57 protein-coding genes (1 of these 57 only partly in view) are annotated in these 57,222 nt (G+C 71.7%); 42 read left to right on the top strand and 15 right to left on the bottom strand.

Features of this window, described 5'->3' with window-relative positions:
* Positions 1–57, bottom strand: the beginning of a protein-coding gene (locus E1269_RS16925; protein WP_131896597.1) for a DUF6325 family protein. The gene continues 381 nt to the left of window position 1, outside the view; 57 of the gene's 438 nt are visible here — the first part of the coding sequence; it begins with the start codon at positions 55–57; its stop codon lies off the left edge, out of view.
* A 194-nt stretch (positions 58–251) separates the two neighbouring features.
* On the opposite strand from E1269_RS16925, the gene E1269_RS16920 reads away from it, so the two are divergent.
* Entirely contained in the window at positions 252–1,880 is a 1,629-nt protein-coding gene (locus E1269_RS16920) for an alkaline phosphatase D family protein (protein WP_203433767.1), read from the top strand.
* A gap of 12 nt (positions 1,881–1,892) precedes the next feature.
* Here E1269_RS16920 and E1269_RS16915 read toward each other — a convergent pair whose 3' ends face one another.
* On the bottom strand, positions 1,893–2,804 hold the full coding sequence (locus tag E1269_RS16915; RefSeq protein WP_131896595.1) for a diacylglycerol/lipid kinase family protein: 912 nt from the start codon (positions 2,802–2,804) through the stop codon (positions 1,893–1,895).
* Between the two features lie 305 nt (positions 2,805–3,109).
* Between E1269_RS16915 and E1269_RS16910 the strand changes: the two genes are divergently transcribed.
* Together E1269_RS16910 and E1269_RS16905 are read left to right on the top strand one after the other, a co-directional pair.
* The gene (locus E1269_RS16910; protein ID WP_131896593.1) at positions 3,110–3,886 is read left to right on the top strand and encodes an Fpg/Nei family DNA glycosylase; all 777 of its coding nucleotides are present in this window, start codon (positions 3,110–3,112) and stop codon (positions 3,884–3,886) included.
* Between the two features lie 51 nt (positions 3,887–3,937).
* Entirely contained in the window at positions 3,938–5,014 is a 1,077-nt protein-coding gene (locus E1269_RS16905; protein ID WP_131896591.1) for a spore photoproduct lyase family protein, read from the top strand.
* 281 nt (positions 5,015–5,295) lie between these two features.
* Here the strand turns inward: E1269_RS16905 and E1269_RS16900 are convergent, their stop codons facing one another.
* Entirely contained in the window at positions 5,296–5,508 is a 213-nt protein-coding gene (locus E1269_RS16900; protein WP_131896590.1) for a hypervirulence associated TUDOR domain-containing protein, read from the bottom strand.
* Positions 5,509–5,678: 170 nt separating this feature from the next.
* Positions 5,679–6,179 (bottom strand): hypothetical protein, encoded by a 501-nt coding sequence (locus tag E1269_RS16895; protein WP_131896588.1) that lies wholly within the window; start codon positions 6,177–6,179, stop codon positions 5,679–5,681.
* An 86-nt stretch (positions 6,180–6,265) separates the two neighbouring features.
* On the opposite strand from E1269_RS16895, the gene E1269_RS16890 reads away from it, so the two are divergent.
* From E1269_RS16890 to E1269_RS16880, 3 genes are all read left to right on the top strand, one after another.
* Positions 6,266–7,132: an ATP-grasp domain-containing protein gene (locus E1269_RS16890; RefSeq protein WP_131896586.1), complete on the top strand. Its 867-nt coding sequence runs from the start codon at positions 6,266–6,268 to the stop codon at positions 7,130–7,132.
* Between the two features lie 56 nt (positions 7,133–7,188).
* Positions 7,189–9,162, top strand: a complete 1,974-nt coding sequence (thrS, locus tag E1269_RS16885) for a threonine--tRNA ligase (protein ID WP_131896584.1) — start codon at positions 7,189–7,191, stop codon at positions 9,160–9,162.
* 326 nt (positions 9,163–9,488) lie between these two features.
* Positions 9,489–9,959: an HIT family protein gene (locus tag E1269_RS16880; protein WP_131896677.1), complete on the top strand. Its 471-nt coding sequence runs from the start codon at positions 9,489–9,491 to the stop codon at positions 9,957–9,959.
* Between the two features lie 8 nt (positions 9,960–9,967).
* Here the strand turns inward: E1269_RS16880 and E1269_RS16875 are convergent, their stop codons facing one another.
* From E1269_RS16875 to E1269_RS16865, 3 genes are all read right to left on the bottom strand, one after another.
* Positions 9,968–10,357: a type II toxin-antitoxin system VapC family toxin gene (locus tag E1269_RS16875; protein WP_131896582.1), complete on the bottom strand. Its 390-nt coding sequence runs from the start codon at positions 10,355–10,357 to the stop codon at positions 9,968–9,970.
* Positions 10,354–10,626, bottom strand: coding sequence for a type II toxin-antitoxin system VapB family antitoxin (locus tag E1269_RS16870; RefSeq protein ID WP_131896580.1), 273 nt, complete (start codon positions 10,624–10,626; stop codon positions 10,354–10,356). Before E1269_RS16870 ends, E1269_RS16875 begins: the two co-directional genes overlap by 4 nt.
* A 114-nt stretch (positions 10,627–10,740) precedes the next feature.
* Positions 10,741–12,876: an elongation factor G-like protein EF-G2 gene (locus E1269_RS16865; protein ID WP_131896578.1), complete on the bottom strand. Its 2,136-nt coding sequence runs from the start codon at positions 12,874–12,876 to the stop codon at positions 10,741–10,743.
* Positions 12,877–13,082: 206 nt separating this feature from the next.
* Here E1269_RS16865 and pgsA point away from each other — a divergent pair, with 206 nt between their 5' ends.
* The 14 genes from pgsA to E1269_RS16795 all read left to right on the top strand — a co-directional run bounded on the left by pgsA (position 13,083) and on the right by E1269_RS16795 (position 25,245).
* Complete coding sequence (gene pgsA / locus E1269_RS16860; RefSeq protein WP_131896675.1) at positions 13,083–13,694, top strand: phosphatidylinositol phosphate synthase; 612 nt, start codon at positions 13,083–13,085, stop codon at positions 13,692–13,694.
* A complete protein-coding gene (locus E1269_RS16855; protein WP_131896576.1) occupies positions 13,691–14,617 on the top strand; it encodes a phosphatidylinositol mannoside acyltransferase in 927 nt (308 codons plus the stop codon). Before pgsA ends, E1269_RS16855 begins: the two co-directional genes overlap by 4 nt.
* Positions 14,614–15,759, top strand: coding sequence for a glycosyltransferase family 4 protein (locus tag E1269_RS16850; protein ID WP_131896574.1), 1,146 nt, complete (start codon positions 14,614–14,616; stop codon positions 15,757–15,759). Before E1269_RS16855 ends, E1269_RS16850 begins: the two co-directional genes overlap by 4 nt.
* 14 nt (positions 15,760–15,773) lie before the next feature.
* On the top strand, positions 15,774–16,310 hold the full coding sequence (locus tag E1269_RS16845) for a hypothetical protein (RefSeq protein WP_131896572.1): 537 nt from the start codon (positions 15,774–15,776) through the stop codon (positions 16,308–16,310).
* A gap of 203 nt (positions 16,311–16,513) precedes the next feature.
* Positions 16,514–17,413, top strand: a complete 900-nt coding sequence (gene pdxS, locus E1269_RS16840; protein WP_131896570.1) for a pyridoxal 5'-phosphate synthase lyase subunit PdxS — start codon at positions 16,514–16,516, stop codon at positions 17,411–17,413.
* 10 nt (positions 17,414–17,423) lie between these two features.
* Positions 17,424–17,963: an NUDIX hydrolase gene (locus E1269_RS16835; protein ID WP_162606459.1), complete on the top strand. Its 540-nt coding sequence runs from the start codon at positions 17,424–17,426 to the stop codon at positions 17,961–17,963.
* 48 nt (positions 17,964–18,011) lie between these two features.
* Positions 18,012–18,623 (top strand): pyridoxal 5'-phosphate synthase glutaminase subunit PdxT, encoded by a 612-nt coding sequence (gene pdxT / locus E1269_RS16830; protein WP_131896566.1) that lies wholly within the window; start codon positions 18,012–18,014, stop codon positions 18,621–18,623.
* Positions 18,624–18,628: 5 nt separating this feature from the next.
* Positions 18,629–19,390 (top strand): YebC/PmpR family DNA-binding transcriptional regulator, encoded by a 762-nt coding sequence (locus E1269_RS16825; RefSeq protein WP_131896564.1) that lies wholly within the window; start codon positions 18,629–18,631, stop codon positions 19,388–19,390.
* Positions 19,391–19,561: 171 nt separating this feature from the next.
* Positions 19,562–20,086, top strand: coding sequence for a crossover junction endodeoxyribonuclease RuvC (ruvC, locus tag E1269_RS16820; RefSeq protein ID WP_131896562.1), 525 nt, complete (start codon positions 19,562–19,564; stop codon positions 20,084–20,086).
* Complete coding sequence (gene ruvA, locus E1269_RS16815) at positions 20,083–20,697, top strand: Holliday junction branch migration protein RuvA (protein WP_131896560.1); 615 nt, start codon at positions 20,083–20,085, stop codon at positions 20,695–20,697. The genes ruvC and ruvA overlap by 4 nt, the downstream gene beginning before the upstream one ends.
* Positions 20,694–21,776 (top strand): Holliday junction branch migration DNA helicase RuvB, encoded by a 1,083-nt coding sequence (gene ruvB / locus E1269_RS16810; RefSeq protein WP_131896558.1) that lies wholly within the window; start codon positions 20,694–20,696, stop codon positions 21,774–21,776. Before ruvA ends, ruvB begins: the two co-directional genes overlap by 4 nt.
* 106 nt (positions 21,777–21,882) lie before the next feature.
* Positions 21,883–22,251 (top strand): preprotein translocase subunit YajC, encoded by a 369-nt coding sequence (gene yajC, locus E1269_RS16805; protein WP_131896556.1) that lies wholly within the window; start codon positions 21,883–21,885, stop codon positions 22,249–22,251.
* A gap of 48 nt (positions 22,252–22,299) precedes the next feature.
* Positions 22,300–22,827 (top strand): adenine phosphoribosyltransferase, encoded by a 528-nt coding sequence (locus E1269_RS16800; protein ID WP_131896673.1) that lies wholly within the window; start codon positions 22,300–22,302, stop codon positions 22,825–22,827.
* A gap of 111 nt (positions 22,828–22,938) precedes the next feature.
* Positions 22,939–25,245 carry a RelA/SpoT family protein gene (locus E1269_RS16795; RefSeq protein WP_131896554.1) on the top strand — a complete coding sequence of 769 codons (2,307 nt, stop codon included), beginning with the start codon at positions 22,939–22,941 and terminating at the stop codon, positions 25,243–25,245.
* Between the two features lie 31 nt (positions 25,246–25,276).
* Here E1269_RS16795 and E1269_RS16790 read toward each other — a convergent pair whose 3' ends face one another.
* Positions 25,277–26,548, bottom strand: coding sequence for a DUF349 domain-containing protein (locus tag E1269_RS16790; RefSeq protein WP_131896552.1), 1,272 nt, complete (start codon positions 26,546–26,548; stop codon positions 25,277–25,279).
* A 17-nt stretch (positions 26,549–26,565) separates the two neighbouring features.
* Positions 26,566–27,369, bottom strand: coding sequence for a peptidylprolyl isomerase (locus tag E1269_RS16785; RefSeq protein ID WP_239000928.1), 804 nt, complete (start codon positions 27,367–27,369; stop codon positions 26,566–26,568).
* Between the two features lie 149 nt (positions 27,370–27,518).
* Between E1269_RS16785 and E1269_RS16780 the strand changes: the two genes are divergently transcribed.
* Positions 27,519–28,235: an MBL fold metallo-hydrolase gene (locus E1269_RS16780; protein ID WP_131896548.1), complete on the top strand. Its 717-nt coding sequence runs from the start codon at positions 27,519–27,521 to the stop codon at positions 28,233–28,235.
* A 66-nt stretch (positions 28,236–28,301) separates the two neighbouring features.
* Entirely contained in the window at positions 28,302–29,501 is a 1,200-nt protein-coding gene (gene hisS / locus E1269_RS16775; RefSeq protein WP_420810647.1) for a histidine--tRNA ligase, read from the top strand.
* On the opposite strand, the gene E1269_RS16770 is transcribed toward hisS, so the two are convergent.
* The gene (locus E1269_RS16770) at positions 29,482–30,045 is read right to left on the bottom strand and encodes a hemerythrin domain-containing protein (RefSeq protein ID WP_131896544.1); all 564 of its coding nucleotides are present in this window, start codon (positions 30,043–30,045) and stop codon (positions 29,482–29,484) included. The genes hisS and E1269_RS16770 overlap by 20 nt on opposite strands.
* A gap of 59 nt (positions 30,046–30,104) precedes the next feature.
* Between E1269_RS16770 and E1269_RS32945 the strand changes: the two genes are divergently transcribed.
* The 14 genes from E1269_RS32945 to E1269_RS16705 all read left to right on the top strand — a co-directional run bounded on the left by E1269_RS32945 (position 30,105) and on the right by E1269_RS16705 (position 45,425).
* The gene (locus tag E1269_RS32945; RefSeq protein ID WP_203433765.1) at positions 30,105–31,631 is read left to right on the top strand and encodes an Rv2578c family radical SAM protein; all 1,527 of its coding nucleotides are present in this window, start codon (positions 30,105–30,107) and stop codon (positions 31,629–31,631) included.
* A 161-nt stretch (positions 31,632–31,792) separates the two neighbouring features.
* Complete coding sequence (gene aspS / locus E1269_RS16760) at positions 31,793–33,553, top strand: aspartate--tRNA ligase (RefSeq protein WP_131896542.1); 1,761 nt, start codon at positions 31,793–31,795, stop codon at positions 33,551–33,553.
* Positions 33,554–33,663: 110 nt separating this feature from the next.
* Positions 33,664–35,301, top strand: a complete 1,638-nt coding sequence (locus E1269_RS16755; protein WP_131896540.1) for an ABC-F family ATP-binding cassette domain-containing protein — start codon at positions 33,664–33,666, stop codon at positions 35,299–35,301.
* A gap of 97 nt (positions 35,302–35,398) precedes the next feature.
* A complete protein-coding gene (locus E1269_RS16750; protein ID WP_162606458.1) occupies positions 35,399–35,944 on the top strand; it encodes a Uma2 family endonuclease in 546 nt (181 codons plus the stop codon).
* A gap of 244 nt (positions 35,945–36,188) precedes the next feature.
* Positions 36,189–37,013, top strand: coding sequence for a ribosomal RNA small subunit methyltransferase A (locus tag E1269_RS16745; protein ID WP_131896536.1), 825 nt, complete (start codon positions 36,189–36,191; stop codon positions 37,011–37,013).
* Between the two features lie 71 nt (positions 37,014–37,084).
* Positions 37,085–38,335, top strand: a complete 1,251-nt coding sequence (locus E1269_RS16740) for an ABC transporter substrate-binding protein (RefSeq protein ID WP_203433763.1) — start codon at positions 37,085–37,087, stop codon at positions 38,333–38,335.
* A 31-nt stretch (positions 38,336–38,366) separates the two neighbouring features.
* Positions 38,367–39,272: a carbohydrate ABC transporter permease gene (locus E1269_RS16735; protein ID WP_131896534.1), complete on the top strand. Its 906-nt coding sequence runs from the start codon at positions 38,367–38,369 to the stop codon at positions 39,270–39,272.
* Positions 39,269–40,147, top strand: a complete 879-nt coding sequence (locus tag E1269_RS16730; RefSeq protein WP_203433761.1) for a carbohydrate ABC transporter permease — start codon at positions 39,269–39,271, stop codon at positions 40,145–40,147. The genes E1269_RS16735 and E1269_RS16730 overlap by 4 nt, the downstream gene beginning before the upstream one ends.
* Positions 40,148–40,154: 7 nt before the next feature.
* The gene (locus E1269_RS16725; RefSeq protein WP_131896532.1) at positions 40,155–40,883 is read left to right on the top strand and encodes an amidohydrolase family protein; all 729 of its coding nucleotides are present in this window, start codon (positions 40,155–40,157) and stop codon (positions 40,881–40,883) included.
* Positions 40,880–41,653 (top strand): amidohydrolase family protein, encoded by a 774-nt coding sequence (locus E1269_RS16720; protein WP_131896530.1) that lies wholly within the window; start codon positions 40,880–40,882, stop codon positions 41,651–41,653. Before E1269_RS16725 ends, E1269_RS16720 begins: the two co-directional genes overlap by 4 nt.
* A complete protein-coding gene (locus E1269_RS16715) occupies positions 41,650–42,831 on the top strand; it encodes a DegT/DnrJ/EryC1/StrS family aminotransferase (protein WP_131896528.1) in 1,182 nt (393 codons plus the stop codon). The genes E1269_RS16720 and E1269_RS16715 overlap by 4 nt, the downstream gene beginning before the upstream one ends.
* A 317-nt stretch (positions 42,832–43,148) precedes the next feature.
* Positions 43,149–43,286: a hypothetical protein gene (locus E1269_RS32320; RefSeq protein WP_162606457.1), complete on the top strand. Its 138-nt coding sequence runs from the start codon at positions 43,149–43,151 to the stop codon at positions 43,284–43,286.
* A gap of 79 nt (positions 43,287–43,365) precedes the next feature.
* Positions 43,366–44,382 (top strand): NAD-dependent epimerase/dehydratase family protein, encoded by a 1,017-nt coding sequence (locus E1269_RS16710; protein ID WP_131896526.1) that lies wholly within the window; start codon positions 43,366–43,368, stop codon positions 44,380–44,382.
* Positions 44,382–45,425 (top strand): dihydrodipicolinate synthase family protein, encoded by a 1,044-nt coding sequence (locus tag E1269_RS16705; protein WP_131896524.1) that lies wholly within the window; start codon positions 44,382–44,384, stop codon positions 45,423–45,425. The genes E1269_RS16710 and E1269_RS16705 overlap by 1 nt, the downstream gene beginning before the upstream one ends.
* Here the strand turns inward: E1269_RS16705 and E1269_RS16700 are convergent.
* Positions 45,422–46,651 (bottom strand): response regulator, encoded by a 1,230-nt coding sequence (locus E1269_RS16700; RefSeq protein WP_131896522.1) that lies wholly within the window; start codon positions 46,649–46,651, stop codon positions 45,422–45,424. The two genes, E1269_RS16705 and E1269_RS16700, sit on opposite strands and share 4 nt — an antisense overlap.
* A gap of 81 nt (positions 46,652–46,732) precedes the next feature.
* Between E1269_RS16700 and E1269_RS16695 the strand changes: the two genes are divergently transcribed.
* Genes E1269_RS16695 through E1269_RS16685 form a run of 3 tightly spaced genes read left to right on the top strand, consistent with a single transcriptional unit; the run spans position 46,733 to position 49,436 of the window.
* A complete protein-coding gene (locus E1269_RS16695; RefSeq protein WP_203433759.1) occupies positions 46,733–47,980 on the top strand; it encodes a DegT/DnrJ/EryC1/StrS family aminotransferase in 1,248 nt (415 codons plus the stop codon).
* A complete protein-coding gene (locus tag E1269_RS16690) occupies positions 47,977–48,705 on the top strand; it encodes a hypothetical protein (RefSeq protein ID WP_131896518.1) in 729 nt (242 codons plus the stop codon). Before E1269_RS16695 ends, E1269_RS16690 begins: the two co-directional genes overlap by 4 nt.
* Positions 48,702–49,436 (top strand): amidohydrolase family protein, encoded by a 735-nt coding sequence (locus E1269_RS16685; protein WP_131896516.1) that lies wholly within the window; start codon positions 48,702–48,704, stop codon positions 49,434–49,436. Before E1269_RS16690 ends, E1269_RS16685 begins: the two co-directional genes overlap by 4 nt.
* 21 nt (positions 49,437–49,457) lie before the next feature.
* On the opposite strand, the gene thyX is transcribed toward E1269_RS16685, so the two are convergent.
* Complete coding sequence (gene thyX / locus E1269_RS16680) at positions 49,458–50,243, bottom strand: FAD-dependent thymidylate synthase (RefSeq protein WP_131896514.1); 786 nt, start codon at positions 50,241–50,243, stop codon at positions 49,458–49,460.
* A gap of 44 nt (positions 50,244–50,287) precedes the next feature.
* Positions 50,288–51,034, bottom strand: coding sequence for an NAD-dependent epimerase/dehydratase family protein (locus E1269_RS32315; RefSeq protein WP_162606456.1), 747 nt, complete (start codon positions 51,032–51,034; stop codon positions 50,288–50,290).
* 288 nt (positions 51,035–51,322) lie between these two features.
* Between E1269_RS32315 and E1269_RS32310 the strand changes: the two genes are divergently transcribed.
* From E1269_RS32310 to E1269_RS16665, 3 genes are read left to right on the top strand one after another with little or no spacing between them, the layout of a single operon-like run.
* Positions 51,323–53,776 (top strand): hypothetical protein, encoded by a 2,454-nt coding sequence (locus tag E1269_RS32310; RefSeq protein WP_162606455.1) that lies wholly within the window; start codon positions 51,323–51,325, stop codon positions 53,774–53,776.
* A gap of 34 nt (positions 53,777–53,810) precedes the next feature.
* Positions 53,811–54,761 carry a dihydrodipicolinate synthase family protein gene (locus tag E1269_RS16670; RefSeq protein ID WP_131896512.1) on the top strand — a complete coding sequence of 317 codons (951 nt, stop codon included), beginning with the start codon at positions 53,811–53,813 and terminating at the stop codon, positions 54,759–54,761.
* A gap of 36 nt (positions 54,762–54,797) precedes the next feature.
* Positions 54,798–56,144, top strand: coding sequence for a replication-associated recombination protein A (locus tag E1269_RS16665; RefSeq protein ID WP_131896510.1), 1,347 nt, complete (start codon positions 54,798–54,800; stop codon positions 56,142–56,144).
* A 6-nt stretch (positions 56,145–56,150) separates the two neighbouring features.
* Here the strand turns inward: E1269_RS16665 and E1269_RS16660 are convergent, their stop codons facing one another.
* Entirely contained in the window at positions 56,151–57,005 is an 855-nt protein-coding gene (locus E1269_RS16660; RefSeq protein ID WP_131896508.1) for a Gfo/Idh/MocA family oxidoreductase, read from the bottom strand.
* Between the two features lie 30 nt (positions 57,006–57,035).
* On the bottom strand, positions 57,036–57,222 hold a 187-nt coding region (locus E1269_RS32305; protein WP_203433757.1), incomplete at its 5' end, for a hypothetical protein.

Raw genomic sequence — 57,222 nt, 5'->3', positions numbered from 1 at the left:
GTTACCCGGGAACCGCACCATCAGCACGTCCACCGGACCGACGTCCGCTTTGTCCATGTCGCCACCTCGTTCCCAACGCAGCACGTCGCCGCTCCGCCCTCGGCCGCCCACTCACCCGGTCGTGATACCCCACCCTCGGTCGCGCCGGGACGGGACGCCTCACCCGTCCGGGGTGAGACGCGGCCGGCCGGTTTCGACCGGTTGCGGCTAGGGTGACGTCCGTCGTCGACCCCGCGCCCCGGGAGGTGCAGGTGCCCAGCTCGATCGTCCTCGGTCCGTTGCTGCGGCACGTCGACCGGAGGTCGGCGATGGTGTGGGTCGAGACGGCCCGCCCGGCGACGGTTCGCGTGCTCGGCGCCGAGGCCCGCACCTTCACCGTTCACGGCCACCACTACGCACTGGTCGAGGTGGGCGGCCTGGAGCCCGGGACGTCCACGCCCTACACCGTCGAGGTCGACGGCGAGCGGGCCTGGCCGGAGCCGGACACGCCGTTCCCGGGTCCAGTGATCCGCACCAGCGACGACGGCCAGGTGCGCCTGGTCTTCGGTTCGTGCCGGATGAGCGTCCCGCACGACGCCCACCACCAGCGCGTGTACGGCAGCGACGCGCTGCGGGTGCTGGCGCTGCGGCTGGCCCGCGCTGAGGAGTCCGAGTGGCCAGACGGGCTGGTCCTGCTGGGCGACCAGGTGTATGCGGACGAGACGTCACAGGCCATGCAGGAGTTCATCGCCGCCCGCCGTGACCCGCGCGAGCCGCCGGGCACGGAGGTGGCCGGTTTCGAGGAGTACGCGCACCTGTACCTGCTGGCCTGGAGCGACCCGGCCGTGCGCTGGCTGCTGTCCACCGTCCCGGCCGCGATGATCTTCGATGACCACGACGTCCGCGACGACTGGAACACCTCGGCCGCCTGGCGGGAGCGGATGGCCGGCGAGCCGTGGTGGCAGCGCCGCATCACCGGCGGCATCGCCGCCTACTGGCTCTACCAGCACGCCGGCAACCTGTCGCCGGACGAGCGGGCGATGGACCCGGTGCTCACCGCGCTGCGAGCCGCCGAGGGTGAGGCTGGAGAGGTGCTCGACGAGTTCGCCTGGCGGGCGGACCAGGAGCCGGCCTCCTACCGCTGGAGCTTCACCCGCGACATCGGCCCGGCGCGCCTGGTGATGATCGACTCCCGCTGCGGGCGGGTGCTCGACCCGGGCCGGCGGACCATCGTCGACGACGACGAATGGGACTGGATCGCCGCCCAGGTCCGCGACACCGAGCACGTCGAGCACCTGCTCATCGGCACGTCATTGCCCTACCTGCTGCCACGCGGCCTGCACGACCTCGAGGCCTGGAACGAAGCGACCGCCGACGGCGCATGGGGCCGCCGGTTCGCCCCGGCAGCGGAGAAGCTGCGCCAGGCGGTCGACCTGGAGCACTGGGCGGCGTTCGGCCGGTCGTTCCGCGCCATGGCCGAACTCGTCACCGAGGTGGCCACCGGGCCGGACGGCCGCCGGCCGCGCACCGTGAGCTTCCTCTCCGGCGACGTGCACTACTCCTACGCCGCCGACCTGCGGTACCCGGGCCGGACCGAGCGCACCAGTCGGGTGCACCAGCTGGTCTGCTCGCCCGTGCGTAACCCGCTCAAGAGCACGTTGCGCTACCTCAACGGGGCCGCGGCCTTCGCTGTCGCGCGGGTGGTGGGCTCGATCCTCATCAAGCTGGCCCGGGTACCGGCGTCGGGCATCAGCTGGTCGATCGAGGCCGGTCCGCGGTTCGACAACGCGCTGGCCGTCCTCGAGCTGACCGACGTCGCCGCCCACGTCAGCTGGCAGACCGGCGAGGTCGACGACGACGGCACCGCCACCCTGCGCGAGATCCTCGCCACGGACCTCTGAGTCTCCGCCCGTTCAGGCGGGAACGAACACTCGGGCGGCGTGGTGGAGCACCGTCCACCGCCGGGCGGTGTGCAGCGTCGACAGTTCGCCGTCGGCGTTCAGGGCGATGGGCTCGTCGGCCACGACGACCACCGCCCGGCCACGTGCCTGAACGACGTCGTGGCGCTCGGGATGCCGGCCGCGCACCAGGGCCGTCGCGAACCCGACCCGGGCACGCCAGCCCGTCGAGAAGGAGACGACGACGTCGACCTGGCCGTCGTCGGGGCGGGCGGACGGGGCCAGCGGCGCGCCGCCACCGACGGTGACGCCGTTGCCGAGCGCGGCCATGAGGACCCGCCGGCCGCCGCCGGCCAGGACCTCTCCGTCGACAGCGACCCGTAGCCGCCAGCCGCGTGCCGAGGCGCCGGCCATCGCGCTGCCGACAGGGTAGGCCAGCCGCCCCAGCCTGGGCTTGAGCGGCAGCGCAAGCCTGCCGGCCTCGGCACCGATGCCGAGGTGGACCGCGTTGACGACGACGCCACCGGTGTCGTCGACCAGGACGTCCAGCTCGCGCGGCCGGCCGTCGAGGACGACCCGCGCGGCGGCTGCAGGGTCGAAGGGCAGGCCGAGCGTGCGGGCGAGGTCGTTGCCGGTGCCCAGCGGCACGATGGCGAACTCGAACGCCGGGCTGTCGTCGTCGGCCAGCCCGCCCAGCCGGCCGAGCCGGGCGGCCGCCGCGACCAGCGCGTGCACCGACCCGTCGCCGCCGAGCACCACGGGCAGGCGGCCGCGGGCCCGGCGCAGGACGCCGGCGAGCTCGGCGGGCTCCCCGGGCTCGGAGACCTCCACCCGGGCGCCGGCGCGCAGCACCTCGAGTGCGACCCGGGTGGCCTCGCCGCGCGCGCCGCCGGCACGGCCGTTGGCGATGGCCAGCAGGTCCCTCACGAAAGCGTCCTTCACTCGGGTGGTGAACGACCATTCTGCCGGTGCGACACCGGACAGCCGTTCACAGTGGCGTGAGCGGTCGTAACGTCTGTCACATCCACCCAGCGCGGCGAGCTGTTCGTGCCGCCGCGGCGCGCTCGACAAGCTGAGCAATGGCCCGCGGGAAACGCCGGGTACGTGGCTTCAGGCACTCGTCCCATACAGATCGCGTGCGACCTCCTGGCTCACTGCTCGACCGCTCCTCCCGGCTCCTCGGCGGGCCGGGTGCCTGGCATACTCGTTGGGAGACTCGAGGACCGGATCCGATGCCTGAGGGCCACACCATCCACCGCTTGGCGCGCGACATGGGCGAGCTACAGGGCCGGACGCTGCGTGCATTCTCCCCCCAGAAGCGGTTTACCGACGGCGCGGCCGCGGTCGACGGCGAGGTGTTGAAAATGGCGGAAGCCTACGGCAAGCACCTGTTCCTGCACGTGGCCAACAACCGCTCCGTGCATGTGCACCTCGGCATGCGGGGCAAGTGGCTTCGCTCCACCGATCCGTCTGCGCCGCCGCTGCCTCAGGCGCGGCTCCGGCTGGCCAGCGAAGAGGTTGCGTGGGATCTCGTCGCGCCGTCGAAGTGCGAAATTCTCGAACCACCTGGTGTGGCAGCGCTGGTGTCACGGTTGGGCCCTGACCCACTCCGTTCCGACGCGGACCTTGCAGGCGTGCTCCAGGTCCTGGGCCGTGCGCGAGGGCCGATCGGCGCGGTCCTGCTCGATCAAGCCGTCGTCGCGGGTGTCGGCAACGTCTTCCGCAGCGAGGCGCTGCATGCCGTCGGCGTAGCGCCGACACGTGCGGCACGTTCGATGACCGAGTCCGAAGTGACTGAACTGTGGGCTGTGCTGCAACAGATGATGTCCCGGGCAGTGGAGGATGGTCGGATCATCACCGTCGATGGGCCGGACCGGTTGAGTCTGCCCGAGAGCGAGGCGCGCAAGGTCTACAAGCAGGAGCAATGCCGCGACTGCGGTGCCGCGATCGTCACGAGCGAGGTGGGCGGTCGAACGGCATACCAGTGCCCCGTCGAGCAGCCCTTCTGAAACGGCGCAGAGCCCACTAAGAGAAACAACTCCGACGCTCCCGGTGTTGTCATGGGTGTGACGACCGTTGGCGAGCGACTCCTGCACCTCACCACCATCTACCACGAACCGGACATCCACCAGTACCCGCGAGCTACGCAGATCCTCGACCGCTTCCCTGATGCCGAGCGCATCGAGGTGCCGTCACACCAGAACATCCCCGGTCTCTACGGCAACGAGGGCAACGTCCGGGACTGGGTCCGCAACAAGCGCAACGTCCTTGTGCTCGGCGTGAAGAAGAGCCTGACGGCGAGGCCCAACAGCCGGTCCAGTGACTTCATCGCCCCATCGACCTCCAATGGGTGCGCGATGGCGTGCTCCTACTGCTACGTGCCACGAAGGAAGGGATTCGCCAACCCGATTACGGCATTCGTCAACATCGAGCAGATCCTCGGTTACCTCGAACGCCATGCCGGCCGACAAGGAGCCAAGCCGGAGCCCAATCAGTGCGATCCGTTCGACTGGGTGTACGACATCGGCGAGAACGGAGACTGCTCGGTCGATGCGATGGTGTCGGACAACGTTCGTGACCTGGTGGAGTTGTTCGGCAGGTTGCCGAACGCCAAGGCTTCTTTCGCCACCAAGCTGGTGAACCACGACTTGCTCGACTACGACCCGCGCGGTCGGACCCGCGTCCGGTTCTCACTCATGCCGCAAGCCGCGAGCAAGCTGGTCGACCTTCGCACCACGCCGATCTCCGACCGCATCGCCGCCGTCAACGACTTCGTCGAGGCCGGATACGAGGTGCATCTGAACTTCAGCCCGGTGATTGTCCACGAGAACTGGCTCGACGACTGGGCGACACTTCTAGACCAGATCGACGCCGCGCTCACCCCCGCCGCCAAGCGTCAGCTGGCCTGCGAGGTCATCTTCCTCACCCACAACGCCGGGCTCCACGAGGTGAACCTCGGGTGGCATCCTCGTGCCGAGGAGCTGCTGTGGCGCCCGGAGCTACAGGAACGCAAGCGAAGCCAGAGCGGCCAGTGGAACGTGCGGTACCGATCCAGTGCCAAGCGCACATACATTGGCCAGCTCACCCAGCTGCTTGCCGCCAAGCTGCCCTACTGCCGCGTTCGCTACGCGTTCTGAAGGTCATGCCCGCCCAGCCACGTCTGGGCAGGCGGGAACACCGCGGTATCGAAGCAGGTGGCGAGCCGGCGCACAGTGGCCTGGTCGTATGGTCAGCACGAGGACCGGTGGTAGTCGATGAACCGGCCGGCATCCAGCTGTGCTCGAGTGGGTCGGGCACTGCAAGGTCACCGCCTGGATGGACGTGAACTCCCTCGCCGGGTCGGTTCGACCCGGCGACCGCTTTCGGGGTCTGGAGCCAGTCGTCCCAGACCTAATCGATCTCGTCGGTGGCCACGACGTCACTCCTTTTTCTTCTTCAGCGCCGACGGCTTGTGGACGGCCGTGCCACCGCTCTTCTCACTCCGGACCAGGTACTGGGGATCGTTCTTGCTTGCTCGGACTGTCCGGCCGCCGGCCTCGGTGTCTTCGGTGATCTTGCGCTCCACCGTGCCCTCGGCCGTGGCACCGTGGCTGCTCCACGTGACCTTGTCACCCTTCTCGAGCTCCGCCATCTCCATCACTCCTTCTTCGACGACGTAGGGGTACCCGGGTCGTCGATCTCCATCCCAGGTTGGAGCCACACGGTCGGCCAGTGTCGAGCGCTGCCACGCGTTCGTCTGGACCAGGACCGCCGAGTAGATGCTCACCGAGGCCAACGGTCGGACCACATCGAACGCGGGCACTATGAGGGCCCGGGTGATCCCTTCGAACGGGACCGTGCGTCGCGGCGGCGGATGTTGTGGATGGCGCGCGGCACCGGGCGGCCGCCGGGCAGGTCACGGGCCCTCCGGCCACCCAGCAGGTAGTAGGTGAGCGGCCCGACCACCGGCAGGCCGACGATCGAGAGGACCACCGCCAGCAACATCGTGAGCCCGTTCGGCAGCGTCAGGCCGAGCAGCCGGATCAGCCCGCCGACCACCAGCACGTACAGCACCGCGCCGAGCGCCGTCGCGCCGATGGCGGTGAGGATGACCTTCCGCACCGACCGGGCCGACCGGTTGTTCGCCGCGATGAGGGTGAGGCCGGGGACCATCCCGACGGCCAGCCCGCCGATGAAGACCGGCGGCGCCCAGGCCGGCTCGATGTCCAGCAGCCCGGAGCTGTCGGCGTAGGACCCGGCGACGATGCCGACGGCGATGGAACCGCCCAGGAACAGCACGAAGCCGACCACCGTCAGGATCACGCCGGGAGTCTACGAACCGCGGGCGTGTCAGCAACGACCGGTATCGTCGGGGCTGTCTTTCACCGCCCTCCGGGAGGAACACCGCGATGCCGCGAGTCGCGCTGGTCACCTGTACCGAACTGCCTGACCTCGACCCCGACGACCAGCTGGTGCTGCCGCCGCTGGCCGCCCGAGGCGTCGAGGCCGTCCCCGTGGTGTGGGACGACCCCGCCATCGACTGGGCCGGCTTCGACCTGGTGGTGCTGCGCAACCCGTGGGACTACGCGCGGCGGCGCGAGGAGTTCCTGGCGTGGGCGCGGGCGGTGCCGCGGCTGGCGAACCCGGCCGAGCTGGTCGAGTGGAACACCGACAAGCGCTACCTGCGCGACCTCGCCGCCGCGGGGCTGCCGGTCGTGCCCACCGACTGGCTGGAGCCGGGCGACGCCGTCACCTTGCCGGCGACGGGGGAGTACGTGCTCAAGCCGGCGGTCAGCGCGGGGTCGCTCGACACCGGGCGCTACCGGCTCGCCGACGCCTCCGAGCGCGAGCTGGCCGAGGCGTTGGCCACGCGGCTGCTGGCCCGCGGGGCCACCGTCATGGTGCAGCCGTACCTCAGCGCCGTCGACACCGCCGGCGAGACCGCGCTGCTGCACCTGGGCGGCGCATACAGCCACGCCATCCGCAAGGGCCCCATGCTCGAGGGCCCGCACGAGGGCGAGGACGGCGAGCTGTTCCGCGCCGAGCAGATCGACCCGCGGCAGCCGTCGCAGGCCGAGCGCGAGCTGGCGCGGGCGGCCCTCGACGTCATCCCCGGCGACCACCACGAGCTCCTGTACTCCCGAGTCGACGTCATACCTGGCCCCACGGGAATGCCGGTGGTCCTCGAAGTGGAGCTGACCGAGCCGAGCCTCTTCCTGGCGCACGGCGACGGCGCCGCCGAACGGCTGGCTGGCGCGATCGTGGCCCGGCTGTAGCGGGTACCATCGGGCGCGTTCACCACCAACACCGAAGACATCATCGAGGAGTAGTCGTGTCCGAACAGATCCGCATCGTCGTCGCAGGCAGCGAGCGACAGGTCGATGCGGGCACGACGGCGGCCGATCTGTTCGCCAACCATTCCACGGTCATCGCCGCCCGGATCGGCGACACCCTGGTCGACCTCGAGCGCGTCCTGGCCGACGGCGACGAGGTCGAGCCGGTCGAGATCTCCTCGCCCGACGGCCACGACATCCTGCGCCACTCCACCGCGCACGTCATGGCACAGGCCGTGCAGGAGCTGTACCCGCAGGCCAAGCTCGGCATCGGCCCGCCGGTCGAGAACGGCTTCTACTACGACTTCGACGTCCCGGAGCCGTTCACGCCCGATGACCTCAAGAGCATCGAGAAACGGATGCAGCAGATCGTCAAGGAGCGGCAGTCGTTCGTCCGTCGCCCGGTCAGCGACGACGACGCTCGCGCCGAGCTCGCCGCCGAGCCGTACAAGCTGGAGCTCATCGGCCTGAAGGGCGGCGGCGCGGAAGCGGCCGCGGAGGGCGCGTCCGCCGAGGTGGGCGCCGGCGAGCTGACCATCTACGACAACGTCCGCCCCGGCGGCGAGCTGGCGTGGAAGGACCTGTGCCGCGGCCCGCACCTGCCCACCACCCGCGCCATCCCCGCGTTCAAGCTGATGCGGGTCGCCGCGGCGTACTGGCGCGGCAGCGAGAAGAACCCGCAGCTGCAGCGCATCTACGGCACCGCGTGGGAGACCCGCGAGGCGCTCAAGGACTACCTGGACCGGCTGGCCGAGGCCGAGCGGCGCGACCACCGCAAGCTGGGCCGCGAGCTCGACCTGTACAGCTTCCCCGACGAGCTCGGCTCCGGTCTGCCGGTGTTCCACCCCAAGGGCGGCGTCATCAAGCGCGAGATGGAGGACTACGTCCGCCGCCGGCACCTGGAGGAGGGCTTCGAGTACGTCGGCACCCCACACATCTCCAAGCAGGGCCTGTTCGAGACCTCCGGGCACCTGCCCTACTATGCCGACGGCATGTTCCCGCCGATGGAGCTGGAAGGCAGCTCGTACTACATCAAGTCGATGAACTGCCCGATGCACAACCTGATCTACCGCTCCCGCGGGCGTTCGTACCGTGAGCTGCCGCTGCGGCTGTTCGAGTTCGGCTCGGTGTACCGGTTCGAGAAGTCCGGCGTGGTGCACGGGCTGACCCGGGTACGTGGCATGACGCAGGACGACTCGCACTCCTATGTCACTCCGGAGCAGGCCGGCGACGAGATCAAGCACCTGCTCGACTTCGTGCTGGGCCTGCTCGAGGACTTCGGGCTGGACGACTACTACCTGGAGCTGTCCACCCGCGACCCCGAGTCGGACAAGTTCATCGGCACCGACGAGCAATGGGACGTCGCCACGCGCATCCTGGAGGAGGTCGGCAAGGCCTCCGGCCTCGAGTTGGTCCCGGATCCGGGCGGTGCGGCCTACTACGGCCCCAAGATCTCGGTGCAGACCCGCGACGCCATCGGCCGAACCTGGCAGATGTCGACTATCCAGCTCGACTTCAACCAGCCGGCCCGGTTCGGGCTGGAGTACCAGGCCGCCGACGGATCCCGCCAGCAGCCGGTCATGATCCACTCGGCGAAGTTCGGCTCCATCGAGCGTTTCATCGGCGTGCTCGTCGAGCACTACGCCGGCGCGTTCCCGCCCTGGCTGGCCCCGGTCCAGGCCGTCGGGATCCCGATCGCCGACGAGCACGTGCCGCACCTGGAGAAGGTGGCGGCCCTGCTGGCCGAACAGGACATCCGGGTCGAGGTCGACCGCTCCGACGACCGCATGCAGAAGAAGATCCGCACCGCGCAGAAGCAGAAGATCCCGTTCATGCTGATCGCCGGCGACGACGACGTCGCCAAGGACGCGGTCTCCTTCCGCTACCGCGACGGCAGCCAGAAGAACGGCGTTCCGGTCGACGCGGCCGTCGCCGAGATCGTCGACGCCGTCCAACGCCGCGTCCAGGTCTGAGTGCTGAACATGCAGGTCAGAGGATGCACACGCTAATGTATGTGTATGTCCATGACCCATCGCCTGCGGATCCTCCTCGACGTGGACGGGTTGCTGGACGAGCTGCGCGGCCGACGCGGGTGATCGTCGGCGACACGACGGTGCTCGTCTACGCGGTGGGCGCGGAGCATCCGCACAGGAAACCCACGTCAGCGGATAGGGCGTTCGGAGACGTCGCCGGTCTCCGACACGTGGTTCCAGGCAACGAAGCCGTCAAGGCCCTGATTGGGGGATGAGGAGCGGTGCCCGAGGCCGACCGCCTGGAGCGGCTGTGGACGCCGTACCGGATGGCGTACATCACCGGCGAGCCGAGCGCCCGGGGGAATGGTCGCGACGACGCATGTCCCTTGTGCGAGATCCCGGCGAAGTCGGACGAGGACGGGCTGATCCTGGCCCGTGGCAGCACGGCGTACGCGGTGCTCAACCTGCACCCCTACAACCCCGGGCACCTCATGGTGGTGCCGTACCGCCACGTCGCCGACCTGGAGGCGCTCACCGACGAGGAGTCGCACGAGCTGACGACGATGACGCAGGACGCGGTCCGGGCGGTGAAGGCGACCTCCGCTCCGCACGGCTTCAACGTCGGCCTCAACCTCGGTGGCGTGGCCGGCGGGTCGCTCGCCGCCCACCTGCACCAGCACGTCGTGCCGCGCTGGAGCGGTGACGCGAACTTCATGACGGTGCTCGACAACACCAAGATCATGCCGCAGCTGCTGGCCGACACCCGCGCACTGATCGCCGCCGCCTGGCCCCACTGAGCGAAGGTTCAGGTCACCAGCGCCAGGTCGGTCCGTGGGAAGTCGTCGCCCACGCAGAGCAACGGCCGACCGCTCACTGCGGCCACCGCGTATGTGAGACAGTCCCCGAAGTTCAGTGCCGCCGGATGCCGGCCCTTGCCGTACCTGAGGTACGCGCCGACGGCCACCGGCCAGTGTGCGTCGGTGACGGCGATGGGCCGCAGCCCGGCTTCGGTGACGAATCGCCCGAGAAGACTCGCCCCGGCCGGTCCCAGTCGCGCCGAGAGGACGATGCCGGTCTCGACGAGCGTCGGGACGCCGATACCTACCTCCGCCGCGTCAGCGAGGTGCCCCAGCAGCACCTCACGATCGGGCTCGTCGAACAGGATCGACACGACGGCCGAGCTGTCGACGATCACGCGCCCTCCGCCCCGATGCCGAGGATCTCCTCACGCTCGTCCTTGGAGGGGGCATGGCCACGGAACTCGACTGGGACCTGCGGCCACACCTCATCGACCAGGAACCGCTCCAGGCGCTGCCGACGGCCGGCGGCCGCCTGTGCCGCGACCACCCGCTCGAGCCGCTCTTCCAGTGCACTTCGGATGGCGCCGGTCTTGGTGTCCTGCGTCAGCTCGGCCAACTCCGCGGCGAGCCGTTCCGTCATGGGATCCTTGATGTTCAACGCCATGGTGTAAGGGTACCGCTCATGGTGTAGAGGTATCAACGGCCCGTGCCGGGTGCCGATCAGCACGGATGACCGATCGCCTTCGCCCCGAACGTGCCGATCGGCACACGTGACGGCCTAGCCGGAGCCCGCGGTGATCTTCGCGGCGACGTTCTGCGGCATCGGCTCGTACCGGGCGTAGCTGCGGGTGAACGTGCCGGTGCCGTGGCTCATGGCACGCAGGTCGATGGCGTACCGGACGATCTCGGTCTGGGGCACCTCGGCGCGCACCACCGTCCGGCCGGACCCGACCGCCTCGGTTCCGAGCACGCGGCCGCGGCGGCCGGCGAGGTCGCCCATGACCGTGCCGACGTAGTCGTCGGGGACCATGACCGAGATTTCGTCGACCGGCTCCAGCAGGTTGACGCCGGCCGCGGCGGCGGCCTCCTTCAGCGCCAGGCCGCCGGCGGTCTGGAAGGCCATGTCGGAGGAGTCGACGCTGTGCGCCTTGCCGTCGTACAGCGTGACCTTGATGTCGACCATGGGGTAGGCCGCGGCGGTGGTCCCGCGCTCCATCTGGGCCCGAACGCCCTTCTCGACGGAGGGGATGAACTGCCGCGGCACCGCGCCGCCGACCACCTTGTCGACGAACTCGAAGCCCATGCCCTCGGGCAGCGGTTCGACCTCGATCTCGCAGACGGCGTACTGGCCGTGCCCGCCGGTCTGCTTGACGTGGCGGCCCCGGGCGCTGGACCTGCCGGCGAGCGTCTCGCGTAGCGGTACCCGCAGGCCGACCTGGTCGACGTGGACGCCGTACCGCGAGGACAGCCGGTCCAGCAGCAGGTCGGCGTGGGCCTCACCCATGGTCCACAGCACCAGCTGGTGGGTCTCGGGGTTGTTCTCCACCCGCAGCGTCGGATCCTCGGCCACGAGCCGGGCCAGGCCCTGCGCAAGCTTGTCGTCGTCGGCCTTGGCCCGCGCCACGATGGCCACCGGCAGCAAGGGCTCCGGCATGGACCACGGCCGCATCAGCAGGGGGTCGTCCCTGTCCGACAGCGTGTCGCCGGTCTCGGCCCGGGACAGTTTGGCGACGGCGACCAGGTCGCCCGCGTGCGCCTCGGCCACCGGCCGCAGGGTCTTGCCGAGCGGGCAGGAGAGCGCACCGACGCGCTCGTCCTCGTCGTGCTCCTCGTGCCCGCGGTCGGCGAGGAAGTGGCCGGAGACATGTACCGTCGCGTCCGGGCGCAGGGTGCCGGAGAAGACCCGCACCAGGCTGACCCGGCCGACGTAGGGGTCCGAGGTCGTCTTGACCACCTCGGCCAGCAACGGCCCGCCGGGATCCGCGGGCAGGACGCGCCGGCTGTCTCCGTCCAGGGTCGTCACCTCGGGCATCGGGTGCTCGGCGGGGGAGGGGAAGGCGCCGGCCATGACCTCCAGCAGCTCTTGCATGCCGACACCGGTGGCCGAGCAGACCGGGATGACGGGGTGGAAGGAGCCGCGCGCGACCGCCCGCTCGAGGTCGTCGACGAGCACCTTCATCTCGATGTCCTCGCCGGCCAGGTAGCGGTCCATGAGCGTCTCGTCCTCGGACTCCTCGATGATCCCTTCGATCAGCTCGCCGCGGGCGGTGTCGAGGCTGGCGGCTTCGTCCTCGGACGGGTCGCGTTCGGACCTGGTGCCGCCGGCGTACTCGAACACCCGGCCGCTGAGCATGCCGATCAGCCCGTCGGCGCCGGTCGGGAGGTAGAGCGGCAGTACATTGTCGCCGAACCCGTCGCGGCAGGCCGCGAGCGTGCCGGCGTAGTCCGAGCGCGGGTGGTCGAGCTTGGTGAGCACGACGGCGCGCGGCATGCCGACGGCCTCGCACTCGGCCCACAGCATGCGGGTGGTGCCGTCGATCGGCTCGGCGGTCGAGACGACGAACAGCGCGCAGTCCGCGGCGCGCAGCCCGGCCCGCAGGTCGCCGACGAAGTCCGCGTAGCCGGGCGTGTCCAGCAGGTTGATCTTGACCTGCTGGTGCATCAGCGGTGCGAGCGCCAGCGCCACCGAGCGCTGCTGGCGGATCTCGGCGTCGTCGTGGTCGCACACCGTGCTGCCGTCCTCGACGCGTCCGGCCCGGTGGATCGTCCCGGACGCGACGAGAAGGGCCTCGACGAGTGTGGTCTTGCCCGCGCCGGTGTGGCCGACAAGGACGACATTGCGGACGTCGACCCCGTCGGCCGGGGGTGCGCCGCCGGTCTCGGTGACATCTCCTGTCTGGTGTCGTGTTGCCATGCGCCAGCCTCCTGCCTCAGCAGGCGACGCCGGCGGTTCCAGCGCCTCGTCGCGCCGCCGCGTTGGGTGATGTGGTGATGGCCACTTTGGTGCGCGAAGCGTGGATGCGCAAGGCCCTTGGCAACAACATCAGTAGCATGGCGGCGCCGGGTGCTGCTTGTTTCAGCCAGCCGGTCGTGGACACTTCGGAGTCGAACGGACGGGCGATGCTCGACAAGTACACGCGGGTCTACTCGACCCGCATCCTCACGCCGGCCGCGCGCGGCCTCCTGCGACTGGGCCTGGGACCCGACGCGGTGACGGTGATCGGCACGCTCGGCGTGGTCACCGGCGCCGTCGCGTTCTACCCGCGCGGGGAGTTCCTGTGGGGGACGCTGTTCATCACCGCCTTCGTCTTCTTCGACAACATCGACGGCATCATGGCCAGGCTGTCCGGCCGCAAGAGCGGCTGGGGCGCGTTCCTGGACTCGACCCTCGACCGCTTCGGCGACGCCGCCATCTTCGGCGGCCTGGCCATGTGGTTCGCCGGTCGCGGCGACAACCTGAGGATGACGGCGCTGCTGATCACCTGCCTGACCCTGGGCGCCGTCGTGTCCTACGCCAAGGCACGTGCGGAGAGTCTCGGCTACCAGGCGGGAGGCGGCATCGCCGAGCGCGCCGACCGGCTCGTCGCCATCCTCGTCATCACCGGGCTCGTCGGTCTGTTCGACCTGCCGATCGCCGTGCTGGAGGTCCTACTCTGGCTGTTGGCGGCAGCGAGCGCGTGGACCGTGTGGCACCGCGTTCGCGAGGTCAGGCGGCAGGCGGCACGGGAGTGAGCACGTTCAGTGAACAGCGGCAGCTGTGGCTGTACAGCTCCGGCTGGACGGCAGTGCAGAACATGCCCGAAAGGACGGCGTACCGGACGTTCAAAGCCATCGCCGACCTGTCCTGGCGCCGCCGCAGCCCGTCGGTACAGCGGCTGGAGCTGAATCTCGCGCGGGTGGGCAAGTTCGACCCCGACGAGCTGCGCGAGCTCACCCGGCTCGGCGCGCGCTCGTACATGCGGTACTGGTGCGACGCGTTCCGGATGTCGGAGTGGAGCCACGAGCGCATCATCCAGCGCGTCCGCACCGTCAACGAGGACCGCTTCCGGGCCGCACTGGACGCCGGACGGGGCGTCGTCGTCGCGCTGCCGCACATGGGCAACTGGGACTGGGCCGGCGCCTGGGCCTGCCTGACCGGTGCGCCGCTGGCGACGGTCGCCGAGCGGCTGCGCCCGGAGAAGCTCTACGAGCGCTTCGTCACCTACCGCGAGGCCCTCGGTATGACCGTCCATCCGCTCGGCGGCGACGCCGTCATGGGCGAGCTCGCCGACCACCTGCGCCGCGGCGGCCTGGTGTGCCTGCCGGCCGAGCGCGACCTGTCCCGGCGCGGCATCCCGGTCACGCTGTTCGGCGAGCCCACCCGGATGCCCGCCGGCAGCGCCATGCTCGCGATGCGCACCGGCGCCGCCCTGATCCCCGCGACGCTCGCCTACGAGGGCCGCGAGCCCAACCATGGCCTGGTCGTCACGTTCCACGAGCAGATCGGGGTGCCGGAGGAGCGCGGCGACCGGCTGGCCACCATGACCCAGCGCATCGCCGACGCCTTCGAGTCCGGCATCGCCCGCAACCCCGAGGACTGGCACATGACCCAGCGCATGTTCCTCGCCGACCTCGACGCCAACGACCCCCGGCGCGCCCAGCCGGTGATGCCATGAACGTCGGCATCGCCTGCCCGTACTCCTGGGACGTCCCGGGCGGCGTTCAGGTGCACATCCGCGACTTCACCGAGGAGCTGACCCGGCGCGGCCACACCGTCTCGGTGCTGGCACCCGGCGACGACGATGACGACCTCCCGCCGTACGTCGTCACCGTCGGCCGGCCGGTCTCCATCCCGTACAACGGCTCCGTCGCCAGGGTGGCGTTCGGCCCGCGGATCGCCGCGCGGGTCCGGCGCTGGCTGCTCGACGGCGAGTTCGACGTCGTCCACGTGCACGAGCCGGCCTCGCTGAGCCTCGGCCTGATCACTACGTGGTGGGCGGAGGTGCCCGTCGTCGCGACCTCGCATTCGGCGATGCGCCGGTCGCGGGCCATGAGCGCGGCACAGGGCATCCTGAAGTCGGCCTTCGAGAAGTTCACCGCGCACATCGCGGTGTCCGAAGAGGCTCGGCGCACCGTCGTGCAGCACCTCGGCGGCGACGCCGTGCTCATCCCGAACGGCCTGTACGTCGACCGGTTCGCGGTACCGCGCCGGCAGGAGTGGTTCTCCCCGGACGGCACGCTGTCCTTCCTCGGCCGGCTCGACGAGCCGCGCAAGGGCCTGCAGGTGCTGCTCGCTGCCTGGCCGGCCGTCCACGACGCGTTCCCGAAGGCGCGCCTGCTGGTCGCCGGGCGCGGCGAGATCGACGAGATCCGCCGCGGTATCGACCCCCGGCACCGCGACGCGGTCCAGTTCCTCGGCGGCGTCAGCGACGAGGACAAGGCCGCGATGCTGGCCAGCAGCGACATCTACGTCGCACCGCACATCGGCGGCGAGTCCTTCGGCATCGTCCTGGCCGAGGCGATGGCAGCCGGCGCGCCGGTGCTGGCCAGCGAGCTCGAGGCGTTCCGGACGGTGCTCGACGGCGGACGGCTGGGCTCCCTCGTGCCGGTGGGCGACGCCGACGCACTCGCGGCCGAGGCGATCGCACTGCTCGGCGACCCCGGCCGGCGGCAGCTCTACCGTGAGGCAGCCACCACCGGTGTGCGCCGCTACGACTGGTCCCGCGTGACCGACGAGATCCTGGCCGTCTACGAGATGGCCATCGCCGTGGGCGCCGGCGGCGCCGGCCGGCACACGTTCCGGCTACCTCGGCTGTAAGGGGACCTGACCTCGTGGAATGGGTGTTCATCACCATCGCTGTGCTGGCCGCGCTCGGCGTCTACCTGTCCTGGACCGCCGGCCGGCTCGACCGCCGGCACGCCCGCCTCGACGCCTCCCGGGCCGTGCTCGACGCGGAGTTCCTGCGCCGCTCCGGTTCGGTGCTCGACCTGGCGACCGCCGGCCTGCTCGACCCGGCGACCTCCGTCGTGCTGGCCGACGCGGCCTCGCGGGCGCGCACCGCTGACGACTCGGACCGGTACCAGGCCGAGAGCGACCTGACGGCGGTGCTCGTCGCCGCCCTGGACGACCCGGACGACCTCGCGCCGCTGCGCGAGGACCCCGGCGCCGCGGCCGCCCTCGACGAGCTGGCGATGTCCTGCCGCCGGGCCGCGCACGCCCGGCGCTTCCACAACGAGCTGGTGCGCGGCGCCACCCGGCTGCGGCGCAAGGCACTGGTGCGCTGGCTGCGACTGGCCGGCTACGCGCCGATGCCCGAGACCGTCGAGCTCGACGACCGCGTCCCGCACGGTCTGGAGACCGCCAGCTGAGTGGCGCTCGCCGGTGGGGGATCACCAGGTGTTCTCGTGCTTCACCAGGCTTACAAGCATGGTGAAGCACACACAATCCTCGTGATGTCGCCCCGGTGCATAGAGGTGCTCATTGCAAGCCGGAAACGCGTTCGGGGGTGTCACTGGTGAGGACGTACCATGGACGTGACCATCACCCCGTCGAGTCGCGAGGTCCAGCAGCAGTGTCCGAAGAGACGCAGTCCACCGTCGGTACCGCCCGGGTCAAGCGTGGCATGGCCGAGATGCTCAAGGGTGGCGTGATCATGGACGTGGTCACGCCCGAGCAGGCTCGCATCGCCGAGGACGCCGGCGCTGTCGCCGTCATGGCGCTCGAGCGTGTGCCGGCCGACATCCGCGCCCAGGGCGGCGTGGCCCGTATGAGCGACCCCGACCTGATCGACGGCATCATCGACGCGGTGTCCATCCCGGTCATGGCCAAGGCGCGCATCGGGCACTTCGTCGAGGCGCAGGTGCTGCAGAGCCTGGGTGTGGACTACATCGACGAGTCCGAGGTGCTGACCCCGGCCGACTACGAGCACCACATCGACAAGTGGCAGTTCACGGTGCCGTTCGTGTGCGGCGCCACCAACCTGGGCGAGGCGCTGCGCCGCATCGCCGAGGGTGCCGCCATGATCCGCTCCAAGGGTGAGGCCGGCACCGGCGACGTCTCGAACGCCACCACCCACATGCGTCAGCTGCGCGACCAGATCACCCGCCTGGCCTCGCTGCCCGAGGACGAGCTGTACGTCGCGGCCAAGGAGCTGCAGGCACCGTACGAGCTGGTCCGCGAGGTCGCCCAGGCCGGCAAGCTCCCGGTGGTGCTGTTCACCGCCGGCGGCATCGCCACCCCGGCCGACGCGGCCATGATGATGCAGCTGGGCGCCGAGGGCGTCTTCGTCGGCTCCGGCATCTTCAAGTCCGGCGATCCGGCGCGGCGGGCGGAGGCCATCGTCAAGGCGACCACCTTCTACAACGACCCGGACACGCTGGCCAAGGTGTCCCGCGGCCTCGGCGAGGCCATGGTCGGCATCAACGTCGCCGATGTCCCGGAGCCGCACCGGCTGGCTGAGCGGGGCTGGTGACCGCCGGGCGGTGACACGGCCGACGGAGGACGCCTCCGACCTGGGGGAGTGGCGCGACGACGACGGCGTCTGGTTCCGCCGGGCGGCCAGGGTCATCGCCGTCGACGCCGCGGGGCGCGTGCTGATGATGCGCGGCGTCGATCCCGCCGAGCCGGACCACGTCTGGTGGATCACGCCCGGCGGCGGGCTGGAGCCGGACGAGGACGAGCGGGCCGGCGCGGTGCGTGAGCTGTTCGAGGAGAGCGGCGTCCGGCTCGCCCCGTCGGACCTGGCCGGTCCGGTCGCCGTCCGCAGCGCCACGTTCAGCTTCATGGGCCGCCCGTACCGCCAGGACGAGGTGCTCTTCTTCGCCCGGGTGCCGGGGGAGGCGGAGTCGCTGGTCACCACCGGCTGGACCCCCGTCGAGCAGGCGTCGGTCACCGAGCTGCGCTGGTGCACCGCCGACGAGCTGGCCGCGGTCGGGGAGCCGGTCTACCCGCCCGCTCTGCCGGAGATCGTCCGCGGCCTGCTGGCCGCCGGATGGGACGGCGTCGCCCATGCCGTCGATTGACATCACGGACGGTAAAATCGAAGGTCGGCAGTCCCGAACGAAAGGCGCATCGTGCCCCAGCCCACCGTGGGGGTCCTCGCACTGCAGGGCGACGTCCGCGAGCACCAGCGGGTGTTGACCGGCCTCGGCGCCGCCACCCTCGCCGTCCGCACGCCGGGCGAGCTGGACCGCGTCGACGCCCTGATCATCCCCGGCGGCGAGTCCACCACCATGTGGCGGCTGGCCCGCACGTTCGGCCTGCTCGAGCCGCTGCGCCAGCGGGTGGCGTCGGGTATGCCCGCCTACGGGTCGTGCGCCGGCATGATCATGCTCGCCGACCGCATCGAGGGCGGCGTCACCGGGCAGGAGACCATCGGCGGCATGGACGTCACCGTGCGGCGCAACGCCTTCGGCCGCCAGGTCGACTCCTTCGAGGCCGATCTGGACTTCCCGGCTCTCGGTGCGACGGTGCCACCGCTTCGGGCGGTGTTCATCCGGGCACCGTGGGTGGAGAAGGTCGGCGACGGCGTCGACGTGCTGGCGCGGGTGGCGACGGGCGCGAGCGCGGGTAGGATCGTCGCGGTCCGTCAGGGGCCGCTGCTGGCCACGTCGTTCCACCCGGAGCTGACGGGCGACGCGCGCGTGCACGCGCTCTTCCTCGACATCGTGAAGGAGGCTTGAGGGCCATGTCCGGCCACTCCAAGTGGGCGACCACGAAACACAAGAAGGCTCTGGTCGACGCCAAGCGGGGCAAGCTCTTCGCGAAGCTCATCAAGAACGTCGAGGTCGCCGCGCGTGTCGGTGGCGGCGACCCGGGTGGCAACCCGACGCTGTTCGACGCCATCCAGAAGGCCAAGAAGGCGTCGGTGCCCAACGACAACATCGACCGCGCGGTCAAGCGCGGCTCCGGTGCCGAGGCCGGCGGCGCGGAGTACCAGACCATCATGTACGAGGGCTACGGCCCGGGCGGCGTCGCCGTGCTCATCGAGTGCCTCACCGACAACCGTAACCGGGCGGCGTCGGAGGTCCGGGTCGCCATGACCCGCAACGGCGGCTCCATGGCCGACCCCGGCTCGGTGTCGTACATGTTCGACCGCAAGGGTGTCGTCGTCGTGCCGCGCAACCAGGACGGGCGCACCGTCACCGAGGACGACCTGCTCGAGGTCGTGCTCGACGCCGGCGCGGAGGAGGTCGAAGACCTCGGCGAGGCCTTCGAGATCCGCAGCGAGGCCGCCGACCTGGTCACCGTCCGCACGGCGATCCAGCAGGCCGGCATCGACTACGACTCCGCGGACTCCTCGTTCGTGCCGTCGGTCAACGTGCCGCTGGACGAGGACGGCGCCCGGAAGATCTTCCGGCTCATCGACGCCCTCGAGGACAGCGACGACGTGCAGAATGTGTGGGCCAATTTCGACGTCTCCGACGACGTCATGGAGGCCGTCGGCTGAGCGGCGGCCGGAGGTACGGCGAGCCCTGGCGAGCTGTGCCGGAGGTCGCGGCGAGGTCGAGGCCGACCAGGTGAATGGAGGCGGTCAATTGACCCCGCGGCGCGCCTCCCGGTTCATCGACCCCCTGCCGGTAGGGTCGGCACCGAACTGGTGTTCGGCGAAGGGCGGTCCATGCGGGTTCTCGGGGTCGATCCGGGTCTGACGCGGTGTGGCCTCGGCGTGGTCGACGGCATGCCGGGTCGCCCGTTGAGCCTGGTCGCCGTCGATGTGGTGCGCACGTCCGCTCAGGACGAGCTGGGTGGCCGGCTGCTGGCCATCGAGGCCGCGATCGAGCAGTGGCTCGACCGGTTCGCACCCGACACCGTCGCCGTCGAGCGGGTGTTCAGCCAGCACAACGTGCGTACCGTCATGGGCACCGCCCAGGCCAGCGGCGTCGCGACGCTCGTCGCGGCGCGGCGCGGGATCCCCGTCGTCACCCACACACCGAGCGAGGTCAAGGCGGCCGTCAGCGGCAGCGGCCGGGCCGACAAAGCCCAGGTGGCGGCCATGGTGACGCGCCTGCTACGGCTGGACGTGCGGCCCAGCCCGGCCGACGCCAGCGATGCGCTGGCGCTGGCCATCTGTCAGGTGTGGCGCGGCTCGGCGCAGCGCCGGCTGCAGGCAGCGGCGGCCGCGGCGGGAAGGGAGCGGCGGTGATCTCGTTCGTCCGGGGCCAGGTGGCGGTGCTGCGGCCCACCGAGGCGGTGCTCGACGTCGGCGGCATCGGCCTGGCCCTGCACTGCACTCCGGCGACGACATCCACGCTGCGGCTCGGCGATGTCGCGCAGCTGGCGGCCAGCCTGGTGGTGCGCGAGGACTCCCTCACGCTCTACGGGTTCGCCGACGACGACGAGCGCGTGGTCTTCGAGCTGCTGCAGACCGCCAGCGGGGTCGGGCCGCGGCTGGCGCAGGCCATGCTGTCGGTGCACTCGCCGGACGACCTGCGCCGGGCCGTGGCCACCGAGGACCTGGTGGCGCTGACGAAGGTGCCGGGCATCGGCAAGAAGGGCGCCCAGCGCATCGTCATCGAGCTCAAGGACAAGCTGGGGGCGCTCGCGGGCGGCCCGTCGCTGCGGGCGGTGGGACACTCCCCGTCGTCGGCCGGCGGCGGCGACTGGCAGACGCAGGTGCACGAGGCGCTGCTGGGGCTGGGCTGGTCCACCCGTGAGGCCGACCGTGCCATCGAGGCGGTGGCGCCGCAGGCCGACGGTGAGCCCGACGTGGCCACGCTGCTGAAGTCGGCACTGCGTACCCTGGCCAAGACATGAGCATCCCCGCGGACGACGAATCCTTCACCCGGCTGGTGGGCGGCGACGCCGACCAGGACGAACGGACCGTCGAGGCCGCGCTGCGCCCGCGTACGCTGGCCGAGTTCGTCGGCCAGGAGCGGCTGCGCGAGCAGCTGTCGCTGGTCCTCGACGCCGCCAAGGCGCGCGGCCGCAGCGCCGACCACATCCTGCTGTCGGGGCCGCCGGGGCTCGGCAAAACCACGCTGGCGATGATCGTCGCCGCCGAGATGGGGGTGCCGCTGCGCATCACCAGTGGCCCGGCCATCCAGCACGCCGGCGACCTCGCGGCCATCCTGTCCTCGGTGTCCGAGGGCGACGTGCTGTTCTTCGACGAGATCCACCGGATGGCCCGACCGGCGGAGGAGATGCTGTACACGGCGATGGAGGACTTCCGGGTCGACGTCATCGTCGGCAAGGGCCCCGGTGCCACCGCCATCCCGCTGGACCTGCCGCATTTCACGATGGTCGGGGCGACCACCCGGACCGGCCTGCTGCCCGGCCCGCTGCGCGACCGGTTCGGGTTCACCGGCCACCTGGAGCTCTACGAGCCGGCGGAGCTGGAGCGGGTGCTGGTGCGCTCGGCCGGGCTGCTCGAGGTCGAACTGCGCCGCGACGGGTCACGTGAGATCGCCGGGCGGTCCCGGGGCACCCCGCGCATCGCCAACCGGCTGCTGCGGCGGGTCCGCGACTTCGCCGAGGTCCGCGCCGACAGCATCATCAGCGGTGCGGTCGCCCGCGCCGCGCTCACCGTGTTCGCCGTCGACGAGCTCGGGCTGGACCGTCTGGACCGCGCCGTCCTGACCGCGCTGTGCCGCAACTTCGCCGGCGGCCCGGTGGGGCTGGGCACGCTCGCCGTCGCCGTCGGCGAGGAGCGCGAGACCGTCGAGGAGGTCGCCGAGCCGTTCCTGGTGCGCGCGGGCCTCCTGGCGCGCACCCCTCGGGGGCGGGTCGCCACCCCGGCCGCCTGGACCCACCTGGGCCTGGCAGTGCCGCGCGACGTGGCGTTCGGAGGCGGGTTCGGCGAGCCCGACCTGTTCTCGGCCGCCGACGGCCCTTAAGCTAGGCCGATCCAGTCGTAGACTCGTAGTTTCGGCGGTCAAACGGCCGCCGTCAGGAACGCGTACTCGCAGTCGGGGTGCGCTGGGAAGGATCTCGTAGTTCGCCATGGATGCTGCGTCGTTGCTGCTCCCGATCTTGCTGATCGCTGTTTTCTACTTCCTGCTGATCCGGCCGCAGCAGCGGCAACGTCGGCAGATGGCGGAACTGCAGCAGTCGGTCCAGCCTGGCTCGAAGGTCATGACCACCGCCGGTCTCATCGCCACTGTCGTTTCGATCGAGGACGACGAGGTGGTGCTCGAGGTCGCGCCGGGCGTGCACAGCCGGTACGTCCGCCGCGCCATCGTCAACGTCATCCCGTCCGAGGAGCCGACCACGTCCACCACCGCGACGTCGGCGGCCGCGGAGGACGAGGCGCCCAGGCACGAGCCCGTGTTGCCGGGGGAGGACCGGACGAACGGCGACGACAACCGCTGAGCCGCCGCGGATGCCGGTGCACCGGCGCGGTACCCTCCACCCGTGACCATCGCCGATTCCGATCGCCACCTGCTGCTCTCCCGCATCAGGGACGTGCCCGACTGGCCTGAGCCGGGCGTGGTGTTCAAGGACATCACGCCGCTGCTGCGTGACCCCGCCGCGTTCCGGACCGTCACCGAGCTGCTGGCCGGTATCGGGGGCGAGCAGGTCGACGTCGTCGTCGGCATCGAGGCGCGCGGTTTCATCCTCGGCGCGCCCGTCGCGCACCGGCTGGGTGCCGGCTTCGTGCCCATCCGCAAGCAGGGCAAGCTCCCGTGGGAGACGTCCACGGCCAGCTACCAGCTGGAATACGGCGAGGCCACCATCGAGGTGCACCGCGACGCTTTCACGCCGGGGGAGCGGGTGCTCATCGTCGACGACGTGCTCGCCACCGGCGGCACCGTGCGTGCCACCGTCGATCTCGTGCGCGGCTCCGGCGCCGACGTCGTGGGTGTCGGCGTCCTCATGGAGCTGGGGTTCCTGAACGGGCGTGACAAGCTCGCCGACGTGCGGGTCGAGGCGCTGCTCACCCTCTGACCGCCGCCGGCCACGATGACGTGACACGGCAGGGATGACGCATGGTTACCCGCGGGGAACACTCCCCGTCTAGACTGTGTTGTCTCCTTCACACGGGATGAAAGGGGGCCTGTGGCCGAGCAGAGTGTCACCACCGGCGCGCTGACCCCGGTCAGGGTGCGGGCGAGACTCGCGCGCCTGACGGCCCAACGGCAGCAGTCCGACCCCGCCCTCGAGCCGCTGTTCCGCGTCATCAAGGCCAACCATCCCAAGGCCGACCTGGAGATCATCGAGCGGGCCTACCGCGTCGCGGCGCGTGCCCACAGCGGGCAGAAGCGCAAGAGTGGCGACCCGTACATCACCCATCCGCTGGCTGTCGCCACCATCCTCGCCGAGCTGGGCATGACGCCGCCGACACTGGCCGCCGCCCTGTTGCACGACACCGTGGAGGACACCGAGTACCGCCTGGACCAGCTGCGTACGGAGTTCGGCGAAGAGATCGCCATGCTCGTCGACGGCGTCACCAAGCTCGACAAGGTCAAGTACGGGCAGGCCGCGCAGGCCGAGACCGTCCGCAAGATGGTCATTGCCATGGCCAAGGACATCCGCGTCCTGGTCATCAAGCTGGCCGACCGCCTGCACAACGCGCGCACGTGGCGTTACGTGCCGAAGGAGTCCGCCCGGCGCAAGGCGCACGAGACGCTGGAGATCTACGCTCCGCTGGCGCACCGGCTGGGTATGAACACCATCAAGTGGGAGCTCGAGGACCTCTCCTTCGCCACCCTGCACCCCAAGGTGTACGACGAGATCGTCCGGCTGGTGGCCGAGCGGGCACCGTCGCGCGACGACTACCTGGCCTCGGTCATCGACCAGGTGCAGGGCGACCTGCGGGTCTCGAAGATCAAGGCGAGCGTCTACGGCCGGCCGAAGCACTACTACTCGATCTACCAGAAGATGATCGTTCGCGGCCGCGACTTCGCCGACATCTACGACCTCGTCGGCATCCGGGTCCTGGTGGAGTCCGTCCGCGACTGTTACGCCGTCCTGGGCATCGTGCACGCGCGCTGGAACCCCGTGCCGGGCCGGTTCAAGGACTTCATCGCGATGCCGAAGTTCAACATGTACCAGTCGCTGCACACGACGGTCATCGGCCCGGGCGGCAAGCCCGTCGAGCTGCAGATCCGCACGCACGCCATGCACCGCCGGGCCGAGTACGGCATCGCCGCGCACTGGAAGTACAAGGAAGACTCCAACGCCGGCCGCGAGACCGACAAGCACGCCGGCTCCAGCGACAACGGCGCGGTCAACGACATGACGTGGCTGCGCCAGCTGCTGGACTGGCAGAAGGAGACCGAGGACCCCGGCGAGTTCCTCGAGTCGCTGCGGTTCGAGATGGAGTCCAACGAGGTCTTCGTCTTCACCCCGAAGGGCGACGTCGTGGCACTGCCGGCCGCGGCGACGCCGGTCGACTTCGCCTACGCCGTGCACACCGACATCGGCCACCGCACCATCGGCGCGCGGGTCAACGGCCGCCTGGTGCCGCTGGAGTCCAACCTCGACAACGGCGACGTCGTGGAGGTGTTCACGTCCAAGGCGCAAGGCGCCGGGCCCAGCCGCGACTGGCTGACGTTCGTCACCAGCGCCCGGGCCCGCAACAAGATCAAGCAGTGGTTCTCGAAGGAGCGCCGCGAGGAGGCCATCGAGCACGGCAAGGACGCCATCGCCCGGGCCATGCGCAAGCAGGACCTCCCGCTGCAGCGCATGATGAGCCAGGAGTCGCTCAAGGCCGTCGCCGACGAGCTGCGCTACCCGGACATCTCCGCGCTGTACGCGGCCGTCGGCGAGGGCAACGTCTCCGCGCAGAGCATCGTGCAGAAGCTGGTGCAGATCCTCGGCGGCGAGGAGGGCACCACCGAGGACGTCGCCGAGGCCGCGACACCGGACCGGCCGCGCCGGCGCAGTGGCGGCGATCCCGGCGTGGTCGTCAAGGGCGTCTCGGACGTGTGGGTCAAGCTGGCCCGCTGTTGCACCCCGGTGCCCGGCGACTCCATCGTCGGCTTCGTCACCCGCGGGTCCGGTGTCTCGGTGCACCGCGAGGACTGCGTCAACGTCGACTCCCTACGCCGCCAGCACGGTCGCATGGTCGAGGTCGAGTGGGCGCCGACGGCCAACAGCATGTTCCTGGTGGCCATCCAGGTCGAGGCGCTGGACCGTGCACGGCTGCTGTCCGACGTCACCCGCGTGCTGTCCGACCAGCACGTGAACATCCTGTCCGCGACGGTGTCCACCAACACCGACCGCATCGCGACCAGCCGGTTCACCTTCGAGATGGCCGACCCCAAGCACCTCGGGCACGTGCTCAAGGCCGTGCGCGGCGTGGAGGGCGTGTTCGACGCCTACCGGCTCACCAGCGGCATCCCGGCGCCCACGCCGCACTAGCCCTCGTCGTGCCCAGCCCTCCTGGGGCCCGTCAACTGGTGAACTCGTCAAGTGCCTGCTGGGCCTGCTCCAGCCATGACCGCCGGGCCGCCAGTGCCTCCTCGGCGTCGCGCAGTGCCCGCTCGTTGCCGGCGTCGCGGGCCTTGGCCGCCTTGGCCTCGAGGTCGGCGATGGACGTCTCCAGCTGGGCGACGGTGGCTTCGGCGCGGGCTCGGGCCTCGGGGTTGGACCGCTGCCACTCGGCCTGCTCGGCCTCGCGGATGGCGTCCTCGACCCGGCGCATCCGGCCCTCGACCGACCGCATGGTGTCGCGCGGGACGTGCCCGGCCTCCTCCCAGCGGTCCTGCAGCGCCCGCAGCGCCTGCCGGGCGGCTTTCCAGTCGGTGACCGGCACCAGCGCCTCGGCCTCGACCAGGATGGCCTCCTTGACCTTCAGGTTGGCCTGCTGCTCGTCGTCGCGGCGGGCCTGGTTGTCCGACCGGGCGCCGAAGAACGTGTCCTGAGCGGCCCGGAACCTCTTCCACAGGCCGTCCTCGACGCCGCGCGGTGCCGGGCCGGCGGCCTTCCACTGCGCCATCAGCTCGCGGTAGCGGCGCGACGTAGGGCCCCAATCGGTGGAGGTGCTGAGCTCCTCGGCCTCGACGAGGATGCGCTCCTTGATGACGCGTGCCTCGTCGCGCCGCTCGGCCAGCTCGGCGAAGTGTGCCTTGCGCCGGCGGGTGTAGTGCGTCCGCGCGGAGGAGAAGCGCCGCCACAGCTCGTCGTCGGTGGCGCGGTCCAGCCTCGGCAGTGACTTCCACTCGTCCAGCAGCCCGCGCAGCGTGTCGGCGCCGCCCCGCCAGTCGTTGCCCTCGGCGATGGCCTCGGCCTGGCCGGCGATCTGCTCCTTGCGGCCGCGGGCCTCCTGCTGCGCCTGAGCCCGGGCCGCCCGCCGCTCGGCGCGGCGCTCGGCGATTCGGGCCTCGAGTGCGTCGAGCCGGGAGGCGAGCGTGTCGAGGTCGCCGATGGCGTGGGCGTCGGCGAGCTGCCCGCGCACCCGGGAGACGCCCTGCGCGGTGTCGTCGGGCGCCGCGGCGCCGGACTCCAGCCGCTGCTCGAGCAGGTCGACCTGGACGACGAGATCGTCGAACTTGCGGCTGAAGAAGGACAGCGCCTCCTCGGGCTTGCCGACCTGCCACGACCCGATGCTGCGTTCGCCGGATGCCGTGCGCACGAAGACCTCGCCGGTCTCGTCGACGCGGCCCCACTCGTTGGCGGCGACGGTGCCGGGAACGGGCTCAGGGCTACCAGTGGTGTTGGTCACGGTGTCCTCATCCGGGGTCAGGCAGCTGTGGCGACGGCGTCGATGGTCACCGGTTCCAGCGGCGCGCCGTCCTCGAGTCCATTGTCGGTGCCGTCGGCCGCGAGTCCAGTGATCACGTCCAGACCGCTGGTGATCTGGCCGAAAACGGTGTAGTCGGGCGGGAGCTGGGAATCGCCGTACACCAGGAAGAACTGGCTGCCGTTGGTGTCCACGCCCGAGTTGGCCATCGCCACGGTACCGGCCGGGTAGGTGGCGCCGTCGGTGTTCTCGTTGTCGAACTCGTAGCCGGGCCCGCCGGAGCCGGTGGCGGTGGGGTCGCCACACTGCAGCACCTTCAAGGTGTCCGACGTGGTGAGCCGGTGGCAGGTGGTGGCGTCGAAGTAGCCCGCCGAAGCCAGGAACGCCAGGGAGTTGACGGTGCACGGCGCACCCGCGGCGTCGAGCTGGATGGTCACCGGCGATCCGTTGAGCGTGAGCGTCGCCGTGGTGGGCAGGGTGGCGGAGTCGACGGGAACCGGCGGTGTGCCGAGGTCCGGAACGGCCGCCGTGCCGCTGGCGCGGTACTCGCAGGCTCCCGCCGCGGCGGTCTGCGTCGCCTCGGGGCTGGTGTCGTTGCTGGCGGCGACGGTGTCGTCTCCGACGTCGTCGAACGCGCCCGAGATCAGCAGCGTGCCACCCACCAGTGCGGCCGCCACCACGACCGCTAGGACGACGAGCCCGACCGCGCGGTTGCGCCTGGCCTTGTCAACCCGGCGGGCCTGTTGGCGCAGGTACTTCTGCCGCGCGAGCTCACGCCGACGCCGCTTGGCGTTCTGGGCCACCAGCCATCCCCTCCGTTCGGCTGAACGAGGAAGGGGAACGCCGGAGCGCCCCCCGTTCCACATGCTGTGCGGGGACAGTCTAGGCAGTACAGGGCGGGAATCAGATAACGAGTTCGCGGCGATGATGGGGCCGCCGGTAGCCTTCCGGAGTGCTCGTGCTCGCCATCGCCGCTCCCGTACTCGGCACCAACTGCTACGTCGTGGCGCCCGACGGCGGCGACGAGTGCGTCGTCGTCGACCCCGGCATCGGCGTGGACGAGCAGCTGGAGAAGGTCCTCGACGAGCGCGGCTTGCGGCCGGCGGGTGTCCTCGTCACCCACGGGCACCTCGACCACACGTTCACCCTGTCGCCGCTGTGCCAGCGCCGTGATCTGCCGGTCTACCTGCACGAACGCGACGCGTACCGGCTCAGCGACCCGGTGGGGACGCTCGGGCCACAGCTGGCGACACAGTTCGCCGGGCTCGCGACGGGCTGGGTCGCGCCGTCCGACGTTCGCCCGTTCACCGGCGACCAGGTGGACCTGCACCTGGCCGGCATCGAGCTGCGCGCCATCCACGCACCTGGCCATACCGAGGGGTCGACGCTGTACCTCGTCCCGAGCACGAATCTGCTAGAAGCGCCGGGGTCGGCCCCGATGCCATCGGCGCCCCTCTGCTTCACCGGGGACGTCCTGTTCGCCGGCACCATCGGCCGGACCGATTTGCCCGGCGGCGACGACACGCTGATGAGGCGCACCCGGGAGCTTCTGGCCCGTCCCGAAGCCGCCGGCGGGCTGCCCGACGCCACCACCGTCCTGCCCGGACACGGCGAGTCGTCGACCCTCGGCCGAGAGCGTGCCACCAACCCGTATCTTCGAGGACTCTGAGTGAACCAACCGATCTTCCGTGCCCCTCGGGGCACCTTCGACCTCGTGCCGCCGCGCGGCGAGGCGATGCTCGCCGTCCGCGACGCCATGGCCGCGCCGCTGCGGGCCTCCGGCTACGGCTACGTCGAGACGCCGAGCTTCGAGGAGACCAGGCTCTTCGCCCGCGGCGTCGGCGAGTCGACCGACATCGTCACCAAGGAGATGTACTCCTTCACGACCCGCGGCGGCGACGACGTCACGCTGCGGCCGGAGGGCACCGCGCCGGTGCTGCGCGCGGTCCTGGAGAACGGCCTGCACCGCGGCGCGCTGCCGGTCAAGCTCTGGTACTCCGGCTCCTACTACCGCTACGAGCGGCCGCAGAAGGGCCGCTACCGGCACTTCTCGCAGGTCGGCGCCGAGATCCTGGGCACCGAGGACCCGGCCAGCGATGCCGAGCTCATCGTGCTGGCGGTCGACGCCTACCGCTCGCTCGGGCTGTCCGGCGTGCGGGTGCTGCTCAACTCCTTGGGCTCCAGCGAGTCCCGCCCGGCCTACCGGGCCGCCCTGCAGGAGTACCTGCGCACGCTCGACCTCGACGAGGAGACCCGCCGGCGGGTGGAGCTCAACCCGCTGCGCGTGCTCGACGACAAGCGGCCGGAGATCCAGAAGGCGTTGGCGCAGGCGCCGGTCATCACCGACTACTTGTCATCAGGCGACCGTGAGCACCACGAGACGGTGCGGTCCCTGCTGGCCGACGCCGCGGTCGACTTCATCGACGATCCACGGCTGGTGCGCGGGCTGGACTACTACACCCGCACGCTGTTCGAGTTCGTGCACGACGGGCTCGGCGCACAGTCCGCGGTCGGCGGCGGTGGCCGCTACGACGGGCTGTCCGAGCTGCTCGGCGGCCCGCGGCTGCCCGGCGTGGGCTGGGCCCTCGGCGCGGACCGGACACTGCTGGCCATGCAGGCCGAGGGCCTGCCCCTACCCGGCCGGGTCGGTGTCGACGTCTTCGCGGTGCCGCTCGGCGACGACGCAGCCCGGCGCGCGTTCGGGCTGGTGACGGCGCTGCGACGGGCCGGCGTCGCGGCCGATGTGGCCACGGGTGGCCGGGGCCTCAAGGGCTCGATGAAGGCCGCGGACCGCAGCGGCGCCCGCTACGCCGTCGTGATCGGTTCGCGCGATCTCGAGCAGGGCGTCGCCCAGGTCAAGGACCTCGGGTCCGGTGAGCAGGAGCCGGTCGCACTGGACCGCCTGGTCGAGCACCTCAGGGTGCTGCTGGCCTGACGCGGGGGTCGAAGGCGGCCGGGCCGAGCGTGCCGTCGCGGCCGAGCTGGTCCAGCGCGTCGGTGATCGTCCTCTCCTCGTAGCGGAAGTGCGACTCGAGGATGACGGCCAGCCCGTCGAGCTCGCCGCGGATATCGCTGGTCCTGGTGGCCGGGTCGTCGTGGAGCCGGGACGCGAGCTCGGCCACCCGCTCCAGGATGGCCGCCACGATCACGTGGTCGTGGGCGAGCTGGTCCAGCACCGGGCGCAGGCGCGGCTCGCGGTCGGCCAGCGCCGGGAACACAGCGGTGTCCTCGCTGCCGTGGTGACGGTCGACCGCGGCGCAGAAGCTCAGGCAGTGCGCGCGCAGCGTGGCGGCTGGGTCCGGTGGGACGTCCGCCGGGCTGGCGTCCGCCGGTCCGCCGAGTGCTGGGACGGGGTCGGAGCGCAGGAGGTCGAGCTGGTCGCGCAGCCACAGGTGGACCTCGACGAGCTGGTGGCTGAGCGCGGTGACACGGTGGACGGCGCCGGATTCGGCGGCGGTGGGAGAGTCGGCGGTGTCCATGTGCGTCCCATCATGTCATGGCATTGACAACGTAGCCGAACATGTGTTCGAGTTGAGGCATGCGTTGGGAAGGACAGGAACTCGCCGTCACCGACGGTGCGGCGCTGCCCGGCCTCCAGCGCATCGCCGGCCTGGTGCGCAGCGTGCGCACCCCGGAGTTCGAGGGCATCACGTTCCACGAGGTGATGGCGCGGTCGGCGCTGAACAAGGTGCCGGCCGCGTCGCAGATGCCGTTCCGGTGGACGGTCAACCCGTACCGCGGGTGCAGCCACGCCTGCGCCTACTGCCTGTCCGGCCACGCACCCATCACCATGGCCGACGGCAGCGTCGTCCCTCTGTCCCGGGTGCGGGTGGGCGACCACGTGCTCGGCACCCGCACCGACGGCCTGAGCCGGCGGCTGGTCCGTACCGAGGTGCTCGACCACTGGCGTACGTCCAAGGCGGCGTTCCGGGTGGAGCTCGACGGCGGCACGTCCATCGTCGCCAGCGGCGACCACCGTTTCCTGACCATCGACGGCTGGAAGCACGTGGCGCCGGCCGAGGAGGGGGAGGCGTCCCGGCCGTACCTGACCACCGCCGACCAGCTGGTCGGTATGCGCCGCGGGATCGTCGGTGCGGTGGTGCGCGGGCACGAGCGGTTCATCGTCAGCTACATCCGGCCCATGGACGCCACGCTGCCGATGTACGACCTCACCACCGGCACCGGCGACTTCATCGCACACGGCGTGGTGAGCCACAACTGCTTCGCCCGCAACACCCACACCTACCTCGACCTCGATGCGGGTGACGACTTCAACCGCCAGGTCGTGGTCAAGGTCAACCTCGCCGATGTCCTGCGTCGCGAGGTGGCGCGGCGGTCGTGGAGCCGCGAGCACGTCGCCATGGGCACCAACACCGACCCGTACCAGCGGGCCGAGGGCCGTTATCGGCTCATGCCCGGCGTCATCGAGGCGCTGACCGGCTCCGGCACGTCGTTCAGCATCCTCACGAAGGGCACCCTGCTGCGCCGCGACCTGCCGCTGCTGACGCGCGCCGCCCAGGACGTCGAGGTCGGCGTCGGCGTGTCGCTCGCCCTGCTCGACGAGGGCCTGCACCGGTCGGTCGAGCCCGGCACGCCCACGCCCCGCGCCCGGCTCGACCTCATCCGCGCGGTGCGCGCGGCCGGGCTGCCGTGCACGGTGCTGATCGCGCCGGTCCTGCCCGCGCTGACCGATTCCGAGGAGCACCTGTCCGCGCTGGTCGCCGCCGTCGCAGAGGCCGGCGCCACCGGCATCAGCCACATCCCGCTGCATCTGCGGCCCGGCGCCCGCGAGTGGTACCTGCGCTGGCTCGGTACCGAGCGGCCCGACCTCGTGCCGACCTACCAGCGCCTCTACCGCCGCGGCGCCTACGCCGACCAGCGCTACCGCGAGTGGCTCCGCGACCGGATGCAGCCCTTGCTGAGCCGGCACCGCCTCCAGCCACGCGACGACGAGCCGGACGACCGCGCCACCCCGCTGCGCCGGCGCCGCTGGGGCACCCGTCTCACCGTCGCCGACGACGCGCCCGCCGCCGGCCCGTTCGCCGCCCAAGACACCCTCTTCTGACCCTGCGCCGCCCGATCTTCGACCCACGATCACCTCGTGATGTGACGGATCGTCGATGACGACGGAATCGCCTCGCGTGCGTGCGAGCGCGTTACATAGGATCGCTGCTGTTGCGCTAGGCCGTAGCGCGACTCCCGCCGAACGATCCGAGAGGACCATCCGTGCTCCGCACCCACGAGGCCGGCACGCTGCGCGCCGGCCACGCCGGCCAGACCGTCACGCTCACCGGCTGGGTGGCCCGCCGCCGCGATCACGGGGGAGTGGCGTTCCTGGATCTGCGCGACGCGTCGGGGCTGGCGCAGGTGGTGGTGCGGGACGAGGAGGTCGCGCACGGGCTGCGCAACGAATTCTGCGTCAAGGTCACCGGCACGGTGAACCGGCGGCCGGCCGGCAACGAGAACCCCGCCCTGCCGACCGGTGAGATCGAGGTGGTGGCCGACGCTGTCGATGTGCTCAGCGAGGCCGAGCCGCTGCCGTTCCAGATCGACGAGCACGTCGACGTCGGCGAGGAAGTGCGGCTCAAGTACCGCTACCTTGACCTGCGCCGCAGCGGCCCGGCAGCGGCGATCCGGCTGCGCAGCGACATCAACCGCGCGGCCCGCGATGTTCTGCTCGCCGAGGGCTTCGTCGAGGTCGAGACGCCGACGCTGACGCGCTCCACGCCGGAGGGGGCCCGTGACTTCGTGGTGCCCGCCCGGCTGCGGCCGGGATCCTGGTACGCCCTGCCGCAGTCGCCGCAGCTGTTCAAGCAGCTGCTCATGGTGGCGGGGGTGGAGCGGTACTTCCAGATCGCGCGCTGCTACCGCGACGAGGACTTCCGCGCCGACCGGCAGCCGGAGTTCACCCAGCTCGACATCGAGATGAGTTTCGTCGAGCAAGACGACGTCATCGCGCTCGCCGAGCGGGTCGTCACGGCGTTGTGGGCGCTGGTCGGGCACGAGATCACCACGCCCATCCCGCGCATGAGCTACCACGACGCGATGGACCGCTTCGGCTCGGACAAGCCTGACCTGCGCTTCGGCCAGGAGCTGATCGAGGTCACCGAGCACTTCGCCGACACCCGGTTCCGCGTCTTCCAGGCGCCGTACGTCGGCGCCGTCGTGTACCCGGGCGGCGCGTCGCAGAGCCGCAAGGAGCTCGACGGCTGGCAGGACTGGGCCAAGGCCCGCGGTGCGCGCGGCCTGGCGTACGTGCTGGTCGGCAACGACGGCGAGCTGTCCGGCCCGGTGGCCAAGAACCTGTCCGACGACGAGAAGGCCGGGCTGCCGAAGCTGGCCGGCGCCGTCTCCGGTGACGCGATCTTCTTCGCCGCCGGCCCGCGCCGGTCCTCGCAGGCGCTGCTGGGCGCGGCCCGGCTCGAGATCGGCCGCCGCGCCGGCCTCATCGACGAATCCGCCTGGGCGTTCACCTGGGTGGTCGACTCGCCGCTGTTCGAGCCGGTCGCCGAGACCGACGACGTCGCCGTCGGGTCCGGGGCGTGGACGGCGGTGCATCACGCGTTCACCTCGCCCAAGCCGGAGTGGCTCGACACCTTCGACACCGACCCCGGCAACGCACTGGCCTATGCCTACGACATCGTCTGCAACGGCAACGAGATCGGCGGCGGGTCGATCCGTATCCACCGCCGCGACGTGCAGGAGCGCGTCTTCCAGGTCATGGGTCTGGGGCCGGACGAGGCCCAGGAGAAGTTCGGGTTCCTCCTCGACGCGTTCAAGTACGGCGCGCCGCCGCACGGCGGGATCGCGTTCGGCTGGGACCGGGTCGCCGCGCTGCTGGCCGGCTCGGACTCCATCCGTGACGTCATCGCCTTCCCGAAGACCGGCGGCGGCTACGACCCGCTGACGGCGGCGCCGGCGCCCATCACCGCGCAGCAGCGCAAGGAGGCCGGCATCGACGCCGTACCGGAGCCGCCGCAGTCCTGAGACCCTTCGCTGCTACAATCGACAGCGATGTGATCTGACATGTGACTCGGCCCGCGGCCTGAGGTGTGCGCACCCGGCGGGTTTCCATCGATCCTCGTCGAGGTCGTCACATGTCTCTACTTTCTGTTCGCGCCCTGTCCATCGCCTACGGTGGCCGTCCGGTCCTCGACGGCGTCAGCTACGACGCCGGCGCGGGGGAGCGGCTCGGCATCGTCGGCGAGAACGGCGTCGGCAAGTCCACGCTGCTCCGGCTCTCCGCGGGTGTCGAGGCGCCGGACTCCGGCAGTGTCGAGCGGCGTGGCAGTCTCGGCTATCTCACCCAGGAGCCCGACCTGCCGGACGGCATGACCGTCGACGCCGCCGTGGACGCCGCGCTCGCGGAGTTCCGCGACATGGAGCAGCGCATGCGCGCCGCCGAGGCCAGGCTGGCCGACGGTGACCAGTCGGTGCTCGACGAGTACGGCGACCTGCTCGCGGAGTACGAGCTGCGTGACGGGTGGTCGGCCGACGCGCGGGCCGCGCGGGCGCTGGCCGGGCTGGGCCTGGCCGACGTGGTCGGTGACCGTTCGGTGGACACGCTGTCCGGTGGCCAGCGCTCCCGGCTGGCACTGGCGCTGGCGCTGGTCCAGGCCCCGGACGTGCTGCTACTGGACGAACCGACGAACCACCTGGACGACGACGCGATCGCCTTCCTCGAGGAGTCGCTGCGCGGGTACCGGGGTGCCGTCGTCACCGTCTCGCACGACCGGGCGTTCCTGGACGGCGTCGCCACGTCGATCCTGGATCTCGACCCGGTCCTGACCGTGCAGCGCGACGGCACCCCGCGGATCGGCCCGGCCCGTTACACCGGCGCCTACACCGACTACCTGGCCGGCAAGGCGGCCGCCCGGGTGCGCTGGGAGCAGGCCTACACCACCTGGTCCGATGACGTCGACGAAGCCCGTGCCGCCGTCAAGCAGGACGCCCGCCGGGTCGGGCACGACGGCCGCGGCCGACGCGACAACGACAAGTTCGTGGCGCATTTCCTCAGCCAGAAGGTCGACGCGGCGGTGGCCCGGCGCGTGCGCGACGCGGAGAACCGGCTGCGCCGGCTGGAGGAGCTGCGCATCCCGAAGCCGCCGCGACTGCTGCGCTTCGACGCCGCCCTCGGCGCGCAGACGCCCACCGGCGTGCTCATCGCGGCACGCGACGTCTGTGTGCCGGGCCGGATCAAGGCAGCGGCGCTGGACGTCACCGCCGACACCCGGCTCTTGATCACCGGGCGCAACGGCGCCGGGAAGTCGTCGCTGCTGGCCGTGCTCGCCGGTGTCCTGGAACCGGCGACGGGCCGGGTGCTCAGCCCGCGCCGGCTGCGGATCGGCTGGCTGCCGCAGACCGGCAGCTTCCCGGATCCGTCGCTGACCGCGGTGCAGGCGTTCGCCGCCGGCCGGCCGGGACCGGCGGGGGAGTACCAGGCGGAGCTGGCCGGGCTCGGCCTGCTGCCGGGGCCGTCGCTGAACACGCCGGTCGGGCGGCTCTCGGTGGGCCAGCAGCGCCGGTTGGCGCTGGCGAGGCTGCTGGTGAGCCGGCCGCAGGTGCTGCTGCTGGACGAGCCGACGAACCACCTGTCGCTGGGGCTGGTCGAGGAGCTGGAGACCGCCGTCGACGCCTCCGGGCTGGCCGTCGTCGTGGTCACGCACGACCGCTGGGCGCGGCACCGGTGGAGCGGCGAGACGGCCACCGTCGTCGACGGCGAGCTGGTGCTTTGACGGTTATCCACAGGCCTGTGGATAGCGAGTTGCGGAGGTTGCGGATCAGGGAGAGGGTCAGTGGCGACCGAGCCCGAAAGGGGGCACCATGACAACCATGACGGTGATGCCACATGCAGTCGAGGGATGGACCGTCGCCGACCTCGAGGCGTTGCCCGACGACGGGCTGCGGTACGAGCTGGTCGACGGGATCCTCCTCGTGAGCCCCGCGCCGCGACCCATCCACCAGGAGGCCCTGCTCGAGCTCGCCGTCCTGCTGCGCGCCGGTGTCCCTGCGACGATGAAGGTGTACTTCGCGCCGCTGGACTGGCAGCCCGACGACGCGACATCACTCCAGCCGGATCTACTCGTCGTCCGGCGGGCCGACGTCCGCGAGCGCAACATCGTCGCGCCGCTCGTGCTGGCGGTCGAGGTGCTGTCGCGAAGCACTCGGCGATACGACCAGCTGCTCAAGTACTCCGTCTACGCCGAACACGGCGTGGCGTCGTACTGGATGGTTGACCCGGTCGAGCCGTCCATCGTCGCGTACGACCTGGTCGACGGCGGGTACGAAGAGGTGGGCCGGGCGAGCGGTGACGAGAGCGTCACGCTGGCGAAGCCGTTCGAGATCACCGTCACGCCGAATGCGTTGGTGTCCGGCTGATCGCAGCCGCTACCCTGGAGGGGTGGGAATGATAAAGAACGCCGCTGTGGCGTACTGGCGTCCCCGCCGGTCCGTCACGGCGTAGCTTCGCGTACCACCGGCTGACCCCCATCTGAGCGGGTCCGGGCCGGCGACACGGAGCACGCCGGAGCCGCGTCCGTCCCTCGGTGAGCACACCCGAGGTGCACGGCGCGGCTTTTCGACGTCCGCCGTCTTCCGTGATCGCGATTGGTCGTGATGGCTCATGCCTCGCCACGCCCGCACCAAGCACCGCCCGTCCCACCGACCCAACCATGCCGGCATCCACCTGCTCCGCGACCCCTCGGTCAGCCGCCGGATGGTGCGCTCGTCCGGCTCCGGCCCCGGCGACCTCGTCGTCGAGCTCGGCGCCGGGACCGGCGCGCTCACCGGACCGCTGGCCGCCACCGGCGCCCGCGTCATCGCCGTCGAGCGGCACCCGCGGTTCGTCGCGCTGCTGGAGCGCCGGTTCGCCGCTGAGCCGGGCGTGCGGGTGGTCGCCGCCGACGCCCGCACCGTGATGCTCCCGCGGCGCTCCTTCGCGGTGGTCGCGAACATCCCGTACGCGATCTCGACGGCGCTGCTGCGCCGGCTGCTGGATCCGGAGGAGACGTCGATCGCGCGGGCGGACCTGCTGGTGGAGTGGGGGTTCGCGAAGCGCATGACCGCAACTCACCCGCGCGACCTCGAGGTCGCCTGGTGGCAGGCGCGGTTCGAGCTGAGCATCTCCGGACGGGTCCGGCCGGGCAGCTTCGACCCGGCGCCCTCCGTCGACTCCGCACACCTGGTGATCCGGCGGCGCGCCGACGTGTCGCGGCGCACCGCCCGGCTGGCCCGCCGGCTGCTGCAGGAGCGGTACCGCTCACCGGGGCGGCCGACCCGCGAGGTCCTCGGTGCGCACGTGCCGAAGAAGCGCGCCCACCGGTTGATGACGTCGACGGGGATCGACCCGCCCGCACCCGCCGCGACGGTCCCGACGGCGACCTGGCTGGCGCTCGCCCGCGACCTGGCGGCAGATCATCGGCCGAATCGTGACCGCGATGCGCCTTGACGCGTCGTACGGTCAGATATAGTTTCGGCCCCGGCCGGTATTCGCCGGCTGCTGGGCGAGGAGGATGACCGGTGCGAGTTCGAGGTATGGCGGTCGCGACAGCGGCGGCGCTGACAGTGGCGGCGTGCGGCGGTTCCGATGACACGGCCGGCGGCGGCTCGGCCGAGGTCACGTTGTGGATGTACCCGGTGATCGCGGATCAGGACGCGAGCATCGCGTTCTGGGATCAGGTGGAGGCCGACTTCGAGTCCGCGAACGAGGACATCGACCTCACCATCGAGCTCCTGCCCTGGGAGGGCCGGGACGAGAAGATCGCCACGGCCATCGCCGCCGGGCAGGGCCCCGACCTCGTGCTGCTCACCCCGGACCAGACGCTGCAGTACCAGGTGACCGGTGGGCTGAAGCCGGTCGACGGGGCGGTCGAGGACAGCCGCGACGCCTACCTGCCCAGCGCACTCGACGTGGTGACGTTCGAGGACGAGCTGTACGGGGTGCCGATCTACCACACGAGCACCACGACGGTGTACAACACGGCGTTGTTCGAGGCGGCGGGCATCACCGAGATGCCGACCACGTGGGAGGACGTCCTGGCCGCCGCGCCCGCGCTGGCCGCGAACGGCGTGGCGGTCATGGACTACGCCGGTTCGCCCGAGATGACGCTCAACCTCAGCTTCTACCCGCTGCTGTGGCAGGCCGGCGGCTCGGTCTTCACCGAGGACGGTAGCGACGTCGCCTTCGACGGGCCGGAGGGGGTGGCGGCGCTGCAGTTCCTGCTCGACCTGCAGGAGGCCGGCGGGCTCCCGGCCGACGCGGCCACCAAGCCCAACGCCGTCGACGGCGGACCGCTGGGCAACGGAACGGCGGCCATGGGGTTCGCGCTGGCCGCCTTCGAGGTGGAGCAGATGAGGGCCGGCGTCGGCGCGGAGAACGTCGTGGTCGGCGCGCCGCTCACCGGCGAGGAGCAGGTCACCTTCGGCATTCCCGGCGTGCTGGCCCTGACCAGCATCAGCGACGACGACGACGCGGCGTTCGAGGTCGCGTCCTACATCTCCTCGCCGGAGGTCGCGGTCGAGCTCAACGAGGCGGCCGGCACCTTCCCGGCCCGCACCGACGTGGAGCCGCCGGCCGGCGACGAGGCCATCACGGCGCTGAACGACGCCCTGCAGTACGCTCGGCCGGGCGAGGTCACGCCCACCGCGCGCCAGGTGATGGCGGTGCTGTCGGCGCAGCTGCAGGCCGCGCTGCAGGGGTCCAAGTCCGCCGAGGACGCCCTGGCCGACGCCGCCGAGGAAGCTCGGGACCTGATCGCACGAGGCGGCTGACAGCCCGTACCCACGGGCAAGGAGATCCACCATGACTGTGCACCGCCCGGCCGCGCCCCGGCCGTCGTGGCGGCAGCGTGCCCGGGATCCGGGCTGGGGACTGCTGTTCGTCCTGCCGATGCTCGTGCTCTTCGTGATCTTCAGGTACGTGCCGAGCCTCGGCGCGGTCGGGATGAGCTTCACCGACTACCGGCTGAGCGGAGAGTTCACGTTCATCGGCGCGGAGAACTACGAGCGGTTGTTCTCCGACGACCTGTTCGTCGACAGCCTGCGGGTCACACTGCTCTACGCGCTCATCTACGTGCCGCTCACGCTGGTGGTATCGCTGGCGACGGCGACCATGCTCCATCACGTGGTGCGTGGCCGGGGACTGTTCCGCGGGTTGCTGTTCCTGCCGTACGTGACGTCGTTCGTGATGGCCGGCATCATCTGGACCTGGATCTACCAGTCCGACGGCCTGATCAACGGGTTGCTGGAGCGGGTCGGTCTGGGGCCGGCCCCGTTCCTCACCGGCAACCAGGCCATGGTGCTCGGGTCGCTCGCGGTGGTGTCGGTGTGGAAGAGCTTCGGCTACTCCATGCTCATCCTGCTCGCCGGGCTGAAGAACATCCCCGGCGACGTCATGGAGGCGGCGACGCTCGACGGCGCCGGCGCGTGGGGGAAGTTCCGCCGCATCACGCTGCCGCTGCTCAAGCCGGTGGTGTTCTTCGTCGTCGTGATCGAGACGATCGCGGCGTTCCAGGTGTTCGACACGATCTACGTCATGACCGGCGGCGGGCCGGCGCGGGCTTCGTACGGATTGGTGTACATGCTCTACGACCAGGGCTTCCGGTTCTTCGACTTCGGCTACGCGGCCACCATCGGTGTCGTGTTGTTCTTCGTCGTGTTCCTCATCTCCCTGGTGCAGCGGTACGTCCTGGACCGGGAGAACACGTGACGACGCTGACCGCACCACCGGCCCCCACGCAGGCGGGGGCCTCGTCCGGTCACCGCCGGCGGCGCCGGCGCACCGGCGCCAACATCTGGCTGACCGTCCTGCTGGTGCTCGCCTCCGTGCTCACGGTGGTGCCCTTCGTCGCCGTGTTCGTCCTCGCACTGAGCCCGGACGGCGCCCAGACGATCCCGGACCAGCTGCCGGACGAGGTCACGCTGGACAACCTGAGCGCCGTCCTGTCGGCATCGTCGTTCCTGCGCTGGACGCTCAACTCCTTCGTGTACTCGATCGTGTCGGTGGTCGTCATCCTGCTGACCGCAGCCATGGCCGGGTACGCCTTCGCGCGCAAGCGGTTCCCCGGCAGCAACGCGCTGATGTGGTCGTTCCTGGCCACCCTGATGGTGCCCATCCAGGCCACCCTGATCCCGATGTTCGTGCTGGTGTCGCGGCTGGACGGGGTGAACACCTTCTGGGGGCTGATCGTTCCGACGCTGGCGAACTCGCAGGCGGTCTTCCTGATGCGGCAGTTCATCAAGGGCCTGCCCGACGACCTGTTCGACGCGGCGAAGATCGACGGCGCGGGGGAGTGGACGGTATTCTGGCGGCTGGTCCTGCCACTGACGAAGCCGGTGCTGGCGACGCTGGGCATCTTCGTCTTCCTCTGGCACTGGAACGACTTCCTGTGGCCGCTGGTCATCGCTCAGACCGACGAGATGCGCACGCTGACCGTCGGCCTGTCGACCCTGAACGCGGAGTCGGTGGCCCGGGCCCGCATCATGGCCTCGGCGGCCATCAGCGTGATCCCCTGCCTGGTGATCTTCGGTGTCCTGCAGCGCTACCTGGTGAACAGCATCGCGACGTCGGGGTTGAAGGGCTGATCGGTCGATGCGGGTCTTCGACGCCCATCGGGTGCTCGGGCCGGTCCCGGGCGACCTGGTCGCATCGGCCGACACCGCCGGGCTGCTGGCCGAGCTGGACCACCTGGGCATCGACGGCGCCGCCGTCACCCCCAGCTCGGTGCTGTTCGGCGACCCGGCCCACGAGCAGGAGGGCCGGTCCGGCCCGGTACCGGAACGGCTCGCCGTCGTCCCCGTGGTGCTCCCGGCCGTCCCCGGCGCCGGCTGGCCGGCCGAGCCGGAGCAGGTCGTGGCCGCCGCGCCGGTCATGGTGCGCACCTGCCCGGTCCGGCACCGGTACGCACTGACCGGCCCGATCGCGCTGCGCTGGTGGCGCGAGCTGGCCGCTGCCGGCATCCCGGTGGCGCTGGACGCGAACGAGTGCGGCCTGGAGCGCGTGGCGGCGTTGGCCGCCCAGGTGCCGGCGCTGCGGATCCTGGTCCTCTCGCCGGGCTATCGCTGCCTGCGGGAGCTGGCCGAGCTGCTACAGAGCCGGGCAGGCGTGCACGTCGAGACCGGCACGCTGGCCGGCGCCGGCGCGGTCGAGTGGCTGGCCGGGCAGGCGGGCGCGCACCGGCTCGTGTTCGGGACGGGCGCGCCCCTGTGGGACGACGCCGGTCCGCGCTTCCAGCTCGACCACCTGAGGCTGGCGGCGCACGACGTCGAGCTGATCGCGGCCGGCTCCTTCGAGCTGCTGTGCGCCGCAGGTGCGACGTGAGCCCGGTCCTGGACGCCCACGGACACGTCGGCAGCTGGGTGGACTTCTTCATCCCCGAGCCCGGCGCCCGGTGGCTGGTCGACACGAACGACGCCATCGGCATCGACGCCGTCGGCGTCTCCCACCTGGTCGCCGTCGGCCGCGACGCGCGGGCCGGCAACGAGCTGGCGCTGGCGGCCGCGGAGCGCCATCCCGGCCGCATCGGCGTGTGGCTGGTCGGCGACCCGCATCGCCCCGACGCGCCGTCGATCCTGCGCGACCAGCTGTCACGGCCCGGCGTGTGGGGGTTCAAGCTGCACCCCGACACGCACGCCTGCGGTGCCGACGACCCGCGGTACGACCCGGTGCTGGACCTGGCCGCCGACGCGGGAGTCCCCGTGCTCGTGCATGGCCAGACCGGCTCGCCGACCTCCGATCCGGCTCAGCTGGTCGAGCTGGCCCGCCGGCATCCCGAGGTGTCCGTCCTGGTCGGGCACGCCGGGCTCTGGCCGGCGGGCTTCGACCGGGCCGCGCGCCTGGCCACCGGGCAGCCCAACCTGTACCTGGAGATCTGCGGCTCGCGGCTGACCACGCGCTGGCTGGAGCGCATGGTCGCGGTCGCCGGGCCGGAACGGGTCCTCTTCGGCACCGACGCGTGCTTCCTCGATCCGCGCCTGGGACTCGGCAAGGTCCGGTACGCGCGGCTCTCCGACACCGATCGCGCGCTGGTCCTGGGCGGGAACCTGGCCCGGCTGCTCGGCGACCGGATCATCCTGGACAGGACGACATGACACGTCTCGCGATCGACGGCGGCGAGCCCATCCGGCGCGACCCGTGGCCGGCCTGGCCGCCACCGGCGTCGCCGGAACAGCGCGAGCTGCTCATACAGGTGGTCGACAGCGGCCGCTGGGGCGCGACGTCCGGGCCGCTGTGCGACCGCCTGGCCGGCCGGTTCGCCGAACGGCACGACGCACGGCACGGCGTCGTGCTGACCAACGGGACACTGGCGTTGTTCGTCGCGCTGCGCGCCGCCGGTGTCGGCCCCGGCGACGAGGTGGTGATACCGGCCTACACGTTCGTCGCCTGCGCCACCGCGGTCCTGCTGGCCGGCGCGGTGCCGGTGGTCGCCGACGTCGACGCCGACCACCTGCACCTGAGCGCCTCGACGGTACGCCCGGCAATCACCGACCGCACCCGGGCGGTCATGGTCGTGCACCTGGCCGGCAGCCCGGCGCCGATGGACGAGCTGGTGGTGCTGGCCGGCGAGCGCGACCTGGCCGTCATCGAGGACAGCGCCCAGGCACACGGCGCGGCCTACCGCGGCCGCCCGGTCGGGGCGCTCGGCACCGCGGCCACATTCAGCTTCCAGTCCAGCAAGGCCATGACCGCCGGCGAGGGCGGTCTGATCGTCACCGACGACGACGAGCTGGCTGCCCGGGCGTGGTCGGCGTGCAACGTCGGCAGGGTCCGCGGCGGTGCCTGGTACCACCACGCCGACGTGGGCTGGAACCTGCGGATGACGGAGCTCCAGGCGGCGCTCCTGCTGCCGTGGCTGGACCGGCTCGACGACGAGGTGGCCACCCGCGAGGCGTTCGCGGGCGAGGTCGGCCGGAACCTCGACGCGTGGGGCGGTCCCGTGCGCACGGTGCCGGATCCGCCCGGCACCACGGTCAACTCGCGCCACCTGCTGATGCTCCGGGCGGACTCGGGGACCGACATGGACAGGTCGTGGATCCTGGCCGCGATGGAGGCCGAGGGCGTGCCGCTCGACGCCGGCTACCCGCCGCTGGGCGGCTTGCCGGCGCTGGACGGCCGGGTCCGCGCGTTGGCCGCGCCGGCGGCTCGAGCGGCCGCCCGCGACGTGTTCTGGGTCCGTCAGCCACACCTGATGGCCGGCCCCGAGGGCGCCGCCGACCTCGTCGCCGCGCTGCGACGGGTGCTCGGCGACCGGCGCAGCGGCACCGCATGACCATGCATTTCGTGCATTCGCTGCTGCTTCCGTGGGCGCCGGGGCCCCGGAATGATCACGTTCAGCACGAGATCTCGTGTCACACCATGCTCGCAATCATGGTGAGGCTCGGGGGATCCTGCTGAACACCGTCCGCACCGGCATCGCGATCGGAGCGGCACCGACCTACGGACGCAGCCGAAGAGCCACTTATAGCCATAGATGCGACAAAGTCCAGGCCTGTTGTCCCTCACTCTGAGACTTTCGCTTGCGCATGGCCCGGGACCGTGACTGATCATGGTCATAAGCGTTGTCCCACCACACTGGCAGGAGTGGCGATGGGTCAGAAGCTGGGTAAGAGGTTCATGGTCGCGTTCGGGCTGGGCTTGGTGCTGGCCCTGATCTTCGACCATTCGGCCGCGGGTTTCGCCGTGGGATTCGCCATCGTCTTCGGGGCCGGTCTGGCCGCGGACTGAGGCCCTTTCCTCGTACCTTGACATCCGCACCCGCGACAAAATACGGTCTAGACCGTAACTGGGTCGAAGGAGGGTGCGGGTGCACAGCATCGAGGAGCTGGACGAGCGGTTGTCACGGCCGCGGCCGGCGTTGGTGGCGGACCTGCGCCGGCTGGAGGGCGACATCGTCGTCCTCGGTGCCAGCGGCAAGCTGGGGGTGAGCCTGGTCCGGCTGGCCGTCCGCGCGGTCGAGGAGGCCGGCACGAAGGCACGGGTCACCGCGGTGTCGCGGTTCAGCGCACCGGGCTCGCGCGCGGCCATGGAGGCCACCGGCGCCGAGGTCGTGGCCGCTGACGTCGGCGACGACGCCGCCCTGGCCGCACTGCCCGAGGCCGCGAACGTCGTCTACCTCGTCGGCGCCAAGTTCGGCACCGACGGCAACGAGGCCGGCACCTGGGAGACCAACGTCTACCTGCCGGGACGGGTCGCCCGCCGCTACACCGGCTCCCGCATCAGCGCACTGTCCACCGGCAACGTGTACCCGCTGGTCGACGTCGGCACCGGCGGCGCCACCGAGGACACCCCGCCCGGTCCGGTGGGGGAGTACGCCATGTCGTGCCTGGGTCGCGAGCGCGTTCTGCAGGCGGCCTCCCAGCGCTACGGCACCGCGATGGCGATCATCCGGCTCAACTACGCCGTCGAGATGCGCTACGGCGTCCTCGTCGACCTCGCGCAGACCATCGCTGCTGGCGACCCGGTCGACCTGACCACCGGCCACGCCAACGTCGTCTGGCAGGGCTACGCCAACGAGGTGACGCTGCGCTCCCTGCTGCACGCCTCGAGCCCGCCGTTCGTGCTCAACCTCTCCGGACCCGAGACGCTGTCGATCCGCCAGGTCGCCACCGACCTGGCCGCCGAGCTGGGCGAGCCGGTGACCTTCGCGGGTGAGCCGGCGCCGACGTCGCTGCTGTCCAACGCCGCGCGCTGCCACGGGCTGTTCGGCTACCCCGACGTCACCGTGCCCGAGCTGGTCCAGGCGACCGCGCGGTGGGTGCGTGCAGGCCTGCCCACGCTCGGCAAACCGACCAAGTTCCAGCAGCGTGACGGGAAGTTCTGATGACCATCTCCGCCCTGGAGCGGTTCCGGGCCGGTGGCGTCATCCCGGCCCACCCGCTCGCCCTCGACGAGGACCGCAAGCTCGACGAGCGCCGCCAGCGGGCGCTGGCCCGCTACTACATCGAGGCCGGAGCCGCCGGTCTGGCCGTCGCCGTCCACACCACGCAGTTCGCGGTGCACGAGCCCGGTCGCGGCCTGCTGGCCCCGGTCCTGGAGCTGGCGGCCAGCGTCGCCGACGAGTACCCGCGGCAGCGCCCGGTCCTGGTGGCCGGCGTCGTCGGGCGCGCCGAGCAGGCGGTCGCCGAGGCGGAGCTGGCCGCGGGGCTCGGCTACGACCTGGCACTCCTCACGCCGTACGGCGTCGGCGACGCGAGCGAGGACGAGCTCATCGAGCGTGCGCGGGCGGTCGGCGAGGTGCTGCCCGTCATCGGCTTCTACCTGCAGCCGGCCGTCGGCGGCCGGCTGCTCAGCCGGTCGTTCTGGCGGCGGCTGGCCGAGCTGCCCTCCGTCGTCGGCATCAAGGTGGCGCCCTTCGACCGCTACGCCACCCTCGAGGTGATCCACGGCGTGGCAGGCTCCGGCCGCGCCGGCGAGATCGCCCTCTACACCGGCAACGACGACCACATCGTCACCGACCTGGTCACCACGTACCGGGTGGACGGGCAGGAGCTGACGCTGGTCGGCGGCCTGCTCGGCCAGTGGGCGGTATGGGTGCGCGGCGCGGTCGAGACCCTCGCGGCCGCCGCCCGGGCCCGGGCCGGCGACGACGCGGCGCTGCGCGAGCTGCTCAAGCTCAACCCGGTGCTCACAGACGCCAACGCGGCCATTTTCGACGCCGCCAACGCCTTCCGCGGCTGCGTTCCCGGCATCCACGAGGTGCTGCGCCGGCAGGGGCTGCTGGCCGGGGTGTGGTGCCTGGAGGAGCACGAGGTGCTCTCGCCAGGGCAGCTGGCCGAGATCGACCGCGTCTGGGAGGCCTACCCGCAGCTGCGCGACGACGACTTCATCGCCGCGCGACTGGACCGCTGGCTCGAGCGCCGTTAGAGGCTGACCCGGTACAGCGTCAGCGGACGGCCGATGGTTCCGGAGTCGAGGCTGCCCGAGCGCTCCGCACACCCGGCCAGCTCCAGCCGCTGGAGCATCCGCCGGGCCGTGCGCAGCTGTACGCCCAGCCCGTCGGCGATGTCGCGGGTGGTCAGCGGCCGGTCGCCGTTGGCGGAGGTGATCTCGCGTAGCCGGTCGAGCGTGGCCACCGACAGGCCCACCCGGCTCGCCACGACCGCCCGGCTCTGCTCCGACACCGGCCCCTGCGCCGGCGCGACGACCTCGAGCAGGATGTCGACGTCGTTGCGCGACGACACCACCGCCGCGACGTCGCCGTGGTTGCGCGCCCGGGCGAGTGCCCGGCGGGCCAGCCGTTCGGCCTCCGCGCCGCTGTGCCCCAGGCCGAAGCCGATGCGGGCGATGTCGTGGCGCTGGCCAAGCCGGTGCAGCAGGGGCAGCGCCGTGAACCCGTGCGACGCGTCGTGCAGCGGCCCGCGGGTGGTGACGATCAGCGACATGGTGTCGGAGTACCGCGACAGCGACCCGCCGAGCATGCCCACCTCGCGGGCGAGGTCGGGGCCAGCCGCACCGGCCGGGCCGAGCTCGACCAGCCCCAGCGCCACCTGCGCGTCCTCCTGGATCTGGCTGCTGGCCGTGAGGAGCAGTTGGCGCAGCGCCGCCCGCACCGACTGCGGCGAGGGCGCCAGCCGGAACACCGGCAGCTCGCCAGCGAGCTCGTCGTGGACCGACGCCAAACAGGTGACGGCGACGGCGCCGGGATGGCGGGCGGCGTGACGACGGTGGAACGCGGCCATGTCCGCGGCGGTGGCGCCGGGCCGGTACGGCAGGGTGCGGACCCCGTCGGTCGGCACTCCGGCCTCGGCGAGGGTGTCGTCCACCTGCGCGGTGTCGAGGGTGTCGACCGACAACGCGGTGACGTCGGCACCGTCGCGCAGCAGCCGAACCAGCGCCTGCAGCAGCGTGGAGCCGCTGTAGTCGACGAACGACGCGGGCCGGGTCAGCGCGTCGTGTGCGATGGTGTAGGGGACGATGCCGGTGAACAGCCAGGCGTCGACGCCGGACGCGTGGGTGGTGACGAGGCCGGGTGCCTGCGTCTCGTGGTCGTAGTCGAACCGGTGCACGCGCACGCCGGCCTGCTCCTCGCAGACGGCCGCGACGCTGTCGACCAGGTCATGCGGGCCGACGACGCCGATCGAGGTGTCCATGGCACCACTGTAGCCAGCCCACCAGAGTTTCGGGGGGGACCGATACGATGTGCTTGAGTCGAGAAGGAGCTGACCCTGACCGTGGACGTCCTGGCGATCGACGGCGGCAGCCCGGTCCGGCCAGCCGGCCGGCCCCTGCCGGCGGTCACTGAACCCACCGGCCGCACCTTGGGCGCGGAGGAGGAGGCCGCGGTGCTCCGGGTGCTTCGCAGCGGCATGCTCTCCGGCGTCTGGGGGAGCGAAGTACCCGCCCTGACGACGGAGTTCGCCCAGCTCGTGGGCGCGCGGCACGCCGTCGCCTGCACCAGCGGCACCGCGGCGCTGCACCTGGCCGTCGCCGTCGTCGACCCCGACCCCGGCGACGAGATCATCGTGCCGCCCATCTCCGACATGGGCACCGTCGCGCCGGTCATCGCGCAGAACGCCGTCCCGGTGTTCGCGGACGTCGAGCCCGGAACCGGCAACCTGGACCCGTCATCGGTGGCGGCGCTGATCGGGCCGCGCACCCGGGCCGTCATCGCGGTGCACCTGTTCGGCAAGCCGGCCGCGGTCGAGGAGCTGCGGGCCATCACCGACCGGGCCGGCATCACGCTGATCGAGGACTGCGCCCAGGCCTACCTCGCGCGGGTGCGCCCACATGATCCGGACGGGCCCCTGGTGGGCACCGTCGGCCAGCTCGGCTGCTTCAGCCTGCAGCAGTACAAGCACATCACCACCGGAGACGGCGGCCTGGTCACCACCGACGACCCGGAGCTGGCCCGCCGGATGCGCCGGTTCGCCGACAAGGGCTGGCCGCGCGAGAGCGGCGAGCGAGCCTACCTGTCCTTCGCCCTGAACTACCGGATGACCGAACTGGTCGCGGCGGTCGCGCGCGAGCAGCTGCGCAAGCTGCCCGGCGTCGTCGCACGCCGGCGCGCCTGCGCCGCGGACGCGACCAAACGGCTGGCCGGCCTGGACGGCCTGACCCTGCCCCCCGACGACGGCGACCACGTGTACTGGTATTACCCGCTGCTGGTCGACGGGCTCTCTAGGTCCGGCATGGCGCGCTACGCCGCGGCGTTGACCGCCGAGGGTGTGCCATCGGTCGCCGGCTACCTGTCCCGGCCGCTGTACGCCGAGCCGGTGCTGCGCGAGGCCCGCACGTACGGCTCGTCCGGCTTCCCACTGCGCGGTCGCGCCACGTACCCCGACGGGTTGTGCCCAGTGGCCGAGGATCTGCTCTACCGTCGGCTGGTGGTCGTGCCGTGGAACGAGAACTACACCGCCGCCGACGTCGACGACATCGTCGCGGCCATCGCGAAGGTGCACGCCGAGGTGATGCCGTCGTGACCGAGGCGCCGGCCCGGCCGATCCTCGACTGCGACCTGCTGGTCGGCCGCGACATCGCGACGGCCCGCCGGGTGCGCCCGGACGAGCTGGCCGCGACGCTGGCCGGCGTGGGCATCGGCGGCGGCCTCGTCGGGTCGCTGCGCGCGCTGCTGTTCGACGCGCCCAGCGGCAACGACGAGGCCGCCGCGGCCGCCGCCGACCACGGCTGGTGGGCCGCCGCCGGCGTCGACCTGCGTGACCCGCTGACCGCAGTGGCCGAGGTGGAACGGGCCGCCGCGGCCGGCGTGCGCGCCATCCGGCTGGCCCCCGGCCGCCAGGAGGTCCCGGCGACGGTGCCCGGCCTGCGTGCCGTCGTCGCCGCCGCCGTCGGCCACGGCCTGCTGGTGCTGACCGAGGGCGACGCCCGGCTGGTCGGCTCCGCCCTGCGCGGGCTCGGCGCGCGCGTCGTCTTCCTCGACGCGCACTTCTACCACCTCGGAGACTTCGTCCTGCTGGCCCGCGAGGAGCCCGGCTACCACGCCTCGACCCGGCTGCTGGGCAACCCCGACGGCTGGGAACGGCTGACCGGCGAGGTCGGCGCGGAGCGGCTGGTGTTCGGCAGCCGGCCCGGCTGGTTCGAGGCGTCGGCGGTGCTGGCCAGGATGGACACCGCGCGGCTGACCGCGTCGGAGCTGGACTTGGTGGCGGGGGAGAACCTGCGCCAGCTGCTGGAGGTGGCGTCGTGATCATCGACGTGCACGGGCACTGGGGGCCCTGGTTCTTCTCCACCGACGTCGGCGACGCCGCAGAGAACCTGCGGGTCATGGACGCCTACGGCATCGACCTCCAGCTGGTGTCGGCCGTCGAGGCGGTCGTCTACGACCCGTCGAGCGGCAACGAGGCCCTCGTCCCCGTGCTGCGCGCGCAGCCGCGGCTGCGCGGGCTGCTGGTGATCGACCCACGGGAGCCGGACCTGGCCGCCCGGCAGCTGGCGGAGCTGCTGCCGACGGGGCTGTTCGTCGGCGCGAAGATCCACACCCACTACGCCCGCACGCCCGGCGGCGCGCCGGCCATGGCCGAGGCGCTGGCGCTGCTGGCCGCGCACGACCTGCCCGCCTTGGTGCACACCTGGGGCGAGGAGATCATCGGGCTGGCCGACGTGGTCGCCGAGGTCGCCGGCGCGCGGGTGGTCGCCGCACACCTGGGCGGGCCGGCCTGGCCGCTCGTCCCGTTCGCCGCCGAGCGCACCGACCGGCTGTGGTTCGAGCCGTGCTGGTCGACGCCGGCGGCCGGGCGGGTGCGGTGGGTGCTCGACCGCATCGGCGCGCACCGGCTGATGTTCGGCAGCGACGCCACCCTCATCGACCCGTCGGTGACGCTGGCGGCGGTGCGTGCGGCCGCGCTGACCCCGGACGAGGAGGAGCTCGTCATGTGGCGCAACGCCGCCGAGGTCTTCGGCCTCCCCGGCCCGGAGTGACGTGGGCGGCGTCAGGCCCTCTCAGACCTTGCGCCAGCCGGGGACCCAGGAGCCGTTCTCGACGGTGTAGTCGCCGAACAGCGCCGGCGCCTCCTTGACCATGATCTCGCCGACCTTGCCGAGGATGAGGCGGATCTCCTCCTCCGCGCCTGGTGCGGTGCGGTTCTCGATGACGTGCCGCAGCGTGCGCACGTTGGCCGTCCACACCATCCCGGTGGCCAGCCCTTCGGGCGCGAAGCGGCGCATGAAGGACGTCTTGGCCTTCTTCTCGCCGAACTTCACGCCCTGCTCGTCGAGGCCGAAGTGGTCGGCCATCCAGTGCTGGAAATCCTCCAGCTGCTGCAGCAGCCCCGTCGCGCGTTCCATCAGCTCCTGATCGTCGCGGGCCCAGCCGGGGAACCAGAACGGGAGGTCGTCGAGGCGGACGAAGCGCAGCGACTCCTGCGACACCGCGACGCCGGCCCGGTGTCGCACCAGCTCGTGGGTGGCCACCCGGCTGACGTTGTGCAGGATGAAGGAGAAGTTCACGTGCTCCAGCACCGAGCCGTGCGCGCTGGCCAGGATGTTGCGCAGGTACTCCGACTGGTCGGTGCGGATGCGGCTGACGTTGGGGTTCAGCCCGGGCTCCCAGGACCGGTAGCAGATACGCCCGGCGAACTCGGCGAGATTCTGCGCGTCGTCGAGGTCACCGCGGTCGACTCGTTCCAGCCAGTTCTCACCGCCGACGTCGGCGAGGTAGCGGGCCACCTCGTCGTAGTCGAAATCGGGACGGGCGATCAGGTGAACTTCGGGTTCGACGGTGCGCACGGCGGCCTCCAGATGTCTCGCTGCCCAGTCTGCCAGCCGGGGACTCAGGGAACGCGTACCGGCTGCCAGCCGAGCACGTCCGGCGTGTCGTCGGGGACGACGGAGACGCCGGCGACGTCGGCGGTCACGGTGAACGCGCGGTACGGCCCGCGGTAGTCCAGCGCCCGGTCGATCGCGGCGGCCAGGTCGCTGGTGGCCAGCGACGTGATGGCGGCCTTCCGGTCGCGCATGGTCATGATGCGCGGCGCCCCGCCCTCGGGGGAGCGCCACAGCGGCCAGTCCTCGTCCGGCGTGGGGTAGGTCAGCCGCAGCGAGCAGGCCGCCAGGCCGAGGCCCGGCGTCAGGGCGGCGACCACCTGCTCGCCCAGTCGTTTGGTCAGCCCGTACGGCGCGGTGGCGTCCGGGGTGGCGGTGGCCGGGTCGATGGGCTCGTGGCTGTAGCGCTCGAACACCGACATGGTGCTGATGTGGACGAACGAGCGCACCCCTGCGGCGTCCGCGAGCGACAGCGCCAGGTGCAGCGACCCGACGTTGACCTCGAACGCGGTGCGGTTGGCGACCGGGTCGTACCCCTTCGCCCGCGGGATGGCGGCGGCCATGTGCACGACGCCGTCGATGCCCTTCATCGCGGGTCCGACGTCGTCGGGGGAACGCGCGTCACCGGCGACCCACGTGACCCCGTCGGCCTCAACCGGGCGCGGGTCGAGCACCCGCACCGTATGCCGGTCGGTCAGGTGCGGGACGGTGTGGCTGCCGACCATGCCGGAGCCGCCGATCACCAGGACGTGCATGCGGCCATCCCTTTCGCGAAGCGTCGTGCCCGGACCCGGGCGGTCACAGCGTCGCACACTGGCCGCTGCGCGAGCCTCTGACCCGGTTGGGCACTCCGTCGTCGGTCGGCTGCTCGGCGTTGTCGGTGCAGGCCAGGGCGGGAGCTGACCGGAGGGTACCGAGACCTGAGGTATCGGGGAAGACCGTAATTGCGAACGCTCGTGACCCTTGCCACGGTTTAGGCGTAGCTGCCAGGATGGCCCCATAACGGGGTGGGCCGAAATGGGCACGCCGATGAGGAGGCCTCCATGAGGCAGCACCGATCGTCGCTGGTGGCAATGGTCGTCGCAGCCGTGGTCGTGATGGGTGCGGTGCCGGCACCGTCCGCGTCGGCACCGTCCGCGTCGGCACCGTCCGCGCAGGCGCCGGTCGTCGGAGCCGAGGAGTCCCTGGGCTATCCGATCGAGAGCCGGGTGCTCTCGCAGGACCAGTCCCAGGGCGTCGACGCCGAGGGCCGGCCGCAGGCGTACTGGGTGACCGCCGGCAACGACGAGACGCCGGGCATGTTCCAGGCCACCGACCTGCGCAGCGGCGAGGTCGTCTTCGCCGAGCGGCTCCCGTCCGGGATCAACAGCTGGGCCAGTACCTTCAACACCGTCGACGGCACGGTCTACTTCGCCATGACCGAGGGGGAGATGTACTCCTGGACGCCGGGCGACGACGCGGTGACGTCGCTGGGCGTGCCGTTCCCCGGCGAGGGTATCTGGCGGCTGGCCGCGGCGCCGGACGGCATCGTCTACGGCGGCACGTACCCCGGCGGCGAGCTGATCTCGTACGACCCCGCCACCGGCGAGTTCACCAACCACGGCCAGGCGGTGCCGGGGGAGACGTACGCCCGGTCCCTCGCGGTGGACGAGCAGAGCGTGTGGATCGGCACCCAGCCGCGGGCGAAGCTGACCCGGTTCGACCGCGCCACCGGCACGTTCGAGCAGGTCACGCTGCCCGAGCAGTACGCGACCCATGAGGTCGTCTACGACATGACGCTGGCCCGCGACTACCTGCTGCTGCGTGTCCAGCCCTCCAACGACCTGCTCGTGTACGACACCGTCACCGGCGAGTTCGTGAACATCGTGCCGGGCATCTCCGGCCGGGCGATCTCGACGCCGGATCCGGCGGGCAAGCGCGTCTACTTCCGCATCGCCTCCGCCGGGATCGTCGCCTACGACCTGGACACGCACACGTACGCACCGGTCGGCTGGGGTCCCAACGCGTTCCCCGGCACCTGGGCGTGGGTCGACATGGACCACCCGGACTTCCCGGGGCTGTCGCTGGCGATGACCTACTACTACGGGCGCATCTACATCTGGAACCCGGAGACGAAGCAGGCCGCGTACATCGGTGAGGGCGACCTCGAGGGCGCCCCGAACCTCATCACGACCCTGGGCAGCGGCCCGGACGGCGCGGTCTACGTCGGCGCGTTCCTGTCCCCGCCGGGGATGGCCCGCTTCGACCCCGACGACGACTCGACGAGTCTGCTCGCCGGCGCCGGGCAGGTCGAGGGCTTCGGGACGTACGGCGACCACCTCGTGTACGGCCGGTACCCCAACGCAGGCCTGCTGGACTTCGACACCACCCAGCCGTGGAGCATGGGCACCAACCCGGGCCCGGCCGCGTCCATCGCCGACGAGCAGGACCGCCCGCAGGCCTTCGTCGAGGTCGACGGCGTGATGGCGGTCGGCAGCGTGCCGAAGTCCGGCCGGCTGGGCGGCGCGCTGAGCCTCTGGGATCCGGCCACCGGCGAGGTGGTGACGCATCGCGACGTCGTTCCCGACCAGAGCGTGGTGTCGCTGGCCGAACGCGACGGGCTCGTCTACGGCGGGACCTCGGTCAACGGCGGCTACGGCATCGACCCCGTGGCCACCGAGGCCGAGCTGTTCGTCGCCGACCCGGCCACCGGCGACGTGCTGCACCGCGTCGTGCCCGTGCCCGGCGGCAAGGCCGTCAACGGCCTGACGTTCGACGCCGACGGCACGCTGTGGGGTGTCTCCGACGGGACGCTGTTCACCTACGACCTGGCCACGAACACCGTCACCCGCGCCGAGCAGCTCTTCCCGCGCGGCAGCAACATGTACGGCCACGACCGGCAGCTGACCTTCCACGAGGACGGCCACCTCTACGTCACCAGCTCCGGCAGCCTGTGGCGGATCGACCCAGAGACCTGGGCCGTGCGCGAGCTGGCCTCGTCCGGCGTCGGGTCGCTGGCCATGGACGGCGACGGCGACCTCTACTACGCCCGCGGCGCGGCACTGTATCGGTGGAACTTCGCGCTGCAGCCGGAGCCGGCGTGCGACGTGACGGTGACCGGGTCGCATGCGGGGCCGTTGGTGGTGTCCGAGGGCACGACGTGTCTGGATGGTGCCGCGGTGAGTGGGCCTGTGCAGGTGAGTCCGGGTGCGGTGCTGGTGGCGTCGGAGTCGACGGTGTCCGGTCCGGTGCGTGCGGTGGGTGCCGGTGGCGTGAAGATCGTTGCGGTGACGGTGTCCGGCCCGGTGTCGGTGACCGGCAGCGTGGGCGCGGTGTCGATCACGGGTTCGACGGTGCACGGTCCGGTGTCGTTGCGTGACAACACCGGCGGCACGACGGTGTCGGGCAACACCGTCGGCGGTCCGCTGGCGTGTGGCGGCAACGATCCGGCACCGGTGATGGACGAGCCCAACGACGTCGACGGCCCGGCGACCGGCCAGTGCGCGGCCCCGGGCTGACGATCGGCGGGTGCCGACTGGATACCCTTCATCGGTGGCGAACTCTCGGGACGTGGCGGAGCTGACCGGGCGGCTGCGGTGGTCTCTGGTGGCCGCCGCGGCGACGCCGATGCGGTCGGAGGGAACTACCGACGCGGACGTCTGCGACGCCTACTTCCGTCATCTCGTCCGCTCCGGCGCCAACGCTCTGGCGGTGGCGGCGCACACCGGCCGCGGCGCCTGGCTCGACGTCGGCACCAAGGTCGAGCTGGTGCGCCGCGCCGCCGCGATCGGGGTGCCGGTGGTCGCCGGCGTCGGCGGCAGCACCGACGGCGAGGCCGCCGACCTGGAATGGGCCGGCGCGGCCGCGGGCGCCGGAGCGGACGCCCTGCTCGTCGTCCCGCCCGCGGACCTCGACGCCGACGCCGTCGTCGCCCACTACGACCTGGTGTGGGAGACCAGCGGGCTGCCGCTCGTCGCGTTCGACCTGTACTCCCACCCGTTCCCAGCCACTGTGCTCGCTCGGGTGCTGGAGCATCCGGGGGTGGCCGCGTTCAAGCCGGCCCGGCTGTACGACGCGGTCGCCTGCCAGGAGGGCATCGCGGCGGCGCGGGCGCGTGGCCGCCTGGTGCTGACCGGCGAGGACCGCATGCTGGGCGCGTCGCTGATGTGGGGCGCGGAAGGCGCGCTGGTCGGAATCGCCGCGGCCGCGGTGCAGGTGACCGTGGCCGCGGTGGAGACGTTCGCGTCGGCGGTGCACACGTCGGCGCGCGATGCCGCGGCCCGGTTCCTCGAGGTGTCCGCCATCGTCGACGAGCTGGCCCGGGTCACGTTCCGTCCGCCGTATGACGGCTACGTGCAGCGGATGCTGTGGCTGGCCGCCGACGAGGGCGCCATCCCGGACGAGTACGCCGTCGACCCCTACCGCCCGGCCGAGCTCGACGACGCCGAACGCGACGAGGTGGTCCGGGTGGTCCGCCAGTGCCTCGACCAGGTCCGCCGGTGAAGTCGGCTGTCGGACCGGCCGCGTAGGGTCGCACCCATGGAGCAGGAGGGTCTGTTCGGCGGCGCGGCGCCGGCGGTGCCGGTCGGCTCGCTGTCCGGGGCGGACGACGACGTCGCCGGCAAGCCGCTGGCGGTGCGGATGCGCCCGCGCACGCTCGACGAGATCGTCGGCCAGCAGCACCTGCTCGGTGCCGGCACCCCGTTGCGCCGGCTGGTCGAGGAGGACCAGCCGATGTCACTGGTGCTGTGGGGGCCGCCGGGCACCGGCAAGACGACGCTCGCGTACGTGGTGAGCCGGGCCACCAAGCGCCGGTTCGTCGAGTTGTCCGCCGTCACGGCCGGCGTCAAGGACGTGCGGTCGGTCATCGACGCAGCCCGGCGCGAGCTGGTGCGTTCGGGCACCGGCACGGTCCTGTTCGTCGACGAGGTGCACCGCTTCTCCAAGACCCAGCAGGACGCGCTGCTGCCGGGGGTGGAGAACCGCTGGGTGTCGCTGGTCGCGGCGACTACCGAGAACCCGTACTTCGCACTGATCAACCCGCTGTTGTCGCGGTCACTCCTGCTGACGCTGGAGCCGCTGGACGACGACTCCGTCGCCGAGGTCATGCGCCGGGCGCTGGCCGAGGAGCGCGGCCTGGGCGGCGCGATCACCATCGACGACGACGCCCACGACCACCTGCTCCGGCTTGCCGGCGGCGACGCTCGGCGGGCGCTGACGTACCTGGAGGCCGCGGCCGGCGGTGCCGACGGCGTCGTCACGCTGGAGGTCGCCGAGCGGGCGGTCGACCGCGCCGCGGTCCGCTACGACCGCGACGGCGACCAGCACTACGACGTCACCAGCGCCATGATCAAGTCGATCCGCGGCAGCGACGTCGACGCCGGCCTGCACTATCTGGCCCGGATGGCCGAGGCGGGGGAGGACCCCAAGTTCCTGGCCCGCCGGCTGGTGATCCTGGCCAGTGAGGACATCGGGCTGGCCGACCCGACGGCGCTGCAGACGGCGGTGGCCGGTGCGCAGGCCGTGCAGCTCATCGGCTGGCCGGAGGCGCAGATCACCCTGGCGCAGGTGGTCATCGCGCTGGCGCTGGCGCCGAAGTCGAACAGCGTGGTGCGGGCGATCGGCGCGGCCGCCGGCGACGTGCGCGCGGGCCTGGCCGGCGCGGTGCCGCCGCACCTGCGCGACGCGCACTACTCCGGGTCGAAGAAGCTCGGCCACGGCACCACGTACTCCTACGCCCACGACGACCCGCGAGGCGTCGTCGAGCAGCAGTACGCGCCGGACTCGGTCATCGACAAGCAGTACTACGAGCCCGGCACCCGAGGCGCTGAGCGCGACTATGCCGAGCGGTACGCCCGGCTCCGCAAGATCGTCCGCGGCGAGTGACCGCGCCTACCGGTCCAGCTCGGCGGTGATGGCGTCGAGCACGGCGATCGGCGCGAGCAGGGCGCCGTCGTCGGCCGGTGGTGTGCCGGTCTCGACGGCGCGCAGGAACCGGTCGAGGACCGGCGCGTTGTAGTCCGGGCCGAGCGTCAGCGGATGCGCCTCGACCCCGCGGGTGCCGACGACGGTGGCGTGGAACGGCACGACGTCCGGCCCGCTGGGCGGCACGAACGTCAGCACGACGTGCACCTCGCCGAACCGGGTGGTGGCGACGACGGCGGCGCCGGTGCGCTGGACGTGCACCGGCGAGCTGGCGTCGGTGCGGGCGCCGGTGATCTGCAGCGCGGCCTCGACGTGGTGGACGCCGTAGAAGTACAGGCCCGCGTACGGGCTGGCGGGATCGGCCGGCCCGGTGACGTGGACGGCGGTGAGCGGCCCGATCCGCTCGGCGGCGGTGGCGAGGGCGGCCGTCTCCGGCACGAACCGCAGCGCCGACGCCGACACCAGCGGCACGCCGCCGCGCCGTGCGGCCGCCAAGATCGCCTCGGCGTCGGCGACCGATGCGGCCAGCGGCTTGTCGACCAGTACCGGGATGCCCGCTTCCAGCAGCGGCACCGCATCGACCCGGTGGGTGCGGCCGTCGCGGCTGGAGATGATGACGGCGTCGGCGAGGCCGCCGAGGTCGGCGGCGGACACCACGATGGTCTCGATGCCGCCGGTCTTGGCCAGGACCCTGTTGCGTTCGGAGTCGCCGCCGGCGAGCGCCACGACCCGGGCGGTCCCGTGCCGGTGCTCGACATTGAGGAACCGCACGAAGTGGTCGACGTGGCTGTTCTCCGTCCCCACGACCCCAATGCGCGTCACGGCCAGCCAGCGTACGCGCCGCCCGCTCGTTCACACCACGTTCGCGCCGAGGCCGAGTGAGTCGGGCCGGTCGGGCTGGTCGGGTGGCTCCTGCTTGGCCGGTCCGATCCGTTCGGGGGGTTTGATGTAGGTGTGGCCGGTGGGGCTGGTCCATACGGTGTTGCCGGTGGTGTCGCGGTGGACGGTCCAGCCGCCTCGGTGTTTGAGCAGGTGGTGG

The sequence above is a fragment of the Jiangella asiatica genome, assembly GCF_004349065.1.
GTDB classification, from domain to species: Bacteria; Actinomycetota; Actinomycetes; order Jiangellales; family Jiangellaceae; genus Jiangella; species Jiangella asiatica.
The sequence above is the reverse complement of the archived record's forward strand: the minus strand, read 5'-3'. Positions and strand labels throughout refer to the sequence as shown.

Excerpts from the sequence above, each read along its gene's own strand:
- E1269_RS16910 (WP_131896593.1), top strand. The coding sequence starts at position 3,110 with ATGCCTGAGGGCCACACCATCCACCGCTTGGCGCGCGACATGGGCGAG.
- E1269_RS16905 (WP_131896591.1), top strand. The coding sequence starts at position 3,938 with ATGGGTGTGACGACCGTTGGCGAGCGACTCCTGCACCTCACCACCATC.
- E1269_RS16900 (WP_131896590.1), bottom strand. The coding sequence starts at position 5,508 with ATGGCGGAGCTCGAGAAGGGTGACAAGGTCACGTGGAGCAGCCACGGT.
- E1269_RS16890 (WP_131896586.1), top strand. The coding sequence starts at position 6,266 with ATGCCGCGAGTCGCGCTGGTCACCTGTACCGAACTGCCTGACCTCGAC.
- E1269_RS16880 (WP_131896677.1), top strand. The coding sequence starts at position 9,489 with ATGGCGTACATCACCGGCGAGCCGAGCGCCCGGGGGAATGGTCGCGAC.
- E1269_RS16870 (WP_131896580.1), bottom strand. The coding sequence starts at position 10,626 with ATGGCGTTGAACATCAAGGATCCCATGACGGAACGGCTCGCCGCGGAG.
- E1269_RS16865 (WP_131896578.1), bottom strand. The coding sequence starts at position 12,876 with ATGGCAACACGACACCAGACAGGAGATGTCACCGAGACCGGCGGCGCA.
- pgsA (WP_131896675.1), top strand. The coding sequence starts at position 13,083 with ATGCTCGACAAGTACACGCGGGTCTACTCGACCCGCATCCTCACGCCG.
- E1269_RS16850 (WP_131896574.1), top strand. The coding sequence starts at position 14,614 with ATGAACGTCGGCATCGCCTGCCCGTACTCCTGGGACGTCCCGGGCGGC.
- E1269_RS16825 (WP_131896564.1), top strand. The coding sequence starts at position 18,629 with ATGTCCGGCCACTCCAAGTGGGCGACCACGAAACACAAGAAGGCTCTG.
- ruvC (WP_131896562.1), top strand. The coding sequence starts at position 19,562 with ATGCGGGTTCTCGGGGTCGATCCGGGTCTGACGCGGTGTGGCCTCGGC.
- ruvB (WP_131896558.1), top strand. The coding sequence starts at position 20,694 with ATGAGCATCCCCGCGGACGACGAATCCTTCACCCGGCTGGTGGGCGGC.
- yajC (WP_131896556.1), top strand. The coding sequence starts at position 21,883 with ATGGATGCTGCGTCGTTGCTGCTCCCGATCTTGCTGATCGCTGTTTTC.
- hisS (WP_420810647.1), top strand. The coding sequence starts at position 28,302 with ATGCTCGCCGTCCGCGACGCCATGGCCGCGCCGCTGCGGGCCTCCGGC.
- E1269_RS16770 (WP_131896544.1), bottom strand. The coding sequence starts at position 30,045 with ATGGACACCGCCGACTCTCCCACCGCCGCCGAATCCGGCGCCGTCCAC.
- E1269_RS32945 (WP_203433765.1), top strand. The coding sequence starts at position 30,105 with ATGCGTTGGGAAGGACAGGAACTCGCCGTCACCGACGGTGCGGCGCTG.
- E1269_RS16755 (WP_131896540.1), top strand. The coding sequence starts at position 33,664 with ATGTCTCTACTTTCTGTTCGCGCCCTGTCCATCGCCTACGGTGGCCGT.
- E1269_RS16750 (WP_162606458.1), top strand. The coding sequence starts at position 35,399 with ATGACGGTGATGCCACATGCAGTCGAGGGATGGACCGTCGCCGACCTC.
- E1269_RS16745 (WP_131896536.1), top strand. The coding sequence starts at position 36,189 with ATGCCTCGCCACGCCCGCACCAAGCACCGCCCGTCCCACCGACCCAAC.
- E1269_RS16735 (WP_131896534.1), top strand. The coding sequence starts at position 38,367 with ATGACTGTGCACCGCCCGGCCGCGCCCCGGCCGTCGTGGCGGCAGCGT.
- E1269_RS16725 (WP_131896532.1), top strand. The coding sequence starts at position 40,155 with ATGCGGGTCTTCGACGCCCATCGGGTGCTCGGGCCGGTCCCGGGCGAC.
- E1269_RS16715 (WP_131896528.1), top strand. The coding sequence starts at position 41,650 with ATGACACGTCTCGCGATCGACGGCGGCGAGCCCATCCGGCGCGACCCG.
- E1269_RS32320 (WP_162606457.1), top strand. The coding sequence starts at position 43,149 with ATGGGTCAGAAGCTGGGTAAGAGGTTCATGGTCGCGTTCGGGCTGGGC.
- E1269_RS16705 (WP_131896524.1), top strand. The coding sequence starts at position 44,382 with ATGACCATCTCCGCCCTGGAGCGGTTCCGGGCCGGTGGCGTCATCCCG.
- E1269_RS16700 (WP_131896522.1), bottom strand. The coding sequence starts at position 46,651 with ATGGACACCTCGATCGGCGTCGTCGGCCCGCATGACCTGGTCGACAGC.
- E1269_RS32315 (WP_162606456.1), bottom strand. The coding sequence starts at position 51,034 with ATGCACGTCCTGGTGATCGGCGGCTCCGGCATGGTCGGCAGCCACACC.
- E1269_RS32310 (WP_162606455.1), top strand. The coding sequence starts at position 51,323 with ATGAGGCAGCACCGATCGTCGCTGGTGGCAATGGTCGTCGCAGCCGTG.
- E1269_RS16665 (WP_131896510.1), top strand. The coding sequence starts at position 54,798 with ATGGAGCAGGAGGGTCTGTTCGGCGGCGCGGCGCCGGCGGTGCCGGTC.